This is a genomic window from Rhodothermales bacterium (genome assembly GCA_034439735.1).
Taxonomy (GTDB): Bacteria; Bacteroidota; Rhodothermia; order Rhodothermales; family JAHQVL01; genus JAWKNW01.
Map to the genome: position 1 here is coordinate 1 of JAWXAX010000070.1, position 48,964 is coordinate 48,964.

Annotated in this window: 34 protein-coding genes; 20 read left to right on the forward strand and 14 right to left on the reverse strand. The window is 65.0% G+C overall.

The features are described 5' to 3' along the window. Positions 1–341: 341 nt before the first annotated feature. Entirely contained in the window at positions 342–1,541 is a 1,200-nt protein-coding gene (locus SH809_05090; protein MDZ4699062.1) for a DUF1080 domain-containing protein, read from the reverse strand. A gap of 138 nt (positions 1,542–1,679) precedes the next feature. On the opposite strand from SH809_05090, the gene SH809_05095 reads away from it, so the two are divergent. Both SH809_05095 and SH809_05100 read left to right on the forward strand, forming a co-directional pair. Next, positions 1,680–3,911, forward strand: coding sequence for a DUF5916 domain-containing protein (locus tag SH809_05095; protein MDZ4699063.1), 2,232 nt, complete (start codon positions 1,680–1,682; stop codon positions 3,909–3,911). A gap of 411 nt (positions 3,912–4,322) precedes the next feature. Then, entirely contained in the window at positions 4,323–4,613 is a 291-nt protein-coding gene (locus tag SH809_05100; GenBank protein MDZ4699064.1) for a GIY-YIG nuclease family protein, read from the forward strand. Between the two features lie 35 nt (positions 4,614–4,648). On the opposite strand, the gene SH809_05105 is transcribed toward SH809_05100, so the two are convergent. Together SH809_05105 and SH809_05110 are read right to left on the reverse strand one after the other, a co-directional pair. Continuing rightward, entirely contained in the window at positions 4,649–4,894 is a 246-nt protein-coding gene (locus tag SH809_05105) for a hypothetical protein (GenBank protein MDZ4699065.1), read from the reverse strand. 21 nt (positions 4,895–4,915) lie between these two features. Beyond that, complete coding sequence (locus tag SH809_05110; GenBank protein MDZ4699066.1) at positions 4,916–5,284, reverse strand: hypothetical protein; 369 nt, start codon at positions 5,282–5,284, stop codon at positions 4,916–4,918. Positions 5,285–5,451: 167 nt separating this feature from the next. On the opposite strand from SH809_05110, the gene SH809_05115 reads away from it, so the two are divergent. Beyond that, a complete protein-coding gene (locus SH809_05115) occupies positions 5,452–6,567 on the forward strand; it encodes an SGNH/GDSL hydrolase family protein (GenBank protein ID MDZ4699067.1) in 1,116 nt (371 codons plus the stop codon). Positions 6,568–6,571: 4 nt separating this feature from the next. Here SH809_05115 and SH809_05120 read toward each other — a convergent pair whose 3' ends face one another. Both SH809_05120 and SH809_05125 read right to left on the reverse strand, forming a co-directional pair. After that, positions 6,572–8,425, reverse strand: a complete 1,854-nt coding sequence (locus tag SH809_05120; GenBank protein ID MDZ4699068.1) for an amidohydrolase — start codon at positions 8,423–8,425, stop codon at positions 6,572–6,574. Positions 8,426–8,441: 16 nt separating this feature from the next. Next, positions 8,442–8,876 carry a winged helix-turn-helix domain-containing protein gene (locus SH809_05125; protein MDZ4699069.1) on the reverse strand — a complete coding sequence of 145 codons (435 nt, stop codon included), beginning with the start codon at positions 8,874–8,876 and terminating at the stop codon, positions 8,442–8,444. Between the two features lie 216 nt (positions 8,877–9,092). Here SH809_05125 and SH809_05130 point away from each other — a divergent pair, with 216 nt between their 5' ends. The 16 genes from SH809_05130 to SH809_05205 all read left to right on the forward strand — a co-directional run bounded on the left by SH809_05130 (position 9,093) and on the right by SH809_05205 (position 33,780). Beyond that, positions 9,093–10,511, forward strand: a complete 1,419-nt coding sequence (locus SH809_05130) for a GspE/PulE family protein (protein ID MDZ4699070.1) — start codon at positions 9,093–9,095, stop codon at positions 10,509–10,511. 12 nt (positions 10,512–10,523) lie between these two features. Continuing rightward, positions 10,524–12,404, forward strand: a complete 1,881-nt coding sequence (locus tag SH809_05135) for a secretin and TonB N-terminal domain-containing protein (GenBank protein ID MDZ4699071.1) — start codon at positions 10,524–10,526, stop codon at positions 12,402–12,404. Next, positions 12,401–13,741 carry a hypothetical protein gene (locus SH809_05140; protein MDZ4699072.1) on the forward strand — a complete coding sequence of 447 codons (1,341 nt, stop codon included), beginning with the start codon at positions 12,401–12,403 and terminating at the stop codon, positions 13,739–13,741. The genes SH809_05135 and SH809_05140 overlap by 4 nt, the downstream gene beginning before the upstream one ends. A gap of 1 nt (position 13,742) precedes the next feature. Next, positions 13,743–14,300: a hypothetical protein gene (locus SH809_05145; GenBank protein ID MDZ4699073.1), complete on the forward strand. Its 558-nt coding sequence runs from the start codon at positions 13,743–13,745 to the stop codon at positions 14,298–14,300. Beyond that, the gene (locus SH809_05150; GenBank protein MDZ4699074.1) at positions 14,297–14,740 is read left to right on the forward strand and encodes a hypothetical protein; all 444 of its coding nucleotides are present in this window, start codon (positions 14,297–14,299) and stop codon (positions 14,738–14,740) included. The genes SH809_05145 and SH809_05150 overlap by 4 nt, the downstream gene beginning before the upstream one ends. Positions 14,741–14,946: 206 nt before the next feature. Beyond that, complete coding sequence (locus tag SH809_05155; protein MDZ4699075.1) at positions 14,947–15,387, forward strand: prepilin-type N-terminal cleavage/methylation domain-containing protein; 441 nt, start codon at positions 14,947–14,949, stop codon at positions 15,385–15,387. A 21-nt stretch (positions 15,388–15,408) separates the two neighbouring features. Beyond that, entirely contained in the window at positions 15,409–15,849 is a 441-nt protein-coding gene (locus SH809_05160; protein ID MDZ4699076.1) for a prepilin peptidase, read from the forward strand. Beyond that, positions 15,846–17,156, forward strand: a complete 1,311-nt coding sequence (locus SH809_05165; protein ID MDZ4699077.1) for a hypothetical protein — start codon at positions 15,846–15,848, stop codon at positions 17,154–17,156. The genes SH809_05160 and SH809_05165 overlap by 4 nt, the downstream gene beginning before the upstream one ends. Continuing rightward, positions 17,144–17,512: a hypothetical protein gene (locus SH809_05170; GenBank protein ID MDZ4699078.1), complete on the forward strand. Its 369-nt coding sequence runs from the start codon at positions 17,144–17,146 to the stop codon at positions 17,510–17,512. The genes SH809_05165 and SH809_05170 overlap by 13 nt, the downstream gene beginning before the upstream one ends. Then, positions 17,509–17,973 (forward strand): prepilin-type N-terminal cleavage/methylation domain-containing protein, encoded by a 465-nt coding sequence (locus SH809_05175; protein MDZ4699079.1) that lies wholly within the window; start codon positions 17,509–17,511, stop codon positions 17,971–17,973. Before SH809_05170 ends, SH809_05175 begins: the two co-directional genes overlap by 4 nt. After that, positions 17,970–19,085, forward strand: coding sequence for a type II secretion system F family protein (locus SH809_05180; GenBank protein MDZ4699080.1), 1,116 nt, complete (start codon positions 17,970–17,972; stop codon positions 19,083–19,085). Before SH809_05175 ends, SH809_05180 begins: the two co-directional genes overlap by 4 nt. A gap of 171 nt (positions 19,086–19,256) precedes the next feature. Further along, positions 19,257–23,039 carry a hypothetical protein gene (locus tag SH809_05185; GenBank protein ID MDZ4699081.1) on the forward strand — a complete coding sequence of 1,261 codons (3,783 nt, stop codon included), beginning with the start codon at positions 19,257–19,259 and terminating at the stop codon, positions 23,037–23,039. Positions 23,040–23,107: 68 nt separating this feature from the next. After that, positions 23,108–24,889 (forward strand): tail fiber domain-containing protein, encoded by a 1,782-nt coding sequence (locus SH809_05190; protein MDZ4699082.1) that lies wholly within the window; start codon positions 23,108–23,110, stop codon positions 24,887–24,889. A gap of 14 nt (positions 24,890–24,903) precedes the next feature. Further along, entirely contained in the window at positions 24,904–26,058 is a 1,155-nt protein-coding gene (locus tag SH809_05195) for a LirA/MavJ family T4SS effector (GenBank protein ID MDZ4699083.1), read from the forward strand. 22 nt (positions 26,059–26,080) lie between these two features. Further along, positions 26,081–30,601: a DUF6603 domain-containing protein gene (locus SH809_05200; protein MDZ4699084.1), complete on the forward strand. Its 4,521-nt coding sequence runs from the start codon at positions 26,081–26,083 to the stop codon at positions 30,599–30,601. A gap of 47 nt (positions 30,602–30,648) precedes the next feature. Further along, a complete protein-coding gene (locus tag SH809_05205) occupies positions 30,649–33,780 on the forward strand; it encodes a LamG domain-containing protein (GenBank protein MDZ4699085.1) in 3,132 nt (1,043 codons plus the stop codon). 69 nt (positions 33,781–33,849) lie between these two features. Here the strand turns inward: SH809_05205 and SH809_05210 are convergent, their stop codons facing one another. The 6 genes from SH809_05210 to SH809_05235 all read right to left on the reverse strand — a co-directional run bounded on the left by SH809_05210 (position 33,850) and on the right by SH809_05235 (position 42,713). Further along, positions 33,850–34,059, reverse strand: a complete 210-nt coding sequence (locus tag SH809_05210) for an AbrB/MazE/SpoVT family DNA-binding domain-containing protein (GenBank protein ID MDZ4699086.1) — start codon at positions 34,057–34,059, stop codon at positions 33,850–33,852. Positions 34,060–34,133: 74 nt separating this feature from the next. After that, positions 34,134–35,213 carry a Gfo/Idh/MocA family oxidoreductase gene (locus SH809_05215; GenBank protein ID MDZ4699087.1) on the reverse strand — a complete coding sequence of 360 codons (1,080 nt, stop codon included), beginning with the start codon at positions 35,211–35,213 and terminating at the stop codon, positions 34,134–34,136. A gap of 59 nt (positions 35,214–35,272) precedes the next feature. Continuing rightward, on the reverse strand, positions 35,273–37,072 hold the full coding sequence (locus SH809_05220; protein ID MDZ4699088.1) for a DUF5060 domain-containing protein: 1,800 nt from the start codon (positions 37,070–37,072) through the stop codon (positions 35,273–35,275). A gap of 172 nt (positions 37,073–37,244) precedes the next feature. Then, positions 37,245–39,623 (reverse strand): DUF87 domain-containing protein, encoded by a 2,379-nt coding sequence (locus SH809_05225; protein ID MDZ4699089.1) that lies wholly within the window; start codon positions 39,621–39,623, stop codon positions 37,245–37,247. A 73-nt stretch (positions 39,624–39,696) separates the two neighbouring features. Continuing rightward, positions 39,697–40,893: a divalent metal cation transporter gene (locus tag SH809_05230; GenBank protein ID MDZ4699090.1), complete on the reverse strand. Its 1,197-nt coding sequence runs from the start codon at positions 40,891–40,893 to the stop codon at positions 39,697–39,699. 71 nt (positions 40,894–40,964) lie between these two features. Then, entirely contained in the window at positions 40,965–42,713 is a 1,749-nt protein-coding gene (locus SH809_05235) for an ATP-binding protein (GenBank protein MDZ4699091.1), read from the reverse strand. A gap of 269 nt (positions 42,714–42,982) precedes the next feature. On the opposite strand from SH809_05235, the gene SH809_05240 reads away from it, so the two are divergent. Beyond that, positions 42,983–43,195 (forward strand): hypothetical protein, encoded by a 213-nt coding sequence (locus SH809_05240; protein MDZ4699092.1) that lies wholly within the window; start codon positions 42,983–42,985, stop codon positions 43,193–43,195. A gap of 260 nt (positions 43,196–43,455) precedes the next feature. Here the strand turns inward: SH809_05240 and SH809_05245 are convergent, their stop codons facing one another. The 3 genes from SH809_05245 to SH809_05255 all read right to left on the reverse strand — a co-directional run. Next, on the reverse strand, positions 43,456–44,097 hold the full coding sequence (locus SH809_05245; protein MDZ4699093.1) for a hypothetical protein: 642 nt from the start codon (positions 44,095–44,097) through the stop codon (positions 43,456–43,458). Between the two features lie 5 nt (positions 44,098–44,102). Then, a complete protein-coding gene (locus SH809_05250; protein ID MDZ4699094.1) occupies positions 44,103–45,965 on the reverse strand; it encodes a serine/threonine-protein kinase in 1,863 nt (620 codons plus the stop codon). 53 nt (positions 45,966–46,018) lie between these two features. Next, positions 46,019–48,964: SusE domain-containing protein (locus SH809_05255; protein MDZ4699095.1), on the reverse strand; the 2,946-nt coding region annotated here is incomplete at its 5' end.

Here is a 48,964-nt window from a genome sequence, read left to right on the forward strand (position 1 = left end):
ATCTCAACAGTTTCTCAAGGTTTAATGTGGCTTCCCTCAGCCTCTAACCTTGAACGGTCGTCGCAGCCATTCAACGGATTTACCGTGATGATACTTAGTCTTACTCACCAAAGAAACTCGTCATCCCCCGGTCAAAGCCGGGGGCAGGCTCCCGCGAACGCGCGGAACCATGCGAGCTTCAACGATGACGAAGTTACGAGAAAGGAGCAGCAAGTGAGCTATTCTCGAGTGTTCAATGGGTCCCCAATCAAGTTGGGGATGACGACCATGGAGTGTGTAGTGGAAACCGGCTTGTGTCGTACTTCAACTCCTGATTCGCATTAATCGCTAATGGCTAATCGCTATTCGCTAATCCGCAGGTCGCGATACCACGCCTCCGCCGCCGGCCCGCCATGGATCTGGACGCAGAGTATGCCGGAAGTGTCGACATGTGTCTGCTCGGTATAATCCGTCGTCTGCTGGCCATTGATCCATATCTGGATGCGGGGGCCGCGGGCGACGAGGCGGTAGTCGTTCCACTCGGTGTAGCTGGAGAACGACGCCAGGCCTTCCACCGCCGGCACGATGAACCGGTCGCGCCGGCTCTCGTCGTACAGGGCGCCCCAGACGGGGATCGGGCTTTCGTTGGAGCCGATGGCGCCGATGTCCGCCTGGTAGCCGGACACCTCATGGTGGTCGGGAATGCGCTTCGTCCGGAACTGGATGCCGCCGTTGTTGACGTTGCCGGCCATCTTCGACTGGAGCGTCAGCTCAAAATCCCCAAACTCCTTTGTGGTGCAGAGGAATTCGTTGTTGGGGATGGCGCGGTCCAGCCGGCCGGCGACGATCGATCCATCCTCCACCCGGAAATACTCCGGATTTCCCTCCCAGCCGGTCAGTGTCTGGCCGTCGAACAACGGATAACTCAGCGGCTTGATGCGGATGTTTTTGTGCCACACCTCGGCGGCCGGCCCGCTGTGTATCTGGGCGCAGATGCGGCCCGTGCCGGGCACAGACTGCGTCTCGGTGAAGTCGGTCGTGAGCACATCGTTTACCCAGATCTGGATCCGCGGGCCGTCGGCGAGGACGCGATAGGTGTTCCAGTCGGTGATGTGGACGAAGTCTGGGATGTCCTCCCGGGCCGGCGAGAGGTATTTGTTGCGGCGGGTTTCGTCGTACATCGCGCCCCAGACGAACTTCGTGTTTTCGGGCGGCCACTCGCCGATGTCGGCCTGGTAGCCGGAGACCTCGTAGTGGAGCGGGACACGTTCGGTGCGGATCTGAATGCCGCCGTTGTTACGCCGGCCGTTCATACGCACGTCCAGGCGGAGATCGAAGTTGCCGAACCGCTCGTCGGTGCACAGGAAGTTGTTATGGGGGATCTCGCGGTCGAGCCGGCCCGAGATCAACACCCCATCCTGCACCCGGAAGTACTCGGCGTTGCCCTCCCAGCCGGCGAGGGTCTGGCCGTCGAAGAGCGGTCGGAAGCCATCGTCCTGTGCGACGGCGGGGAGGATGGGCAGGAGGAGAAGGAGTACGAGGTAGCGTCGGAGGAGAGGCATGGAGGTGTTGGGGTGGATGGCGGGGGGTCTCGGGGAAGATAGGCATCGTTAAGAAGATGTAAAACAAGGCGGCACAAGGCCCCGCATCCGGGCATTTTCCTGTACTTTTGGATGCATTTTCCACCGATCGCCGCCCTCATGATCCGACGTGTCACCCCTTCGTCGCCCTTGATTCCCGGGATGCTCTGGTATATCCTCCTGTTGATGACGTTCGAGCGCGTCGCCGAGGCGCAGGATCGACGGATGCGCGCGCACCGGTTGGGGGAGGGCGACCGAGTCCAGCTCAACGGCCGGCTCGACGAGCCGTTCTGGCGCCTGGCCGAGCCGGCGACGGATTTCCTCCAGCGGTTCCCCGTCGAGGGCCAGCGCTCGTCCGAGCCTTCGGAGGTGTTTGTGGTGTACGACAGCGACCATCTCTATATCGGCGCGATGCTGCACGACAGCGAGCCGGACGGCGTGATCGGCCATCAACTCCAGCGCGACGCGTCTCTGGCGTCGGACGACCGATTTATGTGGATACTGGATACCTTCCACGACGGGCGCACCGGCTATTTTTTCGAAATCAACCCGGCCGGCCTGATGGGGGATGGGCTGTTGATCACCGGCGGGGTCAATAAGGCGTGGGACGGCATCTGGGAAGCCCGCGTGTACCGCGGCGAGCACGGGTGGTCCGCCGAGATCCGCATCCCCTTCCGAACCCTCAACTTCAACCCGGACAATGACACCTGGGGGATCAACTTCCAGCGCACGATCCGCCGCCAGAACGAGGAGACACTCTGGAACGGCCACCGGCGCAACCAGAGCCTGTTCGAGGCCGTTTTTGCGGGCGATTTGACGGAACTTCGGGAGATGTCGCACGGCGCCGGCCTTGAAATAAAGCCGTACGGTGTCGGGGGCTGGCGCTACGTGCCGGCGCAGGACCGCCCGACCCGGTACAGCGGGGATTTTGGGGTCGATCTCACCTACAGCATCACGCCGAGCCTGCGCGGGGCGTTGTCGATCAACACCGATTTCGCGGAGGTGGAGGTGGACCAGCGCCGCGTCAACCTGACGCGTTTTCCGCTTGTTTTTCCAGAGAAGCGGGACTTCTTCCTCGAAGGATCGAACCTGTTTGAATTCGCGCCGCGCAACGCCGCCAACCTCTTTTTCAGCCGACGTATCGGCCTCGACGGCGGTCAGCAGATACCCATCGTCGCTGGCGCGCGCGTAGCTGGTCAGCAGGGACGGTTCGATATAGGCGTGCTGCAGGTCCGCACCGCCCGGGCCGACGCGCTTCCCGCGGAAGATTTCTCCGTCGCCCGCGTGAAACGAAACTTCGGGGAGCAGTCGAGCCTCGGCGTGATGGCTACGCGTCGCGCCTCCGACCGCTTCGAGGGCGCCGCGTTTGCGCCCGACCGCTATTCCCTCGGGGCCGACCTCGAGCTCACCACCCGGCGGTTTCTGGGGCTGGATAAAAACTTCAACTTCCAGGCCTTCTGGGCCTGGCATAACGACAATGTCTTTGCGGACACCTCCAGCGGCCTGGATCGCAGCGTCCGTGGCCTCCGGTTCCGCTACGCCAACGATCCGGTCGTCTTCCAGACGTCCTTCCGGCAGTTCGGCTCCGTCTACAATCCGGCTGTAGGATTCGTGACACGGAATAACTTCAAGCGGCTCGAACCCCAGGTCGAATACCAGCCACTGATGCGGCGGAGCGCCGCGATCCGCAACCTGCGTTTCCAGGTGGCCTACGAAACCATCTGGAGCCTTCAGAATGCCGTTTTGACACGCGGGCTCAGCGCCGAGGTGTTCGGGATGGAGTTGGAGAGCGGGGATGAATTCGCGCTGACGTACGAGCGCGCGCGCGAGGTGTTGGAGCGCGATTTTACGATCTACCAGGACCTGACAATTGTGGCCGAGACCTACGATTTCCAGACGATCGGCTTCCAGGTCGAGTCCGCCAGCCGGCGAGACGTGTCCGTGGCAGGTGGGGCGTCCTACGGATCGTTCTGGACGGGCACCCGCGGCTCCGTCGCCGGCGCGCTGACCGTCCGCCCCCGCGCCGGCATGAGCACGACCCTGTCGTGGGAGCACAACGACGTCGACCTGGACGAGGGCGCGTTTATCACCAACCTCTACGAGTTCACCCTCGGCTGGCAGTTCAGTCCCTGGACCTCCCTCACGGCCATCACGCAGTACGACGACGTCTCCGAGCGCCTCACTCTCTTCACCCGCTTCCGCTGGACGATTCGCCCCGGGAACGACCTGTTCTTCCTCTTCACCCGGAACTGGGAAAACGAGTTCGTCCAGACGCCAAACGCCAACCGGTTCATGCTCCGGGCATTCGAGACCGGCGCTGCGTTTAAAGTGAACTACACGCATCGGTTGTAAGGCAGGGCAGGCAGGTTGCTTATGATATACCCTTTCTGCCTGCCAATAATGCACAAAAAACGCTTGTCATTGTGACACTTCGATCGCTTGCGATCGAATAGCCTGTCATGGTGAGCCATCGATCGCTTGCGATCGAAGTGTCGAACCACCTACAGGCCGACCGCGTTTTTGTCTGGAGGTAAGTGCGGTCGTCCTCGAGGTCGTTCGACACGGGCCGATTCCATCGTCCCGGCTCACGAAGACACGATGGCCGACCGCGTTTTTGTCTAGAGGTAAGTGCGGTCGTCCTCGAGGTCGTTCGACACGGGCCGATTCCATCGTCCCGGCTCACGATGGCGGTGGATTTTATCTTCCAGAGGGTATATCCGGCCAGGCAACTACGTCTAGAAGGAGAAATAACCTCCTTCAGACATGGCGCGGACCTTTCACGTGTATATCCTCAGCAATCGCCGGCGGACGGTGCTCTACACCGGAATCACGAACAATCTACCCGTGCGTCTTGAAATGCATCTGGCCGGCATGGGGAGTGTTTTCGTTAGCCGGTACAAGGTATTTGATCTCGTATACTTCGAGGCCTTCGAAAGATCGGAAGAAGCCATCGCTCGGGAAAAACAGATCAAGGGGTGGCGGCGTGAGAAAAAGCTGACGCTGATTCTCCGCGCCAACCCCAAAATGATCGATCTGAAAAGTCAGCTGATATGAGCTTTGGTCTTTGAGAAATGGTTGAGAAATAGTCGTTACTCCCTTCTCGTCATCCCCAACTCGATTGGGGATCCAAGCCATTCATGCAGCATTGCATGGATCCCCGCTTTCGCGAGGACGACGAACCGGGAGAATTGCCGGGTCTTGCGCATTCGGTAGAGAGTCGGCAGCCCGAAGAGCGCACCGAATGCCCCGAAGGCGTAGACGAGGCCGCGGCCTTTGATGAGGATCGTCTTCTCGAAATCCGGCTGGATGTCGTACAGATGGCACCACAGGGCCATGACGCGCGCCGCGTTGTACAGTTACTCGTCGGCCGGGCAGGCGTGGCCGTACTGGCCGCGAGAGCTGCCGGCGTGGCGATGAGGTCCTCCTGGCGGACTGGTTTCATATCCACCACATTCCGCTCGTTCAGGAATTGCATAGGACGTGGATCGGCTGCGATCCCCGCCTATCAGGATGCCTGACAAGATGGCGCCGCTCACCGGGGAGACTTCCCCGATCACCCCGATGCCGTTAAATAGCCCGAAATGGGTGAAATGGCAGAGGGCAATGCCGGCGAAAGCGCCGACGGCCTGAAGCCAGAAGGCCTGCGCGGTCTCGATGGTGAAGGAGAGCCCCAGCGCGGTGGTGAGTAACAGCAAGAACCGGAGGAAGTCGCTTTGTTCGAGCATGGTGAGCGGCGTGTGAGCGGGGGATGGGTGTAAGTAGAAAATTACGGAGTGCGAGTCAATACGCGTTTGGATTGCCCGCCTTGCCGGCTGGCATTTAATGTCACGCGCTCCTATTCTGACGCATCAAGCCATCAACGCTCCGCCAAACCTGCCCCCGGCCTCCTGCCATGCCTGCGTCAATTCGTACTTCCCGCCGTCATTTTCTTCAATTGATCGCCGGCGCCTCGGCCGTCGCCGCGTTGCCCCGCAGTGCCCACGCCGCGCCGGCGGATCTCGTCTGGCGCGATGTCCGTGATTGGGGGATCGAAGGGAAGGGGTGGATGGATACAAAACGGTACTTCGACCGGCTGCCCGGCAAGGCGGAGGGGGTCGTGCGGCCGCCGGTGTGGGACCTGTCGCGGCACTCCGCCGGCCAGTCGGTCCGGTTCGTGACCGATGCGCCGGCCATCCACGTGCGCTACACGTTGCTGTCCGACCGCCTCGCGATGCCGCATATGCCGGCGACGGGGGTGAGCGGACTCGATCTCTACGCTACCGACGACCACGGCGTCGACCGGTGGGCCGCCGTGGTGCAGCCGGAGGCGCAGACGGTGGAGAAACCGGCCGCCGAGGGATTGCGGCCCGGTAAACGGCGGTACACGGTGTATCTTCCCCTGTACAACGGCGTCGAATCCCTCGAAATCGCCGTCGATGCCGGGGCGTCGTTTGAGCCACTCGCTCCCCGGGCGGAGCGGCCGATCCTGTTTTACGGGACGTCGATCATGCACGGCGCCTGCGCGTCACGGCCGGGGATATCGATTTCGGCCATCCTGGGCCGCCGGCTCAACCGGCCCGTCATCAACCTGGGCTTTTCAGGCAACGGCCGCATGGAGCCCGAGGTCGGTGCGTTGCTGGCCGAGCTCGACCCGTGTGTGTTCGCCCTCGACTGCCTGCCCAACATGGACGCCGCCGGCGTCGACGAGCGCGCCGCCCCGCTGGTCCGCCAGCTCCGGGCCGCGCATCCGGATACCCCCGTGCTGCTCGTCGAGGACCGGTCGTTCACGAACACTCGTTTCTTCCCGGCGCGCGAGGAGCACCACCGCAACAGCCGCGAGGCATTACGGCGCACCTACGCCCGCCTGCTGGACGACGGGGTCGACCGCCTGTATTATCTCGACGGCGAGCAGCTTCTCGGCGACGACGGCGAGGCCGCCACCGATGGATCCCATCCGAACGACCTCGGGATGGTACGGTATGCCGATGCCTACGAGCCGGCCCTTCGCGCGGCGCTCGGGCAGTATTGATGGATCAAGGCGCGCGCGAATAAACCACCACCCCATCTACCACCGTCATATCGACCCGGACGCGGTGGATGTCGTGGGGCGGTATGGCGTACAGATCGCGCTCCAGCACCACGATATCCGCCTGTTTTCCGACTTCGAGTGAGCCGTTTTCGCCGGCGTCGCCGGCGGCCATGGCCGCGTTGATCGTGTACATCCGCAGGAGCGTCGTGAGGTCCACCCGTTCCTGCGGGATCCACGCCGGCCCGGTCGAATCCTCCAGCGCCCGCCGGGTGATGCCCACCTGGATGGCGTCCAGCGGGTTCATGGACGAGACGTTCCAATCGCTGCCGCCGGCAACGACCGCGCCAGTAGCGGACAGCGACGCGATTGGGTACAACCACCGCGACCGTTCGGGGCCGAGCACCGGCTCGGTGAGCTCCGTGATATACGTGTCCGCGTACGCCCACAGCGGCTGGAAGCTGCCTACCACCCCCAGCTCGGCAAATCGAGGGAGGTCCGCGGGATCGATGAGTTGAATGTGGACGAGGATCGGCGGCGCGCTGTGTGAGCCGTCGCGGCGAGCGTGGGCGATGGCGTCCAGACTCATCCGGACGGCGCGGTCGCCGATGGCGTGGATGTGGATCTGGAAGTCCGAGACGTCCAGCGCCGCCACGAGCGTGTCCAGCTGACCGGGCCGATAGGTGGCCGGCCCAGTGACCGGTCCGGTGGCCGGCCCAGTGACCGGTCCGGTGGCCGGCCCAGTGACCGGTCCGGTGGCCGCCGCCACTTCCGCCACTTCCGCCGCCTCCGATGCCCCGAGATAGGGCGCCAGCAGCGCGGCCGTGCCCGATTCGATCACCCCGTCGGCCATCAGTTTAGCCGCATCGATCCGGAAGAAGGGTGTCGCGGGATGCCGGGCGCGCACACTGATAAAGGAATCCACCTGCGCGAGCCCTCCTTCGGGCGAAACGAACAGAGCACCGATGACGCGGGCCGAGAGCCGTTGTTCAGCCGCCAGCGCGGCGTAGGCCTCGAGCGACTCCGGCGTCAGCGCGGCTTCGTGCACTGCGGTGATCCCGAACGAATTCGCGAGGCGGAGTGCGTCCTGGATGCCGGCGCGCCACTGGTCGGCCGTGTATGCGGGCAGCGCGCGGTTGACGAGGTCGACCGCCGCCTCGCGCAGCGTCCCCGACGGCGCGCCCGAGTTGTCGCGCTCGATCCGGCCGTTGGGCGGGTCCGGTGTGGCGCGGGTGATGCCGGCGCGTTCCAGGGCGAGGCTGTTTACCCAGGCCGAGTGGCCGTCGGCCGCGAGGAGGAACGCGGGGTGGTCGGGCGTCGCGGCGTCCAGGGCGTCGCGGGTCGGGTTGGCCCGCGGGAACGCCGGCAGCGCCCATCCGCCGCCGCGGAGCCAGGCGCCGGCCGGCGTGGTTTCGGCGCAGGTCTGAATCTGTGCCAGGATGGCCTCGGCCATGGCCAGGTCGTCCAGCCGGCACTCGTTTAACTCCACCCCGCTGGTGGCCGGGTGGGCGTGCGTGTCGCGGAAGCCGGGCAGCACCATCCGGCCGGCGAGGTCGACGACCCGCGTCGCCGGCCCCACGAAGCGCCCGACCTCGGCGTCGGCGCCGACAAAAACGATCCGCGTTCCCCGCACCACGACCGCCTCGGCCCGCGCCGGCGATGCCATCGTATAGACGGAGCCCCCGCGTAGGACGAGGTCGGCCGGCGCCTCGCGGTAGCATCCCGGCGCCGCGAGCGTCAGCGTGCACAGCAAGCTGAAAGGCAGGATGAAGGTGCGTGTGCCCATCGGACAGAAAAATAGCGTAAGCGGGATGCGACCCGCGCTGACGGAGGCGGCCACGGTGGGATCGGGATACCGCATGGATCACTTTTTGGTCTCATCCGGCCGGTTTTGCGCGATATCCCACCCCCCGCATCGTTTCGATGACACGGTCGGCGCCCACCCGGGCGAGTTTCTGGCGGAGCGTATAGACCTGGACATCCACCACGTTGGTCCCGGGGTTAAATCCCAGCCCCCAGACCTGGGCGAGCAACTCGTCGCGTGTGAAATAGTGCCCCGGGTGGCGCATGAGCCACTCGAGGAGCGCGAATTCGCGCCGGCGAAGCCGCACGGGCTCGTGCCCGACCACCACTTCGCGATGCCTTCGGTTGAGGCGGATCGGACCGCACGTCATCCAGTCCGCCACGGGCTCGGGCGGATGCCGGTCGGTCGGCATCTGGTGGACCACCGCCTGCCCATCCCGGGGTGAGGCATGTGGTAATAGCCGCAGGGGGAAGGCCGGCGGGAGCGATAACGCATGGGACTGGGACATGGCGAGGTCGGGCTGATGCGTGGGGGATCTTGTTTCTCCTTCTAGACGCGATCGCCCCCCGTCCGCATACCCTGTACGACCATCCAAGTTACGGGATCGTTACAAGTGGGCGACTGGCGATCCCGGACGTCGCATTTCATTTTCCGCTCATGTTTCTCCTGCCTCGCCGGGCGATTATGGGGTCGTCGAACCTGTATCCTCGTCTCCCATTTTGCCATGCCGCTTTCGATCGCTGTCCTTCCCACCCCCGCGCCGGCCTTGCTGGCGCTCTTGCCGGCCGTGCTGGCGCATCGGCATCGCGTTGTTCCGCTGGCGCTTTCGGGGCGTGAACTGGAGGTGGGGGTAGAGGCGTTGCCCGAGCCGGCCGTGGCGCGCCGTCTGGCGTTGGTGACGGGGCGGCGGATCCGGCCGGTGCCGCTGCCGGCCGAGGATCTGGCCGAACTGCTGTCCGCGTGGTACCCGGAAGGGAGGCGCCAGGAGGTCCTGTCGGCCCCGCGCGAAGCCGGCCCGGTCGGAAGCGCCATCCAGCATGTGGAGGTAATCGTGCAACGGGCGCAGGAACGCCGGGCGAGCGATATCCACCTGGAGCCAGCGGAGGAGGGCTTGCGAGTGCGGTACCGGATTGATGGGGCGTTGCGGGTCGATCGCGTCCTGCCGGCGCGAATGCAGGACGAGGTCGTTTCCCGCATCAAGATCCTCGCGGGTCTCGATATCGCCGAGCGTCGCCGGCCGCAGGATGGGCGGTTTCGGTTTTTAAGCCCCGCCGGGGAAGTCGATATCCGGGTCGCCACGCTGCCCTCTAGTCGCGGGGAAAAAGCCGTGCTGCGACTGCTCGACCGGGGCGGTTCGGGGGGAGGGCTTCCGTTCGACCTGGCCGCGCTCGGCCTGGCCGGCCGCGATCACACGAAGCTGCGAGAGGCTCTCGCTCGGCCATATGGGATGATCCTCTCCACGGGCCCGACAGGCAGCGGCAAAACGACGACGCTCTACGCAGCGCTACAGGCGCTTAATGCTCCCGACATCAACATCGTGACCATCGAAGATCCCGTCGAATACGAGCTCCCTGGCGTCTGCCAGACGCACGTCCGGCCCGACATCGGGTATTCGTTCGCGCACGCGCTGCGTGCCATGCTGCGGCAGGACCCGGACGTGATCTTCGTCGGCGAGATCCGCGATGCCGAGACCGCCGAGCTGGCCGTCCGAGCGGCGCTCACGGGCCACTTGGTCCTCTCGACGCTCCACACAAACGACGCCGCCGGCGCGGCCGTCCGCCTCGTCGACCTCGGGGTGCCGCCGTTCCTGGTGGGATCGGCCCTGCGGCTCGTCATCGCCCAGCGGTTGCTGCGGAGGATCTGCCCCGCCTGCCGCATCCGCGCCCATCCGCACGCCACCGACGCCGGCTGGCGCGGGGCCGGCTGCCCCGCCTGCCACGACATCGGCTACCGGGGGCGCATCGCGGTGATGGAGACGATGCCGGTGTCGGAGCCGATCGCCAACCTGATCGTGCGGCGGGCCGACACCGCGGCCATTCGAAAACAGGCCCGCGCCGAGGGGATGCGCACGCTCCGGGATGCGGCGCACGATGCCATGAACGCCGGCATCGTCGCGGCCGAAGAAGTGTATGCCGAAACCTGACCAGAAACGCCCATGATCGCCTTGCACGTGATAATTGGCCTCTTCGCCCTGTTGTGCGTCACCACCGCGCAGGAACGGCCTCCGGCTGTCGTCGCGGCATTCGACAGGGACCAGCTTCCCGCCGGCGCACACGCGATGCTTGAGGACCTGAACACGCGGAACGCTGACCTGCGGGATGTCCTGCGGGCCATCGCGCGGCAACACGACATCAACCTTTGGGTGGATGACCGGATCGAAACCTCGGTGACCGTCCGCCTCGCCGGCGTGCCCGTCCTGGAGGCGTTGCTGTTCCTGTGTGAACAGCACGGGCTGGCGCTGGAGCAATCGGGCGGCATCCTGCGAGTGGCGATACTGGAACCGCCGGCTTCTCCACTGGAGGTGCGCGTCGTGGACGGACGTCTTTTTCTCGATCTGCGCGACGCCCCCATCGAAGCGACCGCCCGAGCCTTGGCGGAAGCCGGCGAGACGCCGATCGTCGTGCGCCAGGGCGTCGCGGGTGTGCTGTCCGGCTACCTCCAGGATGTCCCGTTCGAAGTGGGGCTTCACGCGCTTCTCGACAGCAACGGGTTCGTCCTGCGGCAAGCAGACGGCATCTGGCAGGTTGATCGTCGCGGCCGTTCGGCCACGGAGGCCGGAGAAGATTCGGGGGCATGGATCGAGGAACGCAATGGCGCGATCGACCTCGACCTGCGCGACACTGGCATCGCGGAGGCGCTCCAGGCTGTGGCCGACCGGATGGGGTTCGACCTCGTCGTCTATGCTCTCCCCGAAGGTCGGATCACGGTGCGCGCCTCGGGACTCACCGTCGAGCAAGCGCTGAACTACCTGCTTCGGAACACCAGCCTCACCTATCGCCAGGAAGGCGGTGTGATTATCGTCGGCGACCGTCAGCTCTCCGGCATCGCTAGCACCCGCCTCCTTCCGCTTCGCCACATCCAACCCGAAGGCATCGCCGAGCGGATGCCAGATGCCATCCGACGAGCCGCAGCGTTTCAGACGGTCGAGGAGCAAAACGCGCTGCTCGTCACGGCCCCGCAAGACGTCATCGCCGAGGTGGAGGCGATCCTGGTCCAGATTGACGCGCCGACGCCGCAGATCCTCATCGAGGCGCTGGTGGTGGACTTCGAGAGCAGCGATCTCAGTCAGCTGGGGGTGACCTTTGGACGCGACGGGGGAGGCGAGCCGGGAAACGGGCCGGCGGGCGAGACCTACTCTTTCGGCACCGGCGCGGATCAGGCCGGCGGGATCGACTTCGCCGGGGGCGCTCCCGATGCCGAGCGATACGTCAACGCACTCGCCGGCCTGTTGGGTGTCGGCAGCATCACCCGGCTGCCGGATGACTTCTATCTCCGCATCCAGGCCCTCGAAAGGGAAGGCAAGGCCCACGTCCGCTCCCGCCCCCGCATCGCGACGCTAAATGGCCATACGGCCCACATAAGCGTCGGCACCACCCAGTATTACATCCTCAAGACCCTGCTGCCGTTCTCGTCGTCCGGCCAGGTCAACGAGGCCGAACATTTCGAACGCGTCGAGGCCAACGTATCGCTCGAAATCACTCCGTGGGTGGGCGCTTCCGGCGAGGTGACGGCGGAGATCCATCCGACATTCGCGACCCCCGTAGGCGTGCTTGACCCCCGTGTGCCGCCGACGATCAACAACCGGACGGTACGGACGACGGTCCGCCTTCGCGCCGGCGAGACCGTCGCCATCGGAGGGCTCATCCAGGAAAGCGAGTCGGAGGTCTTCAACAAGGTGCCCATCCTGGGCGATATACCCATCGTTGGTCGGCTGTTTAGAAACCGCCGGAAGGACATGCACCGGTCGGAACTGGTCATCTTCATCACCCCGCATGTCTTCACCGGCAACGTGCACGATATCGAGATCGAGCCATGACCGTCCCATTCCTGGATCGCACCGTCACAGGCCTACACGTGGACGACACGGCCATCCGGCGGGTCGATGTCGCACGCCGGCTCGGCCTGCTGAGGGTGCGCGCCGTCGATACCGAGCCAGTGGCGGACGATGGGCTTGAGGCGGCGCTGCGCCGGCTCGCCGACCGCCTGCCGCCTGGCAGGCGACCGGTGGCCGCGGCCCTCGACCCGGCCCACGTGTGGCGCGTGATGCTTCCGCCAACCGATGAGTCGGATCCCGAAGCCGAGGCGGACCGGGTGCGCGAGGAAGTACGCCGCAGCCTCCCCGAAGGCCTCCACCTGGAAGATGTCGTGCTCCGCTGGGCGCGGCTGCCGGCCATCGACGGAGAGCGTCTTTTTGTGGCCTGCGCGCGGCGAGATGCGCTGGCGGATCATCTCGGGCTCTTGCGCGACGCTGGACTGGCGCCGGTCTCCGTGGGCTGTTTGACGCTTGAACTCGGCCACGCGTTTGCCTTCGATCCTGCCTTCACGACCGGCCCCGCGGCGCTGCTGCGGCTGGAGGTCGGTGGGGCCGAATTGACACGGTATGCCGGTGGTGTCCTCGTCGGGGTTGAAGAGGTGTTCGACGGGCAGGACGGCTCGGCCGGGTCGTCACTTCCGCCCGGTACGGTGGTTGTCCCGCGCGCCGATAGGCCCAATGCGTTGAATTCGTTGGCGGCGGCCGCTCCGCTGAAGCCGATCCACGGCCATGCGATGGTGCCGGCGTTGGCGGCGCCGGCGGCGGCGCTGGCGGTTGCGCGCCTGTTTCCCGCGCTGCCGGCCATCGATTTTCTGGAGCCCGCCGAAGCTCGCCAGGCCCGCGATGTTACCGACCGGCGCGAGGCGGTGCGGGTAACCGCAATATTGGGGCTAATCCTCCTGCTTCTCGTCGCCGGCATCACCGGGGCGGAGGCCGTTCTCCGCCATCGCCTTGCCGAGGCCGAGGCGGCGGTGGTCAACCTCGCGCCCCAAAGCGACGCCCTCCGCGCCGGCCGCGCTGCGCTGGAGAACGACCGCGTCCGGTGGCTCCATGTCAACGAGTCGATAGCGGCTCCGACCGGCGCGGCCGGGGCGCTTGAGCGGATCGGGCGGTCCGTTCCAGCAGAGGTCTTGCTGGAAGGGATTGCGTGGGAAGCGACAGATGGGGAACGACTTGTTTTTTCCGTCGCCGGCCGCTCGCCTCAGGAAGCGGATTTCGCAGCGCTGATGGAGTTGCTGGAGGCCGGCGAACCGGGTCACCAGGTCTCTCTGGTGTCGGTTGGCGACGGGCGCTTTGTGGTACAGGTCTCGTTTCCATCAAACGGCCCGGGAGGGGGATGATATGACGGTTTCCATCGACACGATCACACAACGGCCCTGGGCGGCCCTTGCACTGGGCATCCTCATGGCGTTTCTGGGAATACTCGTATCGATCGTGGGGCCACGCGCAGCCGCTGTCCAGGCGCTGTATCGGGATGCCGTTGCCCTGGAGTCCGAGCAGGTAACCCTTGCTGGCTGGGAAGAAGGGATGGCCCGACTCGGGCGTGAGCGGGCCATCCTGGCGGCCGTCATGACGCGGGAAAGGGTCTACTTCCCGCGCCTCGACGAAGAGGCGGCGGTCATCCGCGCCATCGAGCAGGCCGCCGACTCCGCCGGCGTTTGCCTCACCCGCTGGCAACCCGGGGACCCTCGCCGACTCGAGGCCCACACGGAGCGGGCCTTCGGACTCGATGGGGTAGGCCCGTTTCATGCGGTGGGAGCACTCATCAGCCGGCTGGAACGGACCCCCGGGCGGTTGCGCGTGCCTGCCGGCTCGATCCGCGCGGTGCGGGCGGGTGCGGTCGAGGTCCGCCTCGAACTCGTCGCCGTTTTTGCCGACGAATCACAGGCTACGCCATGACTACACCTGCCTCCAATCAAAAGTGGCTGCCCGCCGGATTGGCCGTGGCGGCTATCGGGATCTGGGGATACAACGTCCTCCAAATCGTTATCGCCGTCGAATACCCCCTCGAGGTTTCGGATGTCGCTGAGGCGCCGATCGACGCGGCGCCCGAGCGCCTCCTGCAAGCGCCGGCCCCACCTTACATCGGCGACTTCCGCGACCCTTTCCACCCGCTGAAAGCACCGTCGCGGCCGATGAAAGAAATACCGACTCCACTGGCTCAATACTCCCTCCTTGCCATCATTGGGGAAACGGCCATTCTAGAGGATTCCACCGGCACTGCCCACGTCGCCGCCGCTGGCGATACGCTGGGTCCCTACACACTCCAAGTACCTGCCGCCAACGCCGTCCGGCTCTCTTCCGGCCGGTATACGAAAACAATTTACCTGCTCGAATAACCGTCATGCATCCCTCAATTATAAAGAAGATCCTCTCCTCGCAAGAGGAGGGGCAACCCCCTTGCCAGCGGGGGTGGGGAGGAGTCACGAAAGGCAGCAAGACGCTTCCAATGGAGGCGCAACCCTGGCGCCAGTGGGGGTGGGGAGGAGTCACACGAATCGGTGAGACACGGTGTCATCCCGCACTTGCTACGGGATCCAGTCGGATGAGTCATCCCTCTGGATCCCCGATTGGGGTCGGGGATGACGAGAAGTTGGACGACGCCGGCTTCTCCCTCACCGAACTCATGGTTGTTGTCGTCATCGTCGGTATCCTGGCGATGCTGGCCATACCCCGCTTCCTCAACGTCACCACCGAGGCCAAGATGACCGAGGCGAAGATGATGCTCCGCCAGGTGCAGACCCTCCAACAGGCCTTTCGGTACGGGAATGACACCTTTACCGCCGACCTCGCGGCGATCGGGTTTGAACAGATCGCCCTGCAGCCCGACGGCGGCACGGCACGCTACCGTATCGCCATCGAACAGGCCGACGCTGCCGGCTTTGTCGCTACCGCCACTTCGGTGGTGGATTTCGACCAGGACGGAATCTTCAACGTCTGGGCAGCCACCGCCGCCGGCGAAATCCGCCAGCGCACCCCGGACTGACAACGCCCACCTCGTACCCTCATGTTAATCACGCTCGTCCTACTCGCCGCCGCCCTCCTCGATGCCCGCACCCGGCGCATCCCCAACCTGCTGACGGGCGCTGTAGCCGTCCTGGGTATGGCGATGGCGGCGACGGGGGGCCCTGAGGTGTTGGGCGCGCGGATCCTGGCCGGCCTCGCGGCTGCCGGATGTCTGGGCGCGCTGCGGGGTCTCGGGCAGGTCCTGTTCGGACAGCCGGGTATGGGGTTGGGGGATGTCAAACTGGCCGGCTCCGTGGGGCTTCTCGCCGGATGGTCGGCCCTCTGGGGGCTTTACCTCGGGCTCCTCCTGGGGGGATTCCTGGCGCTGATCGGGCTTCTGTTGGGTGTCCTCCAGCGGGATTCCCGCATCCCGTTTGCCCCGTTTTTTGCCGCCGGCGCGCTGGCCGGCGCCACAATCTTACCGCCGGCTTTCTGGTTATGAAACATCCCATGCCTCCCAACGAGGGCTCGGCCCTGGCGCTGGTGCTCATGGTGTTCACGATCCTGACTGCCCTGTTCGGGACGGTGCTCATGGTCCAGGTTGCCCAGAGCCGGTTCGTCCGACGCGATGTCTTTCGCCTCCAGGCCCGGTACGCCGCCGAAGGCTGCCTGGCCCGCGCCCTCGTGGCCTGGGCGGAGGCTCCCGGGGAGTCCGAGGATACCGAGCCGGATTGCCGGCGAACGTCGCGTCTTGTTGGTGGCTTCGTGCGGGTCCAACTCGAGGCCCGCGCCGGCCCGGCGCGCCACCGGATCGACGCTCTGGTCGGGTTCGAGCTACCCGAATCCTTGCGCGACGCCATCCTTCACGCCGACGCGCACGGGCAGCTTCACCTCGCCGGCCGGACGATCGTCCGCGGATCCATTCGGGCCGGGTCGCAGGGGGTTCGGACCGGCGTGCTGGACGGGCGCCCCTTTTCAGGGGAGGTGGACGGGCCGATCCACCGGGTGGCCGTCCCGGCGCTGCCGGCGTTCGATTCTCGGGGAGTGATTGCGCAGCGCGACCGGCTTCGCGCCTGGGTTGCAGGCGACTCGCCTCCCGAAGACGGACCAGACGGCCCGACGCGCGTGCGTGGCGAAACGCTCCAATTCGGGACGGTGGACAGCGCCTTATTTCGTAGTCCAGTGTTGCTCCTGTCACGCGACAACCTCCTCCTCGCCGGCTCCCTGCACCTCAAATCGGGTAGCATTCTCGTTGCGGGCGGAGCCCTGGAGATCAGCGGCGATGTACGCGGCGAAGGAGTGCTGGCCTACGCCGGCCGCACGATCGAAGTCACCGGCCGCGTCGAACTGGCCGCCCAGCTCGTGGCGGAAGAGGGCATCCGAGTCGCGGAACACACTCGATTGAACTATCCATCGGTCCTCCTTGTCATCGGGCAAGCCGGCGATCTCGAGGAGGCCGGCGAGGACGTGCCGGGTGCCGAGATCCGGCTGACGGGCGCAGCGGTAGTGGACGGATCGGTGATCGCTCCCAAAATCGACGGCGAGGCGGGAGGCCGGGTGATCGTGGAGGCCGGCGCCACGGTGCGCGGGTTGGTTTACAGCGCCGGCCAGTCGGAAATCGCCGGCCAGGTGCTCGGGACCGTGGCTACTCACCGGTTTCATTTTTATGCTTCACCCACCCACTACGTCAACTGGCTGCGCGACACCAGGATCGACCTCCACGCCCGGCCGGCGCCGTTTCACCTCCCGCTCGGTTTCGAGGGGGCCACGACGCCGGAGGTCGTCACCATCCGATCATGGGGCAACTGACCGAATTCTGCCGCCAATGGATGGACGACGCCGGCTCGACGCTGGTCGAGGCGGTCGTCGCCGTCTCCCTCCTGATCGTCGTACTCACCCCGATGATCGGCGCCTTCGCGTACCAGGCCGGCCAGCACCGGTCCGAACGGCTCACGCTGGCGCTGGCCGTCGGCAGGCGGCAACTGGAGGCCCTCGCTGCCATGCCCGAAGCCGCGCCCGACTCGGCTTCGACGTTCAAGGGGCGATGGCGGGTGGTGTCTACTGCCCGGCGCGATGGCCGGCTAATGGCGCTGGCGGTGGCCGTGTACGACGACCCCGCACCCACGCCGATCGTAACCCTCCAAACCCACCGGTTTGTGCCATGACTAACGATGCCGGCTTCACCCTGGTCGAACTGCTGGTCGCGATGGCCCTCACCCTGGTATCCGTCACCCTGGCCGGCTCCGCGTACCTGTTTCTGTCCCGCGCGGTCAACGGCTGGCAGGAGGATGTGCGCCTCGCGAACGCATTCCACACCACCCTGACCCGCCTGAGCGACGACCTGTACGATGCCGTGGCGGTGTACCGTAGGGCCGATTCGACCGTCGCGCTGGTACGTGTCGATGGCGATACGGTGGCTTATTCCTGGCGTGACGGAGCACTACGGCGGCTGGACCACCCGATGCACGACTTTACGACAGTACTCGGGGTGACATTCGATCTCGCCGCCGATTCGTCGGGCGGGGCTCCCGGCTTTGAGGCCCACCTGGCCCTCGCCGGCCGGCGGCGAGTGCTCGAAACGACTACCCGCGTCAACCGGCGACATCCGTCGCCCTGGCCTCCATGAGACCGCTCACCCTGGCATCTACCCCGGGCCGTCCCGCGCATCAGGGGGCCTGGCATCCGGCAAGGTGGATGTATCGCCGCGTCTCCCGTAAGGCGTTGGCCGCTTTCACGCGGAGCCTCGCCGTGCTGGTGGCCGCCCGGCTGCCGCTGCTGGAGGCCCTGGCTTCCGCCGGTCGTCAGACGCCAGCACCAGGGCTTCGCGCCGCGGCCGAGGCCGTGCTGGAATCCGTGCGCCGCGGTCAAAGCCTGTCGGCCGCGCTCGCCCGTCACCCGGATGCCTTCGATACCCTGTATGTGCAGCTCGTACGGGTCGGCGAAATGACCGGCCGGCTGGGTGACCTGCTGCTTCGCCTCGCGACCTATCAGGAAAAAGTGTACGCCCTGCGCCGCGCCGTGCGGCTCGCGATGGTCTATCCAGGCGTCATCGTCGCCCTGGCCACGGCCTGCGTGGCCTTCCTACTGGTCGTCATCGTCCCCACCTTCTCCGAGATGTTCGCCGATTTTGGGGCCGAGCTGCCGGCGCCGACACGTGCGTTGCTGGCACTAAGCAAGGGACTGCGCGAGCACGCCGGGGTAGGAATCGCAGGTGGGCTTATTGTCGCCGCCGGTGCACGCCGGCTGCTCCGCACCCCAGCCGGCTGGCGCTGGATGGACCGGGTGTCGTTGCGGATTCCGCTCGTGGGGCCGCTGTTGCGGAAGAGCCACGCCGCGCGGTTCTGCCGGACCCTCGGCACCCTGCTGGAGGGGGGCGTGCACCTCACCGAGGCGCTCGCAATCCTCGCGCGAACCAGCGGCCACAGCCAGGTCGAGGCCCTCGTCAGCCGGCTGGCGGTGCATGTAGAACGCGGCGGCCGGCTGGCCGAGCCTCTGCAGGGGAACGAGGTGTTCCCCGAGTTCGTGGTCCAGATGGTCGCCGTCGGCGAAGAGACCGCCCACCTCGATGAGATGGTCCTCCACGCCGCGGGCTACTTCGAGCACGAGGTCGACGCCGCCGTGGAAACCCTGACTTCCGTGATCGAACCCATCCTGATCGCCGTCCTCGGCCTCGCGATCGGCGGATTCCTGGTGGCATTGTACCTTCCTTTGTTCGAGTTGAGCTCGGTCGTGCGATAAGGGTGTAGGGGTGGTAGAGCGAATAGAAAGGATTCCTCCCTGGCATGGAGACTCCTCCGATGGCGATGGACGGCTCCGTGATATTTTAAACCTGGCTTGTTTCAATCCGAGCATGGGTTTAGGTTGCGTGCATGGGCATCAGACCGACAAGCATGAACCCGGCCAACCCGTATGCGGCTACTCTCCATCCCACTCAAACTGGATGTCCTACTTCTTGACCAGGACACCCCGGTGGTCGGGCCCCTCGTCCATTTCGAATGGATGCCCTACGTGGAGGATGGCCACGCGATCAACCCGGATGTCCCGTTTCTGAGCAGCGAGGTGCAGACGGAGCCCTTTAGTCCATCGCGATCCCTCCTCGGGAAAGGATGCCACCTCCACTGGGCCCTGCCGGCAGCCCTCACGCGCACCACCCCGCTCACTTCAAGCCAACGGGCGAGCGCGCCGGCGACACCTGACGACGAACCCCGATTTCCCCCCACGCCCGATCGCTGGCTCGTCCGACGGTCGCGCAACAATCGAACAGATGCGTTGTGGCTGGTCGAAAGCGATTATTTCGCGCCGGCGCCGTCCGAGGGCATCCTCTACCCGATCCGCACCGACAGCGAACACGGGGTAAAAACCGTTTACCTGGGGCGGACGACCCGGCTGGACCTCCTGGCCCCGCGGCCGCCGACCCTCCCATCGGGCGACCAGGCCGGCTACCTTGGCTACCTGACGGCCATCGGGCACGGAGACCCGGCCTTCCACGCGTTTTATCCAAACTGCCGCTCCATCTTTGGTTTCTGGGACCCGGAGGTGACGGACGCGGACCGTGGATCGCTGCGGTACGAGATCGCCGGCTGGTACCATGCGGATGTGCTCGATCCTTTCGGTGGAAACGTGAAGGATAGGTGGGACCCCGCCATCCCCGATGTGCAACGCGTGATTTCGGAAATAACACGCCAGTTTGGGTGGGATCTCACGTGCCTTTCGGCCGTCACGCAGCGGTCGGACCTCCCGGAACGGATCATCTGCCTGGCCCGCATCGACATCGTCGGCGAAAGCGCCCTTACCCTCCGCGATCAACCCGAGATACAACCTGCTACCGCCATCGCAAACACCGGCACGGAGGCGTTGTCAGCCCTCCTGTCCCGTACCGTGTATGGCGCTGATCGGGCAAAAGCCGGCCTGCTCGAAGAGCAACTCGATGCTCTCCATCTGGCCTCCCTCCTCGGAACGGATCAGCTCGACCTCGGCCCCCGATTCAAGGAGGCGCGCCATACCCGCGGCTTCTCGGCGCGGACCGGCCCCACGATCTGGCGCATCCGGCCGAGCCTGCCGGACGTGCGGGGAGACAAGGCGAATGCGGCTGTGCCGGACGCGGCCCTGCCCGATGGGCTGGCGGTTCGTCTGGACGAACTTAATAGCCTCCAACAGGCGCTCGACGCTGTCACCGCGCGGCGCGAGGCGTCCGCCACGCAGCTCCACTCCGACTGGGTCAAGTACATGGAAGCCGCCTACCCGGTCGCCGGCGTGGCGGTGACGTATCCGAACATCGACGACATCGTCCGCTATATCGATGAAACGTCCCTGCCCGAAATCGACCAGCTCGTCCAGACTCAAAAGAGCCTCGCCGGCCAGATCGAACTAAAAAAAGCCGACATCGTCGCGCTCATCGCGCTATCGTCGCCAGAATTAGCACTCGAGCAACGACCGGGGCCCCGCTTCTGGCAACCCAACGAGCCGGTCGTCCTCCTCAGCGGATACGCTGACGCCACCGACCGGCACGATAGCTCCGATATGCTGCCGTGCGCCTGTGTCGACGTCTCTGGAAGCGCCGATCTCAACACCTGGATCTGGGCGGGACCTTCGGCGGCGATGGAGACGCTCTTCAGCCAGGCCCCGCTAACGAGTCGATCCAACGGCTACTCGGTTTCCGACGGACGCACCGAGCACCCGTGCCTGCTCGAATGGGAGGTGGAGATGCGGCCCGTCGTCCAGCGCGACGCCCCGGACCCGGCGGGGCGGACGATCGCGGCCGACTACTTGAACGCCAATTTCTCGTTCGATCCAGGAAGCGGAGACTGGATCGCTACGCAACCGACCCAGAACAGCACATCGCGCTACGCAGGCCGAAGTGTGCTCACGCCTCACGCATCGGAGAAGCTCCGACGCGAGCTGGAGGCCTTCTTCGCCGAGCGGGTCCCCGCCGGCAAGCGGGCGGCCTTCCGCGCCTGGGCCTCCGGCGCGCCGGCGGACCCCTTTCGATTGGCATGGCTCGCCCAGAACTGGACCGGTTTTGCCCACTGGTACCTGACCCTCGGCAGCCACCTCGCCGTATCGATGGGCGGCTCGTGGGTCGAGGCCTGCCTGGCCAGGCTCCAGGACATCATATCGCTGTACGACGAAAACCAGGCGCTCCGGTTGGATCAGGTCCGGCTTATCGCGACCGAAGGACTCCTGCGCGACGCGTTCGAGACGATGGACATCGACGAGGTCGACCCGGCGTCGCCATTGCCGGGTGCGCTTGGGCCGGCGTTTGTCCGCTGGTATCGCCGCGAGCTCCATCTGATCGAGTTTCTCGCGATCTACCGGGATCATGTCCACGACATGGACCACGTGTTATCCCAGGCCCTGAGCGGGTTTAACGACGCGCTGCTCATGCATTGGCAGGGCTACAATCTACCCATCGCGGACCCCATGGGGCTGCCGGATTACCAGGCGTTCACGAAGCGTGTCGCCGATGCCGTGGGGACGTCGCACCGCTCGATCCCGCAGCCCCTGGGCCGGCTCATGCCCCTGCACGCCGGCCAGCTCGACCTGCTCCGGTTGCGCCTCATCGATACCTTCGGGCGAGCGCGCATGCTGCCGGACGGGGATGTCGTCTACCCCTCCTCCTGGCGGGCCGACGACGACCTGTGCCACCTGCCGCCCCGGCTCGTCCAGCCTGCGAAACTCTCGTTGCGCTGGCTCTCGGCCTCCCACGCCGACCACCGCGAGACCACCGACGATCCGACTACCTCGCCCCTCTGCGGCTGGCTGATCGCGAACGATCTCGACGAAAGCATCGCCGTTTACACCGCGGACGGGAAGGTGCTCGGCGCGATCGATGACAGCGCCCGGCGCTGGACACCCGTCCCGGGCGGCGGCCTCGCGGCCTCCGACGCCATCGAGAATCCCTACTTACGCGCGGTTGTCGGGCAGATCCAGGCGGCCGTGGACCGCGGATCGCTCCGCGATGTGCTGGACAATATGAACGAGGCGACAGCGGCCATCGACCCGGACACCTTCGAGCAGCACCAGGCGATCGCCCTGCTGATGAGCCGGCCGCTGGCGCTCGTACGCGTCGCCGTGGCCGTGCGCACGATGGGGCCACTGGCGATCGATCAGAGCTGGGACGATCTGGCCCGCGATATGTCGGCCGGCGCCTCGCTCGAGGAACGGAGTAACGCCGGCATGGATCGGCTACAGGTTCGGGTACAGATCGGCGACCGCGGCCGGCTGAACGACGGCGTGGTCGGCCTCTGGCCGGAGGGGGCGGACGATGACTCTGGCGCTGTCGTGCTGGAGCCGTACCAGCACCAACACGTGAGCACGGAGGCGCGTCCTGGTATTACGGTGACGCTGAACAGCCAGCAGCCGGCGCAGTTTGTCGCCTTGATGGATCCTCGCGCCGCCCTGTACGCCTTTACGGGCATCCTCCCGGCCAAATCCATCACGATACCCCCGATCCATTTTTCCGACGCGCTCCAGTGCGTGGAGGTCTTTTTTCAGGCGTCGCCCGTGATTGCCGGGCTGGAGCTGATCGATCTCCCCCTGATGACGCTCGACGGCAAGGCCTGGACGTGGCTCGAAAAAGAAGGGGAGACCTGGAGCGAGCAGGAGATCGTGCCACCGGCTACCCAGCCGGCCTTCCAACAGACCCAGATGATCCGGGAAGGCTGGCTGAAGCTGCGGAATACGCCTGATTGAGCCTCGTTGCTACTTCCCGATTGCGCCGCACCGCCACGCCTAACCGAAACCACCCTGACAATCCCACCATGCCGACTCACCCGCGCGAACATCCAATCCGTTTCACCCTGCTCAACCCCCAGCACGAGCCGTCGCTGCTCGTCTCGACGCGTGCCGAGGGGCACGTGATGCATCTGGCGCTGATCAACCGGACCGATCAGCCGCTCGTGGTGCCTGAACAGGCCACGTTCGAGCTGGTGTTTCACGACAACGTGCTGGTGGATCGGCAATCCGTTGCCTGCCGCGTGCCCGATGGCTGGCGGTGGGAGCCCCTGCGCCTGACTGTCGTGCAGCCCGTGTCGCTGGCCGCCGGCGAGGCGCTGTCCTTTACCCTCACCCACGTGAAGGTGGATGAGCACCTCACAGCCAACGGCACCCGGGTGGAATTGAAGTATCAGCTGCCGGCCGGCGACGTACCGGCCCGCGCGGGCCTTTGTCTCCAGCACCTCGCCCTCGTGCGCCACCTCGGGCAGAAACTGCTACCCGTGCATATAGGCTTCGTGGGTGTGCGAACAATTCCGACCGGCACGCCCCACCAGACCACCACCCTCCGGCTGCGCATCACGAACACAGGAAACGAGCCCCTGGCGTTTACGGCGGAGAGCCGGTTCACGTTTTCATTCGACGTGGGAGAGCCGAGCGTGGATTGGGCGCTCGGGACGGCGGACCAGGTGGCGGCTGTTGTGGTGAAGCGGGCCGATGGCGTCGATGCGCAGCGGACCACGCAGGGAGGCGTGCCCTCCTGGACGGTGCTGCCGTTCACCGCGCCGGCCGCCCTGGCCCCCGGGCATTTCGTTGATATCCTGTTCAGTCATTTTGTCAGCCAGCATCCGCCCGGGGAAACCAATCTTTATATCGCCTACGAGGGCATTCCCGGCTTCTGGGACGGACGCCACGTGGTGGCCCTGGAGAAGGCCGCGCCGGCCGCCACCCAGAACGCCGTGGGCGGGCTCACCATGGAGCCCTCCGACCGGATCAAAGTCAACTTCAAGCCGGATTACTCAGACCACAACCAGACGTTTGTCGCCTTCGAGACCAACTACCTGGGCGATCCTTACCGGGGCCGGGCGCATCTCTACGCACCTACCGCCTACTACACAAACGAACCTGCCCTGACGCTGGCCGGCAACTACGGGGCCGGCGGGACGGTGGGGATCAACAAAACGACCCCCCAGGCCACGCTGCACGTAGGCGGGAATATCAAGACCGATAACAACCTCCTGCTCGAGCCAACGTCCAGCATCAAGGTCAATTTCCAGCCGGATTTCACGGACCACAACCAGACGTTTGTCGCCTTCGAGACGAACTACATGGGCGATAAATACCGGGGCCGGGCGCATCTGTACGCCCCCACCGCCTATTACGCGAATGAACCCGCCCTTACGCTGGCAGGCAACTATGGGGCCGGCGGGACGGTGGGAATCAACAAGACAACCCCGGAAGCCACCCTGCACGTCGGCGGAGACATCAAGGCCGACGGGACGATTTCGCCCGGCAGCGACAGAGCCTCGAAGGAAGACATCTTACCCGTGGAGCCGGCCGACGTGCTCGCGAAAGTGCTCGACCTCCCCATTAACCACTGGCGCTTCAAGGCGGACGCCGGCGCGCGCCACATCGGCCCCATGGCCCAGGACTTCCACGCCGCCTTCGACGTCGGCGCCGACGACCGGCACATCAGCGTCCTCGACGCCGACGGCGTCGCCCTCGCCGCCATCCAGGGCCTCCACGCCCTGCTCGTCCAGAAGGAAGAGCAGATCAATGCCCTCGAAGCACGCCTTGCCGCGCTGGAGCGCGGTGTGACCATCGCCTAGATCTCTAGAGCTCAATGCCTTTTCTGAATGAGATACTCGCCCTGGACGTTGCGCCGGCGAACATTCAATTTGTCCCACCGGGCATTGCGCCCACTCGTTCGGTATCAGATCGCATTACTACCCTGGCAGGGGCCAGTGATGCGTATAAAGCCTTCCTTGAGGCGTTCTCAAGCTTCCTGCAGCCGCCGCATACCCTGTTTGTTGCGGGGCTCTCGTCGATTGAGCTACGCATGCGGCAGGAGGTGTTGAGCCGGGCCGGGCGAGCCGCATTCGGAGATCTGGTGACGTTGGATGCAATTGAGGGCGCATTGCTTGAAATCAAATCCGATCGCTCGGACGAAACCGGGCGGCTGGTCAATGGCTTGTTATCGAAAGTACTTACTGGAATTGAAAATGCGTTCATGTTTCCCCCGGGTGCCGATCGGGCACGGGCTGTGACCCTCACGGGATTCGTAGACCCCGCTGATTTTAGAACGAAACTGATCAAGGCTGGACGAACCTGGAAGGACCCCAGCGTGCCCTGGCAACACGGTGAGTTTACTCATCGCCTACAGTGGTGCGCCGGCATGCTGGCGCTTCCGGGGCCTATCCCGTGGAGGCAATATTTCATTGAGACGGGTCAATATGCGGACGATGCGCCTTTTGGCGCGGTAATGATAAATGGACTTTGGGACGCTCTGGCGGATCGCAACCAGTTTGAGGGTGTGTACAACACACCGTATTTGACAATGACCGCTGACGATTTTCGGTCGCCAGAGAATTTACATGCCTGGTTAGTAGACAAATATCTGGACCCGGACTGGGACCATATCCGCTTGCTAAGCACATTCATTTTCGCTCGCCAGACAAGGCGTGAGATCGACAAAAATAACGGGATTGCCTACGCCTACGCTACCACTGATTTTCCACCCGCTCGTCGAACCTGGGATGCATGGTCTCGTGTGTTATTTAATAACCGAAACGAGGGTGCACTTTCCCCGGCTGAAAAAGCTGTGCTCGCTCGTGCCTGGTATCGATTGACTAAGTTAGTGGGAGGTGACCCCGTGAATGCAATTCTGGAAATCTCACCGGACGATGTTGCTATACCAGCGCCAGGCATCTATGTACCGGACCGGCTGCTTCTCGCCTATCTCGATCTTGAATTAAATGGAGATGGCTCCTCTCCATGAGCAGTAAAATTCTTTCCAACACATGCCGACCCCACCCCGCGACCTGCTCCAGCACCTGTCTCAACCTACTTCGGCCGACCTCCCCGTCACGGCCGACTGGGGGCCCGTCCATACATTCATCGCGGCCTGGATCCCCGCCGGCGTCGTCCTCCGCCAGCCGGCGGTGGAATCGTCCACGGCCGATGACCTGTGGCTGACGGGCACGCTCGCGCAGGCCACGACGGGCGAGCTGGCGTGGCCGGCCGGCGGAACCGTGCGCGTCCACCTCACCCTCCTGCCTCCCGCCGGCGACGCCGCCGAGACACTGAAGGGCGACCTCTTCCTCCAGGCCCCCGCCAACTGGAAATTCGGCGACAGCTTCCCGTTGATGCCGAAAACCACGGACCTGCGCGACCTCTCGAACCCGACCCAGACACCGATCCTCGACGGACTGGCCATCCGCCACGCCTGGCTCGTATTCTCCTCCCACAGCCTCAACGAAGCGCTCACCCTTGGCGGACAAGCCTTCGGCGCCGTCACGCTCGCGCCGGGCCTCAACGCCATCATGCGAATGACCCCCGCCGGCGTCGTCGGGGCGCTGGGCATTCTCGCGGCGGAGGAGGTTACGCTCGCCGGCCCCATCGTCCGCGCCGGCGGCGAAATGGGGCTCACGCTACCCGGGATCCGCTTTCCGTGGGAAGCGCCGCACCTCCCGGGCATCCACCTCACCGCCGCATTTTCGGCGGAAATCGCCATCGGCGCGAGCCTGAATTTCAGGCTCGGCTTTGGCGTCTACAGTCCACTCACCGCCGCCTGGCTGACGGACAACCCGGCGCTCGAACCGGTGATGGCTCTGTTCGGCGACCTCGCGCTCCCACAGGCCGGCGTCACCGCGCGCCTCGCCGCCGAACGGATGCTGGGGCAGAGCGACACGGTGGAGTGGCTGGCGGAGTTCGCCGCCAGCGCCCACGAGGGGATCGACGTGGACCACCTCGCCGCACTCATCGGCGACGGCCACACGCCCGATTTTCTCAAGACGCACCTCCCCGATGTAGTCGCCCGCGCCCTCGCCGCCGTGAGCCTGAAAGGACTCACCATCGAGGTTGTCGCCGGCCCAAACGGCGCCCACCGCGTGGCCAACACGGGCTTCTATGTTGGCGTCGATACCGGCAAGGTGACGCTCATCGAGGGCGTCCTCAGCCTCGACGCCATCGAGGTCGTCGAGGTCATCGTCCGCGATCCGTTTGGCTCCTCGCTGCCCATCACGGATCGCCTCATGGGGGCCGTGGTCTTCAACGCCACGTTCCTCGATGCGTCGGTGCTGGGGATGGTTGCCCTGCCGGACTTCTCCATCGAGATCCAACTCGCCGAGGCGAAGGCGATCCCCATCGGGAAGCTGTTCGAGGAACGGGGGCTGGACGCGAATCTGCGTCCGGCGGACCTCGTCGTCGAGGAATTCGTGGTCCGCGCGGACCTCGAGGGGACGTTCAGCATCGCCGCGAGCATCGCGGCTGTGCCGGCCTGGTCGGTCGTGGTCGGCGGGACGTCGGTGGCCCTCGAGGAGGTCGCGTTTAACGCCACTCGGTACAGCTGGGGCGACAAAGAGGCCTCGTTTTCAGCCCTGCTGCGCCTCGGCGACCCGGATCACCAGCCCTTCGAACTCCTCGTCTCCGCCGACGTGCGCACCGGCGCCGGCGCCGGCTGGCGCTTCCGGGGCGCCCTCCAACGCAACGAGGTCATCGCCGTCGGCGCCCTCGTCGAACGGCTCGCGCACCACTTCGGCGTCGTCGCGGTCCCGAAAAGCATCAGCGATCTGGTGGTGGATGAATTCCACATCGACTTCGACACCGGCAAAAAGGACTTCAGCTGCGCTTTCGCCGTGAAATTCCCGCTCGATGGCGAGGAACGCCACGTCCGGCTCGGCCTGGAACTCCGCCACCGGCTCTCGGACGGCGGGTACGACGCGACGTTTGATCTCACGCTCGGGACGCTGCGTTTCCAACTCATCGACCGGGCGGACCTCCTCCTGGCCCGGTATGCCGGAGACGTGACCCTCAATCCGAAACAACTCGCGGCTTCGCTCTCGGCTACCGTGGCGCAGGTCATCCCCGATGGCATCGAGCTGACCGTCAAAGAGGCCTTTTTTCTCCATCAAACCGATCCCCCTGCCGGCTCGGGCGGAGCGCCAATACCCACCGGGCGGTTTCTGTTCGGGATCGAACTGGGCGCCCGGCTGGATGTCAGCCGGCTGCCGCTCGTAGGCCAGGCGTTCTCCGGCGACACGCTCGTCGTGGATCGGCTCAACTTCCTGATGGCGTCCGCGGCGTTTACTTCGCCGGAGATCACCACGTACAACCAGTACCTCGCCCCCGATGGCGCCATCCCCGTCCCCGAGGCGCCGAAAGGCGAAGCCGCCGCGAGTGCCCGGCTGCCGGCCGGCCCATCGGTCTCCGCCCGACTGAGCTGGAGCGGGCACGACATCCCCCTGTTCATGGCCGCCGGAGCGCCTCAGGGGCTGTTGACAGGTTCGCCGGCCCCACCGGCGAATACGCCGCCGCCGGCAGAATCCGGAGCCCCGAAATGGTACACGGTCGAGCGCTCGTTCGGGCCCGTTCACCTGAGCCGGGTGGGGGCGCAGCTGAAGGCGAACGAGTTGCACATCCTCCTGGATGGTGGGCTCGGACTGGGCGATGTGACCCTCTCCCTCATGGGGCTGAGCGTGGGCTCACCGCTCGCCGCGTTTAAGCCGGAATACGACCTGCAGGGGCTGGGCCTGGCGGTCGATGTAGGCTCAGTGGGTATCAACGGCGCCTTTCTTCATATCCACCACGACGCCATCGCCGATCAACCTGCCTTCGACGAATACGCCGGCGCCGCCGGGATTCGGCTGGCGTCGTTCGCGCTAGGCGCCATCGGCTCCTACGCCTCGCTCGACGGCCACCCGTCGCTGTTTGTCTACGCCGTGCTGGACATGCCCATCGGCGGGCCGGCGTTTTTCTTCGTCACGGGCCTCGCGGCCGGCTTTGGCTACAACCGCGCCCTGCGCATGCCGGGCATCGACCAGGTCGCGGCGTTCCCGCTCGTCCAGGAAGCCGTCAGCGGGGCGACGGGGAAAGACATCGCCACCGAACTGAAGGGGCTCCAGGCCTACCTCCCTCCGTCCTCCGGCGACCGGTTTTTTGCCATCGGCATCCGGTTTTCGTCGTTTAAGCTCATCGACTCGTTTGCCTTGCTGGCGGTAAGCTGGGGGCATCAGGTGGAGGTGGATGTGCTCGGGCTCTCCACCCTTGTCGTGCCCGTCGCCGAAAAGCCCGGCGAGCCGGATCCGCTGGCGCGGGTCCAGCTGGCCCTGAAGGCGACGTTCCTCCCCGATCCGGGTTTTCTGGGCGTCAGCGCGCAGCTCACGCCGGCCTCCTACATCCTCTCGAAAGCCTGCCAGATCACCGGCGGCTTCGGGTTCTATAGCTGGTTCGGCGGCCCGCACGAGGGGGATTTCGCGCTTTCGATCGGCGGTTACCATCGGCACTACCAGCCGCCGGCGCACTACCCGCAGGTGCCCCGCCTCGGTTTTAACTGGCAGGTCAGCGACGAGCTTTCGCTGAGCGGCCAGGCCTATTTCGCCCTGGTGCCCTCGGCGATCATGGCCGGCGGCCGGCTCGAAGCCGTGTGGAAAAGCGACAACATAAAAGCCTGGTTCATCGCGGATGCCGACTTCCTCCTGGCCTGGAAGCCGTACCACTACGAGGCCGAAATCTATGTGGATGTCGGGGTATCCTACACCTTCAACCACTTCGGAAGCCACACCTTCACGGCAGATGTCGGGGCGGACCTCTCCGTCTGGGGGCCCGACTTCGCCGGCACGGCGACGATCCACCTCGCCTTCGTGAGTTTTACGATTTCGTTTGGCCCGAGCCCCAGTACGAGCGGCAAGCCGATCGACTGGACGTCGTTTAAGACGATGCTGCCGGCTGAGGACGAGCGGATCACGTTCGGCGTCGCCGGCGGGCTCATCAAACAGGGCCCGAAACGGTCGAACGGCGTCCAGCACCTAGGCGTCATCCACCCGAAAGACCTCGCGATCACCATCCAGAGCGCCGTGCCGGCGAGCCAGGTGACGGGCATCGAGCTTGTAGGCTCAACGCCGGCCTTCGGGATACCGCCGATGGACGTCCGGTCGCCCGACTCCATGCTCTCCGTCACCTTCTCCGGTCCGACGCCCTTCACCACCTCCACGGCGCTGCTCAAACGGCAGCCCTCGGCGCTGTGGGGTTCGGACGGATTGGAAAACGCACGCAGCGGAGCCGGCCCGGAGATGACCGACCCGCTGCTCTGCGGGATCCGCGTCGCGGCGCCCTCGCCGGAGGTGCCGGACAGCACGCCAGCGATCACGCCCCGCCAATTGGGGTACCAGACGACGCTCCGGCCGGACGCCTTCGCCCCGACCGCCCCGATGCCCTGGTTGCCCGGACCCCTCGCCGCCGGTATACCCTCTTCCCCCTTCGCCGACTGGCCCACCGACACCGTCACCGCCGACTACTTCGAGGCCCTCATCCGGCCGGCCTGATCTCATTCCGCACCCAACCCACGCCCTAACTCCTCCACGAGACCCCCATGCTGACCGCAGACTTCGGGATGATCGATGACGAAATCGGCAGTACGTCGTTCGGCGGACCTCGCTTTCTCCAGGCGTTTGTCGGAGGCTTCCCAACGACGGCGTTTACCGTGAGCCTGAAGGTCCGATCGACCTCCCCCGGCATGCTCATTTCCCTGGGTGACGATGAGACCGGTAGTGTCGACTGGACCCAGGCGAGGTTCTCGATCGACATCTGGTCGCAGTCGGTCACGGTCGGCTTCGGGCAGACCCGAGGCGTGGTGGTCTCCCTGGCGACGAACCTGCTGGATGGCGCGACGCACCACCTGGCCGTCACGTGGAGCCAGTCGGCCGCCGGCGCAAACGGCGCTACCGTCGTCGTGTATGTCGATGGCCGGCAGGTGGGACAGCGGTCGTGGGTGTTCACGGACGACGGCGTCGAACCGGGCTTTATCCCGCGCATCATCGCATCCGGCCCACTGTTTATCGGGTATCGCCCCGCGCAGCACAACGAACTGCAACCGAGCGGCATTTTCGCCGGCGCCCTCCGGGACCTGAGGGTGTGGGCGCGGGTGATGACGCCGGCCGAGGTCGCCAGCGACCAGACGGCCGTCGTGGCCGGTACGGAGCCCGGTTTGTACCTGTCGCTGCCGCTGGATCCTGCCTCGCGCGACTATCCCTCCAACCGATTTGTCGACCAATCCCCCAACCGGTTCGAGGCCCTGGAAATCGTCATCCAGGACAACGCCGTGTCGATGGGCAGCGTCTGGTCGTTCAACGGGTTTCCCGTCGGCAGCCGGACGGTCACGATGTGGCTCCGGTGCGGCGGCGACGCGGGCGGGACGCATCTGTTCACCTATTCCGATTATTCGAACAGCGAGCCGATGGACAACGCCGGCGACCGCTGGTCGATCGCGGACCCGTCCGGCCTCCGGATCAGCTCGAGCGGTTCCGTCGGGGTCTCGGTCAACGATGGAAAATGGCACCACGTCGCGGTCGTCTGCCACCGCGAGGCCGGCGAGCCGATCGAGGACATCGTCTATATCGACGGCGTGCAGCGCGCCAGGATGGCGGTCCACTCCGAGGGCACGCTGACCGACCACCAGCGCCTCATCCTGGGCGGATGGCTGGCGACGGATGCCACCGACAGCGTGTATCGTGGGGAGATGGCCGGCGTCGCGATCTGGTCCGGCCGGCGCTCCCACCAACAAATTGTCGATGAGATGCACGGGCATCTCGCGGCCTCTTCGCCCCAGGATCCGTTCCCGTCGACCCTCGTGGCCTGGTGGCCGCTCGCGCCGGAATCCGTCGGTCTCGGCGTTGGTCAGGGCATCGGTGTCTCGATCGAAAGCAGCCGCTGGGGGAGCCGGCTCGTCCGTCCCACGAAGAGCGAGACCCCCGTGGACGAGCTGGATCGCCCCATCTATTTCGTCGAAAAACACGAACCCGCGCTTAAATCAGGCGCCTATTCCGTCCGCGTCCAGCAAACCATCCAGGGCGAACGCTTCGAGTCGACGGCGGATTTCCATGTGGCCGGCCCCCGGTTTCACCTCACGCCCAGCGATATCCAGGCGATGTTTCCTCCACCCGGCAGCATGGGAGACCACGCGCATGCCCTGCCCCACATCGTCCTTACCCGGAGCACGTTGCCCTGGGAGCGCCTGGCCATGGCATCCACGCCGTGGCTGGCCGTACTGGTGTTTGATGAAGGGGAGATCAAGGACGCCGGCGTCAAACCCCTGAAGGCGCTCGCCCTGGTCGACGCCGCAGGGCGAGCGGTCGAGGCGGATAGCGAGGCAGGCGAATCCGGCGACGACCCGGTGACCTACATCACCGTCGCTGCCGACACGCTGAAGACCCTCCTGCCCTCCGCCGCTGATCTGAAACTACTCGCGCACGTGCGGCGGGACGAAGACGACAACGAACGCGCCGTCGTCCTGGGCAACCGGTTGCCGAAAGCGGATGCCCCCGGCATCGTGCACCTCGTCTCGTTGGAAGGACGCTACGCCGACGGCCGGCTCAGCCCCGCCGCGGGTGATGTGACGCTCATCAGCCTGGCGACATGGCGATTCAGCTGTGTCGCCGGCGGGCCGAGCCTGGCCGGGCAGCTCAACGCGCTCGACGTGGCCTCCGCACAGACGACCACCCCGCTGCGGCACCGCCTGCGCAATGGCCAGAAGTCGATCTCCTGGTATCGAAGCCCGTTTAGCCCCGAGCCGGCGGGGGTGGGGGATCCAGATGAAGCGATCCACGCCGATGCCCTGCTGGGCATGGCGGCCGGCCGGATGGATGTCACCTACGCCGCCGCATGGGAGCTGGGCCGGCTGCTGACGCTGGCCAATAAGCATGTGGCTTCGCAGCTCTTCCTGTGGAAACGCTGGCATGCGCGGGACCTGATGGCCGTTCGGCGCCTGGTGGTGCACCACGGCCCCAACCATGGTTCTGCCCAGGCCGCCCTGCCGCCCGATCTGCCGGCGGTCATCGACGATTGGTTCGATACACTACGCCTCCTCCGGCCAGTCCCATTCCAGTACCTCATCCCCGACGAGGCCATGCTGCCGCCTGAATCGCTCCGGTTGTTTAAGGTGGATCGGCGCTGGCTGGCGCACCTGCTGCACGGGGCGTTCGCGGTGGGCCACGCGCCGACCCGGACACCGCCAGCGGATCTGCCCGAGGCGCCGGATCCCGATGACGCCCCGCTATGTGGATTTCTGCTCCGCTCGTCCGCCGTCACCCAGTGGCCCCATCTGACCATCCAGGCCAGCGGGAAACGCGTCGACACCACGGACGGCGAACTGCCTGAACCGTTGACGCGGGTGCGCCTGGAGGTCCTCTCGCCGGGAATCCTGCTGGCCCTGTTCGAGGGCGAGCGTATCCGGTCCCTGGATGTCGGCCTGAAGCCTGCTACCCTGCACGCCGGCTTCGACGTGTCAGCCGCCGGCGTCGTCAAAAAGCGGCCCCGGGATGCCTCGGGTCAGCCCCAAACGGCCGTCGACATCGCGCTTACGCCGATGCGCCGATTCCAGGCCGAGGCGTTCAAGGCCACCCTCGAATCCCTCAACCTGTTCGACGGCCCCATCACCTCCGCCGAATTCGCGCTGGCCCTGATCGATGGGGTCGAAAGGGTGCGGATCGTGGCGAAGAACGAGTAAGAACGTGATCAAAGTCAGGGCGAAAACAGTTCGGATAAAACGCGAAATACCTGCTCCTGGGTGGCCGCATCAATCCGTTAACACATCGTCTCCTTGCTCAGCCATGCTGGCAAACGCTGCATCCCAATCTTTCCGAGGGCGACTGACCGCCTGGATGACGATCGTGTTATTGGCTACTTCTAGCTCGACCTCGCCCGAAAGGCCGCTTTCTAGTAGGGGCTTCGGAATCCGAATGCCCTGCGAGTTGCCGATTTGTATGATGCTTGTTTTGATGGTCATCGGTTACCTCCATACAGGGTGCATACCATGTAGATACGCTCGTTAAGCATCCCTCACGTCCTGGATCCATGAAATCAATGATGCTTACCTCCAGGGTTCGGCCGTCGCTCGATGGCTACCCGCACCGGCCGGCCCTGGCGGACCGACTCGTACGCTGCCATCGCCGCGGCAAATGAGTTAAGGGCTTCGTGGAGCGTGGCGAGTGGGGGGTGGCCCTGCTCCAGGCAGTCGATCAGATGCGCGATCGGGCCCGGGAGCACCGGCCCGAACTGTTCGCCGGCTTTCCGCTCGAACACCCAGTTTTCAGCTCCCGCCGCCAGCACGGCCACGCCGGGGTCCCGGAAGAACTGCGTCATGATCTCGCCCCGCGACCCGATCACCTCGAGGCGGACCACGGCGTTTTGCTTCGGCGACGGACCCGTAGTCCGCGGGGCATTAATCGTCCAACTCCCCTCCAGCGTTGCCACCACGCCGTTCGCCAGCGTAAACGTGGCCATCCCCCAGTCTTCTACCTGGATATCCTTATGCACCAGGTTCGCCACCCGTGCCTCCACCTCCACGATCGGGCTCTGCGCCAGCCAGCTGAATAACTCGATCGCATAAATCCCCTCGTCGATCAGCGCGCCGCCCGGCACGTGCTTCGGATCCACGAACCAGCCCGGCTTGCCGGAACGAGGCCAGTCCTCGGCTATCGACCACCGGCTCGTCTGGTGCATCACGAGCACCTCGCCGATATCTCCCCGGTCGATCCGCTGCTTCACGCCCATCGCGCCCAGCCGGGTGATCACCTGGAAGGGGACACACACCACGCCGGCCTCCTCGATGACCCGCACCATCCGGTCGGCCTGCTCCAGGGTCATGGCCATCGGTTTTCCGAGCACGATGTGTTTGCCGGCACGAGCCGCCTGCTCGGCGCAATCGGGAATCTCGGAGACCGGGGAAGCGATGACTACGATGTCGACATCCGCCTTTTCAAGCAGCTCGGCGTAGCTCGAATACGCGTCGATGCTGAACGTCCGGGCGAACGCTTCCAACTTGCCGGCGTCCGGACTCGCGACCGCCACGAGCCGGGCCTTCGGGTACTCCACGAGGCCCCGCGCCATTCCGTATGCCGAATACCAGTGCCCCAATCCTAAAATGCCTACGCGGTACATGGTTGTTTCCTCGCTTCGTGACGTTGAATTTGATGATCGCGACCCAGGCCATTCCCTCCTCACTGCAGCAGCGCCACCCAATCCCCCTCCGTATCCGGCGCTTTGAGCGTCCGGTACTGCCCGAACGGTTGCGCCGGGTCGCCGCGACCGACGAGCCGGGCCACGGCCGGCGCAAACTCCCCCGTCCGCGGGTTGAACCAGCGTACGCGCACCATGCCGTCTTTATCGTTCAGATCGATCCTGACCGATCCTCCCGCCGGCGCATACACCGCGTACACCTCACCCGCTACAGCCAGCACCCAGGCGTCGGTCCCGGGTTCGAGCAGGTCGTTTTTGGGGACCATCCGGTCGAAAGGCAGGTGCTCCCGGAAAAACGCGAGAGCGTGGCGCGTGTAATCCCAGAACGCGTCGCGGGAGCGAAAATCCTCCAGATTTAAATCGGTGTGGGGATGTTCATACCCGAAATACCACTCCACGCCGGCTCCTCCCGCCATCAAATTCCCCCATAACGCGTGCCGGCGCACGGCGTCGTGGTTGTTGCCGGGGCCGTCCGGGGTGACGCCGTCGGTGTGCGGACCGATTTCGTCCAGGCTTACCACCCACGGCCGGCCGGCCTCGGCGCTTCGGGCAATCCACTGCTGCGTCTCGGCGTACGTCCGGGTCATGTCGCCCATCTGGAGCGAGGGCCCGTCGATCCCGTCGAACCCGAGCAACGGGGCGTAGACGGCGTCGTACTCGCCGGGAAAGGTGTGGATGACGATCGGATGATCGTACGGATCGAGCGCGCGCAGGTAGCCGGCAAACGCCTTGCGCTGAGCGTCGGTATTGGTGTTTTCTTCGCCTAGGTTCCAGACGAGCGCGGGGTGGTGCGCGAAGCGGGCGATGGACTCTCGGTAATACAGCCGGCGCTCCGGCCCAAGCTCGCCGCCATCCAACAGCTGGTCATTCTCGGTTTCCTGGGTGACGACATGCAGCATCAACCCGAGGCTATCCATGTGACTGAAAACGATTTCCCACTGCTCGAGCTTGCTGACGTCGAATCGCGTCCGTTCACTTTTTGAGGTATAGGGGAAGACATCGTCGCCGTCGCCTTCCACGTTCATCGTGAGGAAATAGACGCTGTTGAGGCCTTCACTCGCCAGGTAATTCAGCGCGCCGATCAGGCCCTTCCCCTTTTCGCCGCGCCAGGTAGGATCGCCTTCCCGCCAGTCGGCCACGTGGGGCGTGTACCGGTGGAGAATCGCCTTGCCGGCCGTCGTGTTGTCGAAATCGGCATACGCCAGCAGGTTTTCGGGGCTGTCGGTGCCGCCTTTTAGGAAGTACTCCCCATTCCCCGCGAACCGGAAATACCGCTCGCCGGCGTATTCGAGCCGGCCCTTGCCCCGGAAGTCGCGCCCGGTTTTGTCGCTGGGCCCGACCTCGAAGGAGCCTGTCTGCCCATCGAAGGCGCCCGGTTGGCCGACTGCCGGATCGTCCGCGACGGCTACGCCCGGTCCTACTCGGAAGGATACGGCATAGGTCCATGTCCCCACCATGTCCGGCGCGAAGTGCGCGCGCCACACCCCACCGGCCTCGGCGCCCGTTTCCGCCGCGTCGCCATCACCCGCGTAGAAGCCCGGGACGACGAACCGGGTGTCGCCGTGCTGAAAGGTGACGTCCATCCGGTAATCCATGAACGGATTGGGAGGTCCGGTCTCGGATGCCGCCGGCCCATCGAACGACAGGGTAACCCGGTGCCACGCCTTCAGCTCGCCGGTGATCGCGACCGTACCCGTCGAACGCTGAGCCTCAACGCCGGCCGAAGGCTGCGCCTGGCAGCCAGAAACAATAAACAACAGCACAAAAAACAATGAAGCCATCAGAAGTCGACCTTGAAACTGATTATAAACCGTTGTGGTGTTCCTAATGCCACTCATTGTGTCATCCCGGATCGGAGGCCGGGATGACGTGATGCTTTGTGATTGGTGGAGATTCACCTTGGCCCGCCAACACGCCAACCTGCCAACCCGCAACCTGCCAACCTGCAACCCATCACACCGGCACCCACACCAGCGACATGCTCGCAATCCGGATGTCGGACTTTTCGAGATTGACGGCGATCTCCTCGATCTCCCGCGCGACCCCATCCCAGGTCTCGTCCAGCTTCAGCAGGGCATCGCCCAGTTCTTCCTCCAGGGATTGCAGTTCCGCGAGCTGGCCGGCCACCTTGTCCTCGGCGAGATCGAGTCGGGAGGATACCTTGCTCGTCTGTGTTCGTTTTGAACTCGCCCGGCGGAGGTCCGTTGCGATGCCGCGCGCCGTTTTGCGGCCGCCGAGGAAGACGGACAGCAGCGATCCCACACCCGAAAGCATCTCGTCGGTTTTGCGGGTGCTGTGGTCCTGTTTGAGCTGTTCGAGCTGGTCCTGCGCCTTGTCGACGAGTTCGCCGGCACGGGCGATGCGCTTGTTGTACGTCTCCCGGAGTTTCGCGGCCTCTTCGTCCGCCCGGCTCTGCGCCGCTGCCTGGCAGCGGGCGTCGAAGTCGGCCTGCGCCTCGCCAGGGCGGGAGAAGAGCTTCAGCTTCGGGTTGGCGTAGATGGTAAGGGCCTGGCTGCGGAACAGGTGGTCGGAGAGGGAATCGGTGAGGGCTTTAAAAAACGCCGGCTTCTGGATGTCCGCCTCGGGCAGCACGAACTGCGCGCCATCGGGTGGGCTGGGCAGGAGGTCGCGGTCGTCGTAGTCGATCGCGATGGCGTCTTCGCCCGTCAGCTGGTTGGTGAGGGGATGGAAGACGGCCTCCCACTCCTCGGTGTGCCGAATGCCGGCCTTGCTGTCGTCGTACATGAGATGGACGCGGGCGGCGACGGCGGCGGCGAAGGTGGCGCCCCTCGGGTTGAACCCGGGCACGGCCCGCCAGTCGGCCGCCGGATGCAGGAAGTAGGCGCGGACGCCCGGTGCTACATCGGGAGCGACGGTGCTGGCAATGGAAGAAAACGCGACGGACGAGGCGGCGGCCGCGGGTTTCGCCGCTCCGCTCCGCTCGGGCGCCTGCTGCGTCAGCCGGCCGATCTCTTCCCGCGTCATCGGGCCGCGAAGGTACGACATCGCCCAGCGGGTGGTAAACAGGGACGGCGCGGCGTTTTTAGTCGAGTGTAACACGAATTGCCGTTTTTGCAGCCCGCTGATCTGTTTGTCGAGCAGCTTGATATCCACCCCGCCGCTGGCGGACGAGAGGCCGTCCATCAGCCGGCCCTTGTCGCGCTCGGTCTGCAGCCGGCCGATCATCCACAGGCCGGTATTCGATAGCGCCTTGTAGTCGATATCCACCGGGTTCTGCGTCGCCAGCACCATCCCCACGCCAAACGCGCGGGCCTGTTTGAGGATGGTCAGGATGGGCTTTTTGCTGGGGGGCGCGGCGGTGGGGGGGACGAAGCCGAACACCTCGTCCATGTATACGATCGCACGCAGGTCCTCGGACCCCGGCTGCCCGCGCATCCAGGTGATGAGTTTGGCCAGGACGAGGGTGACGACGAACTGCCGCTCGTCGTCGGAGAGGTGACCGAGCGACAGGATGGCCGCGCGCGGCTTACGCTCGGGGGTGAAGAGCAACGCGTCGATGTCGAGCGGCGGCCCCTCCATCCAGGCGCTGAACGACGGCGAGGCGAGCAGGCCGTTTATACGCATCGCGAGCTGCCGGCGGTCTTTCTCGGGGAAAAACGCGTCCAACTCGATGACGCCCAGCTTCCGCATGGGTGGATTGAGAATCTGGCCGACGAGCATCGCCAGATCCAGGTCCTGCCCCTGATTCCAGGCGTGCTCGATGAGGTTGGCGAGCAGGATGTGCTCGCGGCTGCTGATGGGATCTCCGGTGACGCCGACGAGCGCCAGGAGGCTCGACACAAACCCCTCGATCTCGTCCCGCATGATCTCGACGCCGCCGGGCGTCTTCGGGGCCTGGAGGGAGCCGACGATGTTCATCGGCACGCCGGCCGTCGACCCCGGGGTGTAGAGCGTGAACTCGGCCTTCTCCCGCAGCGCCTTCACCCGCTCGGGCAGGATGCCCCACGACGCCAGCCCGTCCCGCCAGTTCTGCGCGGTTCCGTCGGCGAAGTCCTCGGGGGTTTTGCCGGCTTTCTCCGCTTCTTCCTTACTCACCCACGGCAAGAAATCGGCCCCGGCCAACTCCGGAAACGCGAGCAACAGGTTGCCCATGTCGCCCTTCGGATCTAAGATCAACGCCGGCCGGCCGGACAGCAGCACTTCTTCGAGCAACACAATTCCGAGGCCGGTCTTACCCGACCCCGTCATGCCGACGATCACGCCGTGCGTCGTCAGGTCCCCGGTCTTTATAAACACCGGAGCCGACGCCCCGCCTTCAGGAGAACCACCCAGAAACAGCCGGCCGTCCGGTACTTGAATCGCTTGCGCCATGAGGAGGAAAAGAGGGTAATGTTGAATAAAGAATCGAGCCCGCCAATATAGGAAGCAGATCGATTTTCAATTTTCAATTTTCAATCATCTCGTAAAGTCCCACCACTGCCTGGTACGCCATGAAACTCGTAAACACCAGTGCAATCCCACACATCACGTTCATCGCCGGCGAATTCGTGTGCTCGCCGACGACGTCTTTGCGGTTCAGGAGGATGAGCATCAAGATCACCAGCACCGGCATGAACAGTGCCTGCACGGCCAGGGAGGCGATCTGGATGAACACCGGCCGGCCGCCGGTCAGCGGCGCGATCAGGCCGGCCGCGCAATACGCCGCGGCGATCAGACGGAAGTGGAGGGCTTGCGGGCTCCGGCTCAACTGAAAGTAGTCCGATATCGTCCAGATCGACACTAGCGCGTTCGGGAAGGCGGACGACACGCCGGCGGCCACGATCCCCACCACAAACAGCGAGGCCGCAAATCGACCCGCGAGCGGCTCCAGCGTAAAGGCCATATCGATCGCCTTTTCCACCCGGATACCCTGAGCATGCAGGGTCGCCGCGGCGCATGTCATCACAATCCCCGAGACCACAAACACCAGCACGGCGGAGACGAGTGCATCCCGGCGTTCGTGCTTCAGCTCCGCCAATCCCCACCCTTTGTCTGCCACCACAAACGAGCGCATGACGACGATGCTGCCGGCGAGGGTCGTCCCCACCATCGCAGCGACCACGACGGCCCCGCCGGGCGGGATCGAGGGGGTCAGGCCCGCAAGGATGGCTGCCGGTGAGGCACCCACAAAAAACAACTCGGCGAAAAAACTCAACGCCAGCAACGCCACGAGCAGGGTCAGCATGGTTTCGAACCGCGCGTACGATCCGAAATAGATCATGGCGTAGACCAGACTGCACCAGAAAAGCGCCGACCCCAGGAAGCTCACGCCCAGCCACGACGCCACGGCCTCGGAGACGATTCCCAACACGCCGATGTTGGACGAAAACTGCCCGATCACGATGGCGATCACGATATAAAACGCCGCTGGCTTCCCGATATGCCGCCGCACGGCGGCTACGAAGGTGTCTCCGCTCGCGAACGTAAGCCGGCTCATGGCGCTGACCAGCACCCAGAAAAACACGCACGACAACGCCAACGCCCACAACAGCGCCGTCCCATGATCGGCCCCGGCAATGACAAGAGACGACACGCTGCCCGTGCCAATGGTGGCGCCGAGCATAAACAGTGCGGGGCCGAACGAGGAAAGTTTGCTGCGCATGGGGCCGCGGGGAAGGTGGAGAACGCTTCGCGGCAAGATACGAGATTGGGATTCGGAACCCGAACCTCTGCTTACCGCTTCACCCGCACCAGAATATCCTTCATCTGATCCAGCGTGAAGGGGGCGGTAAAGGTGCCGTCGAAGCGGGCGCTCGCGAAGCGCGGCGTATGTGGGGTGGTTACGCCCATACCGATCGCGAAGAGCGGCGGGGTGGCCGGACCCAGGGCCTCGCGCAGACGGATGGCGGCCGTGCAGCCGTCCGGCTCGAGGATGTTGGCGTTGATCAACACGGCATCGAAGGCGCCGGCGGACACAACGCCGGCCAGCTTTGCCCCGCTCGTGGCAAGGGTCACGCGGCATCCGAGCCGCTGGAACATCTGGCCAACGATCCGCTGGTTCACGGGGTGCTGGTCTACCAGTAGAATCTGTGGCCCGGGCCGGGTCTCGAGCGGCGGTGTCGGGGATGGTGTCAGGGTTCGGGAGATGGGCTCGCGCTTCCGACGCTCCTGCTCCAGCGCGAACGTGAAGTGAATCGCGTCGAGCAACACGGATGCCCAGATCGGATGCGCAACGGTTGCGGCGACACGGCCGCGTAGGTCGGGCGGGATCTGCTGGCCCGGGCGGGACAGGCCCACCACGGGCAACCCGGCCGGCAACTGGCTGAACAGCGTTGTGAGGGCGATATCGTCCGCCGGCAGATCTATCAGTACCATGGATGTCTCCGTCCCGTCGCGATGGGCCTCGGCGAGGGCTGCGGGTCCGGAAAAGATGGGGATCGGGATCCGCCAGCGCTCGGCGAGGGCCTCGATGTGATCGCCCACTGCCGGGTTGTCGGTGATCGCGGCGAATCCGCCGGTAGCAAGGAGCGTGTCGAGCACCGGAGGGACGACCGCCAGCGCCGGGACCTCGATCTCAAACGAAAATCGGGAGCCGGCGTTCGGGGTACTGCTCACCGCCAACTCGCCGCCGAGGGTGCGCACCAGCTGCCGGGCCAGCGCCAGGCCGATCCCGGTGCCGCCGTAGGCGCGCGTGTCGGAGGAGTCGGCCTGGTAGAAGAGGTCGAAGATGTGCGCCTGCTGGGCGGGGTCTATCCCGACACCGGTGTCGCTCACGGCGAAATGCAGTCGGGCTCGAGCCGTGCCCAACTCCACCACCGCGGCATGCAGGGTGAGCGATCCCGTTGCGGTGAACTTGACGGCGTTGCTCAACAAGCACTCGAGGATCTTCTGGAGTCGCGTAGGATCGGTTTCAATGGCGGCCGGCAGTTTCGGATCGAGCCGAGCATACACCTGGAGCCCTTTCTGGAACGCCTCATGAAACGCATCCGCGGCGACCTCCGCGAGTAGGGGTTCGAGGTCGGTCCATACCCGGTCTGGCTCCGATCGTTCGGAATTGAGCTCGCTGTAGTCCAGCACGTTCCGGACGATAGACAGCAGGTTCGTACCGCTTTCCTTGACGGTCTGTACGTAGTCCAGTTGCTCGTCGTTGAGGGGCGTGCCGGCCAGCAACTCGGCCATGCCCAGAATGCCGTTCAGCGGCGTTCGGAGTTCATGGCTCATGATCGCCAGAAAGTCCTGCTTGGCCTCGTACGCGTCGGTGCGACCGCCTTCGAGGCGGGCCAGCTGCTCGGTAAGGGTGCGGTTGCGCGCCTTTTCGCGCTGGAGCGATTCGCTCACCTCGTCCAACTTCGCACCGAGCGACCCGGCCTCGCGCTCCAACTCGGCGACGGCTTCCCGCAAGGCTCGCAACGGCTCAAGCACGCCGTCGGCCTCTGCCGACGTGCCGCTTGTGACGCGTGAGAACGTGCGGGATTCGCTCATGATAGTCGCACGCCCGAGGGCGGGTGGTCAGATCGCAAAAGGCATGGAGGATGCACGCTAGGGCTGGCCCTGGCGAAACGGCCGATTCGCGGCAAAAGATAACAAGCCGGCGGAAAAGGGTGCCGGAATACTGGACCTCGGAACGCCGGAAGCCTCGTTGGAGGACGTGTTCGCCAACGCCGTGCCGGCGTGCCCTTTTAATCGGCCCCGGATGTTCGTATGTTCATCGCACTCTGTCGACTATGCGCGCCTTCGATGCGCCGCCCAATATGACACATACCATGGTTTCGCAGCAGGATCGCGATCGCCTCATCGCCGAGATCGATGCGCTGAATCGGCTTTACGAGGACACGAAGGAGTACCTGGAAAATGGTCTGCAAGACCCGTCAATTTCGCAGGAGGACTTCGCCGAAGGTGCCATGCGCGCCATGCGGCTCCTGATCCGGCTCAAAGTGATGCTGGACGATTACGCCGCGCTCTGACTCATCGTCACATAAAAAAACAACGCCCGATCCGAAGACCGGGCGTTGACCCACCACAGAAAGAGGTCCACCCTTGCGGGTGTTCTCATGCTATTGACACCTGCCGGAGCAGGTGACCTCGAAGGGAGTATCGGCCCGTAAGGTCCAATCCTTAAGTGATGGTGCTATTGGTTATTGGCAGCAACCCGTCATCCTGAGACCCATAGCCCCGCGAAACTGAGCAATGGGTCACATGAGGTGTGAGCAATGCTTGTGCGCACTCACTGCCCCCCCGGCCGGCCGATAGGCGTCGCAAAGTCCGGTTCCTCCAGAGGCGGTTCGTCGCCTCCCCCGCTCAACAGAACGGCCGTGGCCACGCCGGCCGCGGCGACAGCGGCGCCGCCACCAAAGAGCAGGCCGCGTCGACGTGAGCTGCGAGGCCCGGGTTCCGGAGTGGCCATGGTGAGGGTGTCGGGCGGTGCGATCGGCGGATTCTCGGTCTGGACGATGGGCGCGGCCGGCGGGGTGAGCCGGCCGTCGGCGAGCATGCCGGCCTTTACTTCGTCGATGAAGGCCCGAAAGGGAGGTGGCAAGCGCCGATCGGGCGTATACGACGGGGCGTGCTCAAACAGCGCGACAATCAGAGCGCGCGCCTCGTCGGTGGCGCCGAGCACATAGTGCGAGCGAGCGGCGAGCGTATACGGCGACGCGGCGTTTGCACCCGTATAGGCGCCGGCCTCGATGCACGGCGTGAACAGTTGAATGGCCCGCTCGAAGTCGCCATTGTAATAGGCGCTCTCTGCGGCATTCCGTTGGCGCTGGCAATACGCGGTATCCTGCCCGAATGCCACCAGGGGCGACATCATAAGGATCGAGGCGAGCGCGAGGGCGCGGGTCAGCCAGCCGGTGGAAATGTACTTCATCAGCGTTACCCGTCTTCGGGCAGTTTGCGGAGGATGAAACGAAGGGGGCCGGATACAGAACCGTCGAAGTTTCTAGCTTCGATGGGATAAGCGGGCTCGTACCCTTCGATACGAGCCTCCAAACGGCGCACACCGATGGGGATGTCGACCGGCCCGGGGGTATATGAACCGGTCGGCTTGTCGTCCAGCATGATCTCCGCGCTTTCCACGCGATTCCCGTCGAGATCGAATGTGGTGACGATCAGGCGGATCGTCTGCGTGAAATCTACCGACATCACCTTCGGATCGCCGGGCGTCACGATGACCGTGCTGCGCCACTCGCCGAAGTCGGGGTTGCGGACGGAAACGAGGTGGGTATCCGGCGGAAGGTGGAGCTCCAGCGAATCCTGAACGCCGGCTTGGACCAACTCGCCACCGACATACACATCGCCGAACGGGCGGACGCTCAGCGAAATGGTCCCCTGCACGGGTAGCAACGTCGTGCGGCTCGTGCGGACAACGCCGGCTTCAATCCGGTCCTCGACCACAACCGGCATGTAACCCTGCCGTTCGAGCGAGATCCGAAGGGGACCGGCTGGGAGCTCGTTCAGGTTGGCCGGCGTTCGGCCGTAATACCGCCCATTGATCCGGATGCTCGCACCGGTGGGCTCCGTCCGAATCCGCATGCCGCCGGTCTCGGCGGTGATGGGGATCGCTACAAGGGCGCTGGTGTCTACCGGCGCCGCGAGGGAGTCAAGGATGTCGCCAGGGATCACCGTGACGCCGTCGTTCGGATTGACGAGCGTATCGGACGGCTCCATCGGGGGATAGGAAGCGATCGGCGTCGGGTCTCCGTTGAGCCCGCTGTCGGCGTTGGAAGCCCGGTTGGGGCGATAAAACACGAGCAACGCCAGCGCCAGGCACACGGTGCTTGCGGCGACCAGACTGTAGAGCTTACCCCGCGAGGACCGCAACGTCACGCCAGGCATCTGCGAACCCTGAACGTACAGGGTCGTCGCCCCGCTCATGTGCTGCTCATTTTCGAACTCCTCGATGGCCGCCTTCATCTCGGCGGCGGACTGGTACCGCTTGTCGGGGTCCTTCTCCAGCGCCTTCATGATGATCTTCGCCAGCGCGCGCGGGATCTCCGCGTTGTTCTTCCGGATATCCGGGAACGGCTCCTCGACGATGATCTTCTGGATGGTGTAGCCGCTGGCATTTTTGTCGAACGGCAACGTCCCGGTGAGCGATTCATACATCGACATCCCCAGCGAGAACAGGTCCCCACGGTGATCGACGTTTTTTAGCCCGCGGATCTGTTCCGGCGGCATGTAATGGATCGTCCCCCCGGTAGCCACGGTAACCGTGGTGTCGTGCGCGAACGCGGCCCCTTCCTGCACGACCTTGGCCAACCCGAAGTCGGTGATCTTTACGACATTGTTCGGCGCCAGCAGGATGTTGCGGGGCTTGATGTCCCGGTGAATGACGCCGGCGCTGTGTGCGAAGTGGAAGGCCGAAAGCATCTGCTTGAGCAAGAAGACGGATTCGTTCCACGACAGGGCGCCGTTGGCTTCGAGGTACTCGGCCAGGGTGGGGCCGTGTACGTACTCCATCGAAATATAGTACCCGAAGTCGAACGGCCGGAAAGCGTAGACCAGGACGATGTTCGGATGATGGATCTGGGCCAGCGCCCGGGCCTCAAGCCGAAAACGTCGGATGAACGAATCGTCCTGTGCCAGCGCCGGGTTGATGATCTTCAGGGCCACCGTGCGTGAAAGCTCGATATTCTCCGCCTTGAATACAATGCCCATACCGCCGCGCCCGAGCACCGCATCGATACGGTGCCCGTCCACTTCTTTCCCTATGAAGGATTCCGGACGCGGATACATGATTCAAACAGGGGGGAATAAAAAACAGCGGCGGGAGGTGGCCCGTCGCAACGCTAACGTATGACCGTCATGGAACGTACGACATGCACATCTCCCGCTTCAAGTCGATACAGATAGAGACCACTGCGTACGGGATACGACGCTCCGCCTGTTCGGTCCCATCGGATCGTGTGAAATCCGGCTTCACGTTCGGCATCCACCAGTACCTGGACGAGCCGGCCAAGCGTATCGTAAACGACCAGCTTGACGCGCATCGGTTCCGGTAGTGCGTACTCAATAATGGTGCCACTCGAGAAGGGGTTGGGGTAGTTTTGCGTCAAGACAACGCCGGCCGGGGCCAATGCGCGCACCGACTCGGAAATATACGCATCGGAGCCGATCAACAGGATCAGTTCGGTCTGGTGGGAGCCGGCACTCAGATGAACCGTCGGCTCCACATCGAGGTCGTACCGTTTTCCCAGCCGCGGGTCCACGAGCGCAATGCGCTGGCCGGTGAAGAGATCGACGTTTTCGGCCTCAAGTGTGAGGGGCACGCCGGGCCAGCTTCGTAGCGAGAGGTCAAACCGGTACCCCTCCTGGCCGCCGGTCTCGTAGGCCTCGACGAGCTCGCGCCGGCGCGTGAGCGTGTCTCCGGCCGCTCGTAGCAACCGGAGGCTGGTCGTCTCGAACCCGCGTGGGGGCGCCAGCTGGTCGGCATACGTTGCGCCCACGCCGGCCACGACCTGGCTCGGCGGTCCTTCGCCGGCGCGCGCCGTCAGGGACAACCCGCGCGGCGGCGCCTGGCCGGACACGGAGGCCGGCACGTACGGCAGCGCCAGCGTGGTCAGGGCGTCTGCGTTGAAGAAGTAATACGCCGTCCCACTCCGGGCCGACGCGAACGTGGTCGCGCCGGCGAACGCCCCGTTCCATGCAAAAAGAGACTCGTCGATCCCATTTCGCGTCTGAACATCGGTCCAGCGCAAATCGATGTCGAACGGGTTGGAGATGATGTTCCAGCCTTCTTGCAGCAGGATCGCGTATTCGTTTTCGGCGTCCAACGCTACGGTCGTGCGGGAATCCGAACGCGCCCAGGCCGCTTTCGACAGCAGCCAGAAACCCCGCCCCGGTCGGAATTCGAACAGAGCGCTGCCGTCGAACTTTTGAAAAGCCTCCTGATCCTCTAGATCCGGATCGCCGCGGTCCCGATAGGCCACCCAATCCTCGTCAAACACGCCGGGAATCGCCTGGGCCAGGGGCAGCGCGACCTGCCCCGGGAGGCCGACGAGTCGGTAGCTGGTGGACCGCGTGGGGTCGCCGAAGGTGATGCTCACCGTTTCTGCGACGCTCTGCGGTGGGGTGATCCGATCTTCCTGAACGGTCACGTTAAACGCGGTGGAGACGCCGCTTCGCTTGTCGTCCGTCGCGGTCACGGTAATACGCGCCGTCCCGTGGTTCGCCGGCGTCACGCGGAGCGTCACTCCATCGCCCTCGATCTCCGCCGTCGCCACGCCCATGTTGTTCGAAACGACGCTATAGGTCAACGGGTCGGCATCGGAGAAAACGACCGACAGGCTCGTCGTGAAGGCTGTTCCGCCCTCGACGAGGGCCTGATCCGCAATCGGGGCCACCACCTGCGGCGGCACGTTTACGGTGAAGCTAAACACATCCTGTGTCGTGCCCCCTCGCGGATCCATGGCCGAGACGGTGATCTGTGCCCTCCCGACGACCCCTGGCGAGACGATCAGGGTGTCCCGATCAATCGCCACGCTTGCCACGTCCGGCGCGTCCGACACTGCCGAGAACGTCAATACATCGGCCTCTGGATCGCTGAACACGGCGTTCAGCGCGATGCGCTCCTCCGGACTCCCCACCAGCAGCACCCGGTCCGCGATGGCCGATTGCACAAACGGAGGGGTGTTGTTGACGCTGCGTTTGAGGGCAATCGATCGGGGTTCGCTGAGCGTTATCAGACTCCCGTCGGTCACGGCGACGCCGTGGAAGAGAGTCGCTGTCTCCCCGGGTGCGACGCCGCGAGAGGCCAGGAAGGCGTCGAGGATGGCGTGGCTGATCGACACCGAGGGCGTCTGCTCCGTCCTGAGGATACCATCCACGGAAGCAAAACTCGCTTCCCGGCTGTACGCCCACAGGAAAGCGGTGGGATGCCCGTCTGGATCCGGCTCGGCCGTCCACGTCACCGTCAACGCGCCGGCGTCCGCCAGGTCGATGGAAGCGCCGTTGGCCGGCGCCGTGAGTGTCGCGGCAGGCGGAGGCCGGTTTGGGGTCGGGTAGAAATGCCCACGCATCTCCTGCTGCACGGCAGACTGGGCGTCCGTGCGGGTGGTGAAGAGAACGGTGTACAACCGCTCGGCCAGCAGGGCGTCGGCCAGATTCGTGGTGAGGGGAATGCTGTTCAGTTCGGCTTCAAACACGCCCCCCGTGCCGCTCAGTGTGGCGGTTAACGTCGTTACCTGGATCCCGTTCTCATTCGGCTGGCCGATGTACAGCGCGGCGCCCGAGTAGGGGTTCGCCAGGTCCTTGAACGTTCCTGTCACCACCAGCCGGCTATCCGTCAGTACGGCCGTGAACGCGCCGGAGGCAGGTGAGAAAAAGGGGGGCAAGACATTCAGGCTCCGCAGGTTGGCGTCGAACCGTTCTGACGTGTTCACCGCCACGCTCACCGGCAGGCTGGTGAGCGTAAGGCCTACGACCGTGGTGTTCGTGACGCGGAGGGTGTACACCCCGGCATCGGACGACACGGCCGCCAGCCGGGAGAACACCCGGCTCGTCGCGCCATCGATCACGACCCCGTCCTTGAGCCAGACGTACTGATTTTGCGCTCCGCCTATGGGGAGGTCGATCGTCAGGGCTTCCCCTTCGTCGATCGAAATCGTGGCGGCTTCGCCGAAATTGGCCTGGGGGATATATTCATATCCGATAATCCCCACGTTCGGCTCCAGGTCCTCGAAGGTGAATCGGTTGGTATGCACGCGCAGGCTCGTCATCCGGTCGGCCGCGGCCGA

What these genes read in the sequence shown, in the direction of transcription:
- SH809_05090 (MDZ4699062.1), bottom strand. Translation starts at nt 1,541, where the DNA reads ATGCCTCTCCTCCGACGCTACCTCGTACTCCTTCTCCTCCTGCCCATC.
- SH809_05095 (MDZ4699063.1), top strand. Translation starts at nt 1,680, where the DNA reads ATGATCCGACGTGTCACCCCTTCGTCGCCCTTGATTCCCGGGATGCTC.
- SH809_05100 (MDZ4699064.1), top strand. Translation starts at nt 4,323, where the DNA reads ATGGCGCGGACCTTTCACGTGTATATCCTCAGCAATCGCCGGCGGACG.
- SH809_05105 (MDZ4699065.1), bottom strand. Translation starts at nt 4,894, where the DNA reads ATGGCCCTGTGGTGCCATCTGTACGACATCCAGCCGGATTTCGAGAAG.
- SH809_05110 (MDZ4699066.1), bottom strand. Translation starts at nt 5,284, where the DNA reads ATGCTCGAACAAAGCGACTTCCTCCGGTTCTTGCTGTTACTCACCACC.
- SH809_05115 (MDZ4699067.1), top strand. Translation starts at nt 5,452, where the DNA reads ATGCCTGCGTCAATTCGTACTTCCCGCCGTCATTTTCTTCAATTGATC.
- SH809_05120 (MDZ4699068.1), bottom strand. Translation starts at nt 8,425, where the DNA reads ATGCGGTATCCCGATCCCACCGTGGCCGCCTCCGTCAGCGCGGGTCGC.
- SH809_05125 (MDZ4699069.1), bottom strand. Translation starts at nt 8,876, where the DNA reads ATGTCCCAGTCCCATGCGTTATCGCTCCCGCCGGCCTTCCCCCTGCGG.
- SH809_05130 (MDZ4699070.1), top strand. Translation starts at nt 9,093, where the DNA reads ATGCCGCTTTCGATCGCTGTCCTTCCCACCCCCGCGCCGGCCTTGCTG.
- SH809_05135 (MDZ4699071.1), top strand. Translation starts at nt 10,524, where the DNA reads ATGATCGCCTTGCACGTGATAATTGGCCTCTTCGCCCTGTTGTGCGTC.
- SH809_05140 (MDZ4699072.1), top strand. Translation starts at nt 12,401, where the DNA reads ATGACCGTCCCATTCCTGGATCGCACCGTCACAGGCCTACACGTGGAC.
- SH809_05145 (MDZ4699073.1), top strand. Translation starts at nt 13,743, where the DNA reads ATGACGGTTTCCATCGACACGATCACACAACGGCCCTGGGCGGCCCTT.
- SH809_05150 (MDZ4699074.1), top strand. Translation starts at nt 14,297, where the DNA reads ATGACTACACCTGCCTCCAATCAAAAGTGGCTGCCCGCCGGATTGGCC.
- SH809_05155 (MDZ4699075.1), top strand. Translation starts at nt 14,947, where the DNA reads ATGAGTCATCCCTCTGGATCCCCGATTGGGGTCGGGGATGACGAGAAG.
- SH809_05160 (MDZ4699076.1), top strand. Translation starts at nt 15,409, where the DNA reads ATGTTAATCACGCTCGTCCTACTCGCCGCCGCCCTCCTCGATGCCCGC.
- SH809_05165 (MDZ4699077.1), top strand. Translation starts at nt 15,846, where the DNA reads ATGAAACATCCCATGCCTCCCAACGAGGGCTCGGCCCTGGCGCTGGTG.
- SH809_05170 (MDZ4699078.1), top strand. Translation starts at nt 17,144, where the DNA reads ATGGGGCAACTGACCGAATTCTGCCGCCAATGGATGGACGACGCCGGC.
- SH809_05175 (MDZ4699079.1), top strand. Translation starts at nt 17,509, where the DNA reads ATGACTAACGATGCCGGCTTCACCCTGGTCGAACTGCTGGTCGCGATG.
- SH809_05180 (MDZ4699080.1), top strand. Translation starts at nt 17,970, where the DNA reads ATGAGACCGCTCACCCTGGCATCTACCCCGGGCCGTCCCGCGCATCAG.
- SH809_05185 (MDZ4699081.1), top strand. Translation starts at nt 19,257, where the DNA reads ATGCGGCTACTCTCCATCCCACTCAAACTGGATGTCCTACTTCTTGAC.
- SH809_05190 (MDZ4699082.1), top strand. Translation starts at nt 23,108, where the DNA reads ATGCCGACTCACCCGCGCGAACATCCAATCCGTTTCACCCTGCTCAAC.
- SH809_05195 (MDZ4699083.1), top strand. Translation starts at nt 24,904, where the DNA reads ATGCCTTTTCTGAATGAGATACTCGCCCTGGACGTTGCGCCGGCGAAC.
- SH809_05200 (MDZ4699084.1), top strand. Translation starts at nt 26,081, where the DNA reads ATGCCGACCCCACCCCGCGACCTGCTCCAGCACCTGTCTCAACCTACT.
- SH809_05205 (MDZ4699085.1), top strand. Translation starts at nt 30,649, where the DNA reads ATGCTGACCGCAGACTTCGGGATGATCGATGACGAAATCGGCAGTACG.
- SH809_05210 (MDZ4699086.1), bottom strand. Translation starts at nt 34,059, where the DNA reads ATGACCATCAAAACAAGCATCATACAAATCGGCAACTCGCAGGGCATT.
- SH809_05215 (MDZ4699087.1), bottom strand. Translation starts at nt 35,213, where the DNA reads ATGTACCGCGTAGGCATTTTAGGATTGGGGCACTGGTATTCGGCATAC.
- SH809_05220 (MDZ4699088.1), bottom strand. Translation starts at nt 37,072, where the DNA reads ATGGCTTCATTGTTTTTTGTGCTGTTGTTTATTGTTTCTGGCTGCCAG.
- SH809_05225 (MDZ4699089.1), bottom strand. Translation starts at nt 39,623, where the DNA reads ATGGCGCAAGCGATTCAAGTACCGGACGGCCGGCTGTTTCTGGGTGGT.
- SH809_05230 (MDZ4699090.1), bottom strand. Translation starts at nt 40,893, where the DNA reads ATGCGCAGCAAACTTTCCTCGTTCGGCCCCGCACTGTTTATGCTCGGC.
- SH809_05235 (MDZ4699091.1), bottom strand. Translation starts at nt 42,713, where the DNA reads ATGAGCGAATCCCGCACGTTCTCACGCGTCACAAGCGGCACGTCGGCA.
- SH809_05240 (MDZ4699092.1), top strand. Translation starts at nt 42,983, where the DNA reads ATGACACATACCATGGTTTCGCAGCAGGATCGCGATCGCCTCATCGCC.
- SH809_05245 (MDZ4699093.1), bottom strand. Translation starts at nt 44,097, where the DNA reads ATGAAGTACATTTCCACCGGCTGGCTGACCCGCGCCCTCGCGCTCGCC.
- SH809_05250 (MDZ4699094.1), bottom strand. Translation starts at nt 45,965, where the DNA reads ATGTATCCGCGTCCGGAATCCTTCATAGGGAAAGAAGTGGACGGGCAC.